48 protein-coding genes, 3 tRNA genes and 2 pseudogenes are annotated in these 56443 nt (G+C 67.0%); 26 read left to right on the plus strand and 27 right to left on the minus strand.

The window, feature by feature from the left end; all coding sequences use genetic code 11:
* Window positions 1-545: pseudogene (locus tag JNJ68_RS14115) on the minus strand (phage integrase SAM-like domain-containing protein); the annotation flags it as partial.
* Window positions 546-708: 163 nt separating this feature from the next.
* Window positions 709-782, minus strand: a tRNA-Cys gene (locus JNJ68_RS14120).
* A gap of 164 nt (window positions 783-946) precedes the next feature.
* On the opposite strand from JNJ68_RS14120, the gene tpa reads away from it, so the two are divergent.
* The gene (gene tpa / locus JNJ68_RS14125) at window positions 947-2326 is read left to right on the plus strand and encodes a hypotaurine--pyruvate aminotransferase Tpa (RefSeq protein ID WP_294983021.1); all 1380 of its coding nucleotides are present in this window, start codon (window positions 947-949) and stop codon (window positions 2324-2326) included.
* Between the two features lie 108 nt (window positions 2327-2434).
* Here tpa and JNJ68_RS14130 read toward each other — a convergent pair whose 3' ends face one another.
* Window positions 2435-2770 carry an SMR family transporter gene (locus tag JNJ68_RS14130; protein WP_294983022.1) on the minus strand — a complete coding sequence of 112 codons (336 nt, stop codon included), beginning with the start codon at window positions 2768-2770 and terminating at the stop codon, window positions 2435-2437.
* A 223-nt stretch (window positions 2771-2993) separates the two neighbouring features.
* Here JNJ68_RS14130 and JNJ68_RS14135 point away from each other — a divergent pair, with 223 nt between their 5' ends.
* The 8 genes from JNJ68_RS14135 to JNJ68_RS14170 all read left to right on the plus strand — a co-directional run bounded on the left by JNJ68_RS14135 (window position 2994) and on the right by JNJ68_RS14170 (window position 14014).
* Window positions 2994-4448: a PLP-dependent aminotransferase family protein gene (locus tag JNJ68_RS14135; protein ID WP_294983023.1), complete on the plus strand. Its 1455-nt coding sequence runs from the start codon at window positions 2994-2996 to the stop codon at window positions 4446-4448.
* Window positions 4449-4614: 166 nt separating this feature from the next.
* Window positions 4615-6387 carry a sulfoacetaldehyde acetyltransferase gene (xsc, locus tag JNJ68_RS14140; RefSeq protein WP_294983024.1) on the plus strand — a complete coding sequence of 591 codons (1773 nt, stop codon included), beginning with the start codon at window positions 4615-4617 and terminating at the stop codon, window positions 6385-6387.
* Window positions 6387-7130 carry a sulfite exporter TauE/SafE family protein gene (locus JNJ68_RS14145; RefSeq protein ID WP_294983025.1) on the plus strand — a complete coding sequence of 248 codons (744 nt, stop codon included), beginning with the start codon at window positions 6387-6389 and terminating at the stop codon, window positions 7128-7130. The genes xsc and JNJ68_RS14145 overlap by 1 nt, the downstream gene beginning before the upstream one ends.
* Complete coding sequence (locus JNJ68_RS14150) at window positions 7130-8206, plus strand: acetate kinase (RefSeq protein WP_294983027.1); 1077 nt, start codon at window positions 7130-7132, stop codon at window positions 8204-8206. Before JNJ68_RS14145 ends, JNJ68_RS14150 begins: the two co-directional genes overlap by 1 nt.
* A complete protein-coding gene (locus JNJ68_RS14155) occupies window positions 8203-11052 on the plus strand; it encodes a molybdopterin-dependent oxidoreductase (RefSeq protein ID WP_294983028.1) in 2850 nt (949 codons plus the stop codon). The genes JNJ68_RS14150 and JNJ68_RS14155 overlap by 4 nt, the downstream gene beginning before the upstream one ends.
* The gene (locus JNJ68_RS14160; protein WP_294983030.1) at window positions 11049-11777 is read left to right on the plus strand and encodes a 4Fe-4S dicluster domain-containing protein; all 729 of its coding nucleotides are present in this window, start codon (window positions 11049-11051) and stop codon (window positions 11775-11777) included. The genes JNJ68_RS14155 and JNJ68_RS14160 overlap by 4 nt, the downstream gene beginning before the upstream one ends.
* The gene (locus JNJ68_RS14165) at window positions 11777-12649 is read left to right on the plus strand and encodes a DmsC/YnfH family molybdoenzyme membrane anchor subunit (protein WP_294983031.1); all 873 of its coding nucleotides are present in this window, start codon (window positions 11777-11779) and stop codon (window positions 12647-12649) included. Before JNJ68_RS14160 ends, JNJ68_RS14165 begins: the two co-directional genes overlap by 1 nt.
* Before the next feature lie 12 nt (window positions 12650-12661).
* On the plus strand, window positions 12662-14014 hold the full coding sequence (locus tag JNJ68_RS14170) for a phosphomannomutase (RefSeq protein ID WP_294983033.1): 1353 nt from the start codon (window positions 12662-12664) through the stop codon (window positions 14012-14014).
* A gap of 6 nt (window positions 14015-14020) precedes the next feature.
* On the opposite strand, the gene JNJ68_RS14175 is transcribed toward JNJ68_RS14170, so the two are convergent.
* Window positions 14021-14197 (minus strand): hypothetical protein, encoded by a 177-nt coding sequence (locus JNJ68_RS14175; RefSeq protein ID WP_294983034.1) that lies wholly within the window; start codon window positions 14195-14197, stop codon window positions 14021-14023.
* Window positions 14198-14348: 151 nt separating this feature from the next.
* On the opposite strand from JNJ68_RS14175, the gene JNJ68_RS14180 reads away from it, so the two are divergent.
* The 4 genes from JNJ68_RS14180 to JNJ68_RS14195 all read left to right on the plus strand — a co-directional run bounded on the left by JNJ68_RS14180 (window position 14349) and on the right by JNJ68_RS14195 (window position 18625).
* Complete coding sequence (locus tag JNJ68_RS14180; protein ID WP_294983036.1) at window positions 14349-15314, plus strand: hypothetical protein; 966 nt, start codon at window positions 14349-14351, stop codon at window positions 15312-15314.
* Between the two features lie 112 nt (window positions 15315-15426).
* Window positions 15427-16080 carry a protein-L-isoaspartate O-methyltransferase gene (locus tag JNJ68_RS14185; RefSeq protein WP_294983038.1) on the plus strand — a complete coding sequence of 218 codons (654 nt, stop codon included), beginning with the start codon at window positions 15427-15429 and terminating at the stop codon, window positions 16078-16080.
* Window positions 16081-16173: 93 nt separating this feature from the next.
* Window positions 16174-17562, plus strand: a complete 1389-nt coding sequence (locus tag JNJ68_RS14190; RefSeq protein WP_294983040.1) for a TolC family outer membrane protein — start codon at window positions 16174-16176, stop codon at window positions 17560-17562.
* A 112-nt stretch (window positions 17563-17674) separates the two neighbouring features.
* On the plus strand, window positions 17675-18625 hold the full coding sequence (locus tag JNJ68_RS14195) for a hypothetical protein (RefSeq protein WP_294983041.1): 951 nt from the start codon (window positions 17675-17677) through the stop codon (window positions 18623-18625).
* A gap of 66 nt (window positions 18626-18691) precedes the next feature.
* Here the strand turns inward: JNJ68_RS14195 and JNJ68_RS14200 are convergent, their stop codons facing one another.
* From JNJ68_RS14200 to JNJ68_RS14210, 3 genes are all read right to left on the minus strand, one after another.
* Window positions 18692-19018: a DUF6280 family protein gene (locus tag JNJ68_RS14200; protein ID WP_294970280.1), complete on the minus strand. Its 327-nt coding sequence runs from the start codon at window positions 19016-19018 to the stop codon at window positions 18692-18694.
* A 235-nt stretch (window positions 19019-19253) separates the two neighbouring features.
* Window positions 19254-20006 (minus strand): folate-binding protein, encoded by a 753-nt coding sequence (locus JNJ68_RS14205; protein WP_294983043.1) that lies wholly within the window; start codon window positions 20004-20006, stop codon window positions 19254-19256.
* A gap of 39 nt (window positions 20007-20045) precedes the next feature.
* A complete protein-coding gene (locus tag JNJ68_RS14210) occupies window positions 20046-21815 on the minus strand; it encodes an ABC transporter transmembrane domain-containing protein (RefSeq protein WP_294983045.1) in 1770 nt (589 codons plus the stop codon).
* A gap of 105 nt (window positions 21816-21920) precedes the next feature.
* Here JNJ68_RS14210 and JNJ68_RS14215 point away from each other — a divergent pair, with 105 nt between their 5' ends.
* On the plus strand, window positions 21921-23138 hold the full coding sequence (locus tag JNJ68_RS14215; RefSeq protein WP_294983047.1) for an aminotransferase class V-fold PLP-dependent enzyme: 1218 nt from the start codon (window positions 21921-21923) through the stop codon (window positions 23136-23138).
* Here JNJ68_RS14215 and JNJ68_RS14220 read toward each other — a convergent pair.
* Together JNJ68_RS14220 and JNJ68_RS14225 are read right to left on the minus strand one after the other, a co-directional pair.
* Window positions 23135-24010, minus strand: a complete 876-nt coding sequence (locus tag JNJ68_RS14220; RefSeq protein WP_294983048.1) for a DMT family transporter — start codon at window positions 24008-24010, stop codon at window positions 23135-23137. The two genes, JNJ68_RS14215 and JNJ68_RS14220, sit on opposite strands and share 4 nt — an antisense overlap.
* A 156-nt stretch (window positions 24011-24166) precedes the next feature.
* A complete protein-coding gene (locus JNJ68_RS14225; protein ID WP_294983049.1) occupies window positions 24167-24520 on the minus strand; it encodes a DUF305 domain-containing protein in 354 nt (117 codons plus the stop codon).
* Between the two features lie 218 nt (window positions 24521-24738).
* Here JNJ68_RS14225 and JNJ68_RS14230 point away from each other — a divergent pair, with 218 nt between their 5' ends.
* Window positions 24739-25527 (plus strand): gamma-glutamyl-gamma-aminobutyrate hydrolase family protein, encoded by a 789-nt coding sequence (locus JNJ68_RS14230; protein ID WP_294983050.1) that lies wholly within the window; start codon window positions 24739-24741, stop codon window positions 25525-25527.
* Window positions 25528-25530: 3 nt separating this feature from the next.
* Here the strand turns inward: JNJ68_RS14230 and JNJ68_RS14235 are convergent.
* The 4 genes and pseudogenes from JNJ68_RS14235 to JNJ68_RS14250 all read right to left on the minus strand — a co-directional run.
* Window positions 25531-26313 (minus strand): annotated as a pseudogene (locus JNJ68_RS14235) (transporter associated domain-containing protein); the annotation flags it as partial.
* Window positions 26314-26410: 97 nt separating this feature from the next.
* Window positions 26411-27349: a site-specific tyrosine recombinase XerD gene (locus JNJ68_RS14240; RefSeq protein ID WP_294983052.1), complete on the minus strand. Its 939-nt coding sequence runs from the start codon at window positions 27347-27349 to the stop codon at window positions 26411-26413.
* Between the two features lie 4 nt (window positions 27350-27353).
* Window positions 27354-28922 carry a hypothetical protein gene (locus JNJ68_RS14245; protein WP_294983053.1) on the minus strand — a complete coding sequence of 523 codons (1569 nt, stop codon included), beginning with the start codon at window positions 28920-28922 and terminating at the stop codon, window positions 27354-27356.
* The gene (locus JNJ68_RS14250; protein WP_294983055.1) at window positions 28912-29046 is read right to left on the minus strand and encodes a hypothetical protein; all 135 of its coding nucleotides are present in this window, start codon (window positions 29044-29046) and stop codon (window positions 28912-28914) included. Before JNJ68_RS14250 ends, JNJ68_RS14245 begins: the two co-directional genes overlap by 11 nt.
* Before the next feature lie 134 nt (window positions 29047-29180).
* Between JNJ68_RS14250 and JNJ68_RS14255 the strand changes: the two genes are divergently transcribed.
* Together JNJ68_RS14255 and aroB are read left to right on the plus strand one after the other, a co-directional pair.
* Complete coding sequence (locus JNJ68_RS14255) at window positions 29181-29780, plus strand: shikimate kinase (protein ID WP_294983057.1); 600 nt, start codon at window positions 29181-29183, stop codon at window positions 29778-29780.
* Window positions 29777-30889, plus strand: a complete 1113-nt coding sequence (gene aroB, locus JNJ68_RS14260) for a 3-dehydroquinate synthase (protein WP_294983251.1) — start codon at window positions 29777-29779, stop codon at window positions 30887-30889. The genes JNJ68_RS14255 and aroB overlap by 4 nt, the downstream gene beginning before the upstream one ends.
* On the opposite strand, the gene JNJ68_RS14265 is transcribed toward aroB, so the two are convergent.
* The 3 genes from JNJ68_RS14265 to JNJ68_RS14275 form a co-directional block, all read right to left on the minus strand.
* Window positions 30886-31377, minus strand: coding sequence for a hypothetical protein (locus JNJ68_RS14265; protein WP_294983059.1), 492 nt, complete (start codon window positions 31375-31377; stop codon window positions 30886-30888). The two genes, aroB and JNJ68_RS14265, sit on opposite strands and share 4 nt — an antisense overlap.
* A 180-nt stretch (window positions 31378-31557) precedes the next feature.
* The gene (locus tag JNJ68_RS14270; protein WP_294983061.1) at window positions 31558-33231 is read right to left on the minus strand and encodes a peroxidase family protein; all 1674 of its coding nucleotides are present in this window, start codon (window positions 33229-33231) and stop codon (window positions 31558-31560) included.
* 20 nt (window positions 33232-33251) lie between these two features.
* Complete coding sequence (locus tag JNJ68_RS14275; RefSeq protein WP_294983062.1) at window positions 33252-34316, minus strand: YcaO-like family protein; 1065 nt, start codon at window positions 34314-34316, stop codon at window positions 33252-33254.
* A 145-nt stretch (window positions 34317-34461) separates the two neighbouring features.
* Between JNJ68_RS14275 and JNJ68_RS14280 the strand changes: the two genes are divergently transcribed.
* Window positions 34462-34842 carry a hypothetical protein gene (locus tag JNJ68_RS14280; RefSeq protein WP_294983063.1) on the plus strand — a complete coding sequence of 127 codons (381 nt, stop codon included), beginning with the start codon at window positions 34462-34464 and terminating at the stop codon, window positions 34840-34842.
* 11 nt (window positions 34843-34853) lie between these two features.
* On the opposite strand, the gene JNJ68_RS14285 is transcribed toward JNJ68_RS14280, so the two are convergent.
* From JNJ68_RS14285 to JNJ68_RS14315, 7 genes are all read right to left on the minus strand, one after another.
* The gene (locus tag JNJ68_RS14285; RefSeq protein ID WP_294983064.1) at window positions 34854-36872 is read right to left on the minus strand and encodes a BTAD domain-containing putative transcriptional regulator; all 2019 of its coding nucleotides are present in this window, start codon (window positions 36870-36872) and stop codon (window positions 34854-34856) included.
* A gap of 116 nt (window positions 36873-36988) precedes the next feature.
* Window positions 36989-37822, minus strand: a complete 834-nt coding sequence (locus JNJ68_RS14290; RefSeq protein WP_294983066.1) for an alkaline phosphatase family protein — start codon at window positions 37820-37822, stop codon at window positions 36989-36991.
* A gap of 87 nt (window positions 37823-37909) precedes the next feature.
* The gene (locus JNJ68_RS14295) at window positions 37910-39544 is read right to left on the minus strand and encodes an ABC transporter ATP-binding protein (protein WP_294983068.1); all 1635 of its coding nucleotides are present in this window, start codon (window positions 39542-39544) and stop codon (window positions 37910-37912) included.
* On the minus strand, window positions 39537-40352 hold the full coding sequence (locus JNJ68_RS14300; RefSeq protein WP_294983070.1) for an ABC transporter permease: 816 nt from the start codon (window positions 40350-40352) through the stop codon (window positions 39537-39539). The genes JNJ68_RS14295 and JNJ68_RS14300 overlap by 8 nt, the downstream gene beginning before the upstream one ends.
* Window positions 40349-41305 carry an ABC transporter permease gene (locus JNJ68_RS14305; RefSeq protein WP_294983071.1) on the minus strand — a complete coding sequence of 319 codons (957 nt, stop codon included), beginning with the start codon at window positions 41303-41305 and terminating at the stop codon, window positions 40349-40351. Before JNJ68_RS14305 ends, JNJ68_RS14300 begins: the two co-directional genes overlap by 4 nt.
* 10 nt (window positions 41306-41315) lie before the next feature.
* Entirely contained in the window at window positions 41316-42911 is a 1596-nt protein-coding gene (locus JNJ68_RS14310) for an ABC transporter substrate-binding protein (protein WP_294983072.1), read from the minus strand.
* Between the two features lie 102 nt (window positions 42912-43013).
* The gene (locus tag JNJ68_RS14315; protein ID WP_363165999.1) at window positions 43014-45005 is read right to left on the minus strand and encodes a CocE/NonD family hydrolase; all 1992 of its coding nucleotides are present in this window, start codon (window positions 45003-45005) and stop codon (window positions 43014-43016) included.
* A 327-nt stretch (window positions 45006-45332) separates the two neighbouring features.
* On the opposite strand from JNJ68_RS14315, the gene JNJ68_RS14320 reads away from it, so the two are divergent.
* From JNJ68_RS14320 to JNJ68_RS14335, 4 genes are all read left to right on the plus strand, one after another.
* Window positions 45333-46268: a pirin family protein gene (locus JNJ68_RS14320; RefSeq protein WP_294983074.1), complete on the plus strand. Its 936-nt coding sequence runs from the start codon at window positions 45333-45335 to the stop codon at window positions 46266-46268.
* A 59-nt stretch (window positions 46269-46327) separates the two neighbouring features.
* Window positions 46328-46404 (plus strand) — tRNA-Asp (locus JNJ68_RS14325).
* A 282-nt stretch (window positions 46405-46686) separates the two neighbouring features.
* A tRNA-Asp gene (locus tag JNJ68_RS14330) sits at window positions 46687-46763 on the plus strand.
* A 451-nt stretch (window positions 46764-47214) separates the two neighbouring features.
* On the plus strand, window positions 47215-47472 hold the full coding sequence (locus JNJ68_RS14335) for a DUF1344 domain-containing protein (RefSeq protein WP_294983075.1): 258 nt from the start codon (window positions 47215-47217) through the stop codon (window positions 47470-47472).
* 128 nt (window positions 47473-47600) lie between these two features.
* Here the strand turns inward: JNJ68_RS14335 and JNJ68_RS14340 are convergent, their stop codons facing one another.
* Both JNJ68_RS14340 and JNJ68_RS14345 read right to left on the minus strand, forming a co-directional pair.
* Window positions 47601-48041: a GNAT family N-acetyltransferase gene (locus JNJ68_RS14340; RefSeq protein ID WP_294983077.1), complete on the minus strand. Its 441-nt coding sequence runs from the start codon at window positions 48039-48041 to the stop codon at window positions 47601-47603.
* Window positions 48041-49414 carry a M20/M25/M40 family metallo-hydrolase gene (locus JNJ68_RS14345; protein ID WP_294983078.1) on the minus strand — a complete coding sequence of 458 codons (1374 nt, stop codon included), beginning with the start codon at window positions 49412-49414 and terminating at the stop codon, window positions 48041-48043. Before JNJ68_RS14345 ends, JNJ68_RS14340 begins: the two co-directional genes overlap by 1 nt.
* Before the next feature lie 208 nt (window positions 49415-49622).
* On the opposite strand from JNJ68_RS14345, the gene hemA reads away from it, so the two are divergent.
* The 3 genes from hemA (at window position 49623) to ispG (ending at window position 53392) form a co-directional block, all read left to right on the plus strand.
* Complete coding sequence (gene hemA / locus JNJ68_RS14350; RefSeq protein WP_294983255.1) at window positions 49623-50852, plus strand: 5-aminolevulinate synthase; 1230 nt, start codon at window positions 49623-49625, stop codon at window positions 50850-50852.
* Between the two features lie 118 nt (window positions 50853-50970).
* A complete protein-coding gene (locus JNJ68_RS14355) occupies window positions 50971-52200 on the plus strand; it encodes a helix-turn-helix domain-containing protein (RefSeq protein ID WP_294983080.1) in 1230 nt (409 codons plus the stop codon).
* 67 nt (window positions 52201-52267) lie between these two features.
* The gene (gene ispG / locus JNJ68_RS14360) at window positions 52268-53392 is read left to right on the plus strand and encodes a flavodoxin-dependent (E)-4-hydroxy-3-methylbut-2-enyl-diphosphate synthase (protein ID WP_294983081.1); all 1125 of its coding nucleotides are present in this window, start codon (window positions 52268-52270) and stop codon (window positions 53390-53392) included.
* Here ispG and JNJ68_RS14365 read toward each other — a convergent pair whose 3' ends face one another.
* Window positions 53393-54283 (minus strand): LysR family transcriptional regulator, encoded by an 891-nt coding sequence (locus JNJ68_RS14365; RefSeq protein ID WP_294983082.1) that lies wholly within the window; start codon window positions 54281-54283, stop codon window positions 53393-53395. It lies immediately after the preceding gene.
* Window positions 54284-54371: 88 nt separating this feature from the next.
* Between JNJ68_RS14365 and JNJ68_RS14370 the strand changes: the two genes are divergently transcribed.
* On the plus strand, window positions 54372-55580 hold the full coding sequence (locus JNJ68_RS14370; RefSeq protein ID WP_294983084.1) for an MFS transporter: 1209 nt from the start codon (window positions 54372-54374) through the stop codon (window positions 55578-55580).
* A 51-nt stretch (window positions 55581-55631) separates the two neighbouring features.
* Here JNJ68_RS14370 and JNJ68_RS14375 read toward each other — a convergent pair whose 3' ends face one another.
* On the minus strand, window positions 55632-56402 hold the full coding sequence (locus JNJ68_RS14375; RefSeq protein WP_294983086.1) for a DsbA family protein: 771 nt from the start codon (window positions 56400-56402) through the stop codon (window positions 55632-55634).
* Window positions 56403-56443: the final 41 nt, after the last annotated feature.

Genomic DNA, 56443 nt, shown 5'->3' on the forward strand with positions numbered 1-56443 from the left:
CTTTTCAGGCCCTTGTTGAGTAGGGTAGGGCGCAGCGACTTTGTGATCCAGCCGTGCAGTTCTGCTTCGTCCAGCACCCTGTTGAGTGCTGCGTTGTGGTTGTTGATGCCGCTTTGTGAAAAAGGCTTCCTGTTCTGCTCAGTTCGCCAAGCATCAAACGCTTGCAGCCCTGCCAGGTCGATCTTCACTATATCTATTGTGCCAAAATAGGGGATCAGCCAGCGGCGAAGCGCGGAAATGTAGTCCTTGTATGCTTGCTTCCCGCCACCAGCGTTCAACTCTTGCTGCATGCGCTTGATGGCGTGATCAGCGACATGCTTGAACTTGCGGGTTTGGGCGGGAAGCTTGTTTTTGATGCGGGCTTCGGTCTCATAGTAGAGCGCTAGCGCGCGTTCTTTCGCCTCCGCCAAATCATCTGTCTTCGTGCTCTTCACGACGCGCTTGCCGTTGTCCAGTGTCAGCCGCGCGTACCAGTTTTCACTTCCGCTCCGCTTATCCAGCCTAAGCTTCCTGTGCACATCTACTGTTTTGATGCCGTAGCTCATTGCTGCCAGTGCCGCTAAGTGTCTGTTCGATAACACTGTATGGCAAGTTGACGCAGAATCAGAGCAAAAACTATGCGCGGACTGTGCACGAGATGTGCACGAATGCGCTGGTGCTACATCGTGTAGATTTTTCTGAGATTTCCGGGAAAAACAACAAGATGTATGGAGGCGGGTACCGGAATCGAACCGGTCTACACGGATTTGCAATCCGCTGCGTAACCTCTCCGCCAACCCGCCGCGAAGGTGAGGGGGAGATAGCGGATGCGCGCCGCGGCTGCAAGGGGGTCCTCATGATCGCTCCGGTCTCAGGCTGGCTATAGCGGAGGCTTCGGTCTGGTCCTAAGCGGGGCAGGCACGATCCCCGATACTGCCGCGCGAAAACGCATTCGAAAGGACTGGCCATGGAAGGCTTTGCAGGCATGAACGACATCGGCGCCGTGGTCGAGGCCGACCGCGCCCATGTCTGGCACCATCTGTCGCAGCACAAACCCTATGAGACCACCGACCCCCGCGTCATCGTCGAAGGCAAGGGAATGCGGGTCTGGGATGCCAAGGGCAAGGAGTTCATCGACGCCGTCTCTGGCGGGGTCTGGACGGTAAACGTGGGCTATGGGCGGGAAAGCATCGCCAATGCCGTGCGCGACCAGCTGATCAAGTTGAACTATTTCGCGGGCTCCGCCGGGTCGATCCCCGGCGCGCTGTTCTCCAAGCGGCTGACCGAGAAGATGCCGGGCCTGACCCGGGTCTACTATTCCAACTCCGGCTCGGAAGCGAACGAGAAGGTCTACAAGATGGTGCGCCAGATCGCGCACCGGCACCACGGCGGCAAGAAGTGGAAGATCCTGTACCGTGACCGCGACTACCATGGCACCACGATCGCCGCCCTTGCCAGCGCCGGGCAGGACCAGCGCGCCATGCAATACGGTCCGTTCCCCGATGGCTTCGTCCGGGTGCCGCATTGCCTGGAATACCGCAAGCAATGGGACGTGGAGAACTATGGCGAACGCGCGGCCGATGCGATCGAGGAAGTGATCCTGCGCGAAGGCCCCGATACCGTGGGCTGCCTGATCCTGGAGCCGGTGACGGCGGGCGGCGGCGTGATCACCCCGCCGACCGGCTATTGGGAGCGGGTGCAGGAAATCTGCAAGAAATACAACATCCTGCTGGCGATTGACGAGGTCGTCTGCGGCGTCGGACGCACCGGCACCTGGTTCGGCTACCAGCATTACGGGATCAAGCCCGACTTCGTGACCATGGCCAAGGGCGTCGCCTCGGGTTATGCGGCGATCAGCTGCACCGTGACGACGGAAGCCGTCTTCGAGATGTTCAAGGACGACCCGAACGATCCGCTGAGCTACTTCCGCGACATCTCCACCTTCGGCGGCTGCACCTCCGGCCCCGCCGCCGCGCTGGAGAACATGCGGATCATCGAGGACGAGGGACTTCTGGCCAACACGCTGGCGATGGGCGACCGCTGCCTTCAGAACCTCCAGGCGCTGATGGAGAAGCACAAGGTCATCGGCGACGTGCGCGGCAAGGGGTTGTTCCTGGGGGCCGAACTGGTCTCGGACCGCGCGACCAAGGAGCCGATGGAAGAGAAGAAGGTCGCCGCCGTGGTCGCCGACTGCAACGCGCAAGGTGTGATCATCGGCATGACCAACCGCTCGATCCCGGGGCTGAACAACACGCTCTGCCTGTCTCCGGCGCTGATCGCGACGAAGGACGACATCGACGAGATCACCACGGCGATTGATGGCGCGTTGGGACGGGTGTTCGGGTAACATCCTGTAGGGTGGGCAATCTGCCCACCACCCCGTGCCGCAAAGGCGGACAGATTGGATCCTGAAGCTGACGCCCGGCTTTCCGGCGCTTCGCGCCGCCGGGCGGTGTCAATGGGTGAGTGACTTCGAGAACAGGTTCACCACCAGCACGCCCGCGATGATCAGTCCCAGGCCGATCAGCGCGGGCGTGTCCAGCGTCTGGCGATACCAGATCCAGGCGACCGAACTGATCAGCACGATCCCCATCCCCGACCAGATCGCATAGACCACCCCGGTCGGCATCACCCGCAGGGGGAAGGACAGAAGCCAGAAGGCGATCACATAGCCCGCGACGGTGATCACGCTGGGCCAGAGTTTCGTGAAACTCGCCGACCGCGACAGGGCGGTGGTGGCGACCACCTCGGCCAGGATGGCAAGGGCAAGTATGGCGTAGGTCCTGATCACGGGGTCTGCGGCTCCAGCCTGGTCGCCCGCCGGGGGCGGGCAGGTCAACCTAGCAGCCCCACCGCAGCTCCAGGCGGCCGTTCGCGGCAGGCTTTTGGCCGATTGCGTCATGGCCTCGCCCGCCTCCGCTTGACCAGAGACCCGGCGCGAGGCCGGGGTGAGGACTGGCTTGACTTCCACCCGCCGACGACCCCCTCATCTGGACTCATCGTGTGAGGTCCACATGGCCGCCATCCCCGTCGAAGCCTTTTACCTTGCCCCCGGCGCCGCCGGGTCGCTGCAACAGCAGATTCGCGCGATGGTCACGCAGGGCATCCTCTCTGGCCGCTTCCGGCCCGGCAGCCGGATTCCCTCGTCCCGTGGGCTGGCCGAGCATCTCGGCGTCAGCCGGATCACCGTGACGCTGGCCTATGCCGATCTCGTCTCCTCGGATTACCTCACCTCTGCCGGGCGGTCGGGCTATTTCGTCTCGGACACCGCACCGCTTGCCCCGGAATTTCCCCAGGCCGAACCCCGCGCGGAGGCCGTGGATTTCAAGGGCCTGACCGGCGGTCGCTTCAGCCTGACCCCCAAGGTCGACCGCCCCGAGGACTGGGATCGCTACCCGTTTCCCTTCATCTATGGTCAGGCCGATCCCACGCTCTTCGACCACCAGAACTGGCGGCAATGCGCGTTGCGGGCTTTGGGAAAGCGTGACTTCGCGGCGCTGACCAGCGATTACTACGAACGCGACGACCCCCTGCTGGTTCAGGAACTGCTGCGCACCATCCTGCCGCGCCGGGGCATCGCCGCGCGGGAGGATGAGGTGCTGCTGACCCTTGGGGCGCAGAACGCGCTCTGGGTCGCGGCGACGGCGCTTCTGGGGCCGGGGCGGCGGGCGGCGGTGGAAAATCCCGGCTACCCCGCCTGGCGCGCCATCGTCGCGGCGACGGGCGCGACGGCGGTGCCGGTCGACGTGGATGCCTTGGGCCTTCCGGTGCAAGGCCTTGAGGCGGATGTGGTTTTCACCACCCCCTCGCACCAGTGCCCGACCAACGCCACCATGCCGGTCGAGCGGCGCGTGGCGCTGCTGGAGGCGGCGGAGCGGCAGGGCTTCGTGATTGTCGAGGACGACTACGAATTCGAGATGTCCTTCCTGAAGCCCGTTGCACCCGCCCTGAAATCCCTGGACCGGGGGGGGCGGGTGATCTACGCCGGGTCGTTCTCGAAATCAGTCTTCCCCGGGCTGCGGCTTGGCTATCTGGTCGGCCCGCCCGGCTTCATCGCCGAGGCGCGGGCGCTGCGCGGCCTGATGCTGAAGCACCCGCCCGGCCATATCCAGCGGACGATGGCCTATTTCCTGGGCCTCGGCCATTACGACGCGCTGGTGAACCGGATGAAGAACGCCTATCGCCGCCGCCGCCAGGTGATGGCCGAGGCGCTGGCGACGGAAGGGCTGGAGATCGCGGGGCAGGGCGGCTTCGGCGGGTCGAGCTTCTGGATGCGCGCGCCGGAGGGTGTGGACACCGAGGCACTGGCGCTAGGGTTGCGGGAAGAGGGGGTGCTGATCGAGCCGGGCCGGGCGTTCTTCGCCGGAGATGGGCAGCGGAACTATTTCCGGCTGGCCTATTCCTCCATCGCTTTGCCCCGGATCGCCGAGGGCGTGGCGCGGATCGCCAGGGCCTTGGCGCGTCGGTGAAATCGTCGCGCCTTGCAGGGCTGCCGACGAGGAGGCGACGTCGAACGAGGAGGGGTCAGGTGGACTTAGCGGGACGGAAGAACTGGCCCTAAGGCGGGGTCGGGCAGGGCAGTAGGGTGCCGGTCAAAGGCCTTCGGGGCCGCCTGAGGCATATGGGAGAACCACGATGAAGATGACGACCGAGGAAGCCTTCGTTAAGGTCCTGCAACTGCATGGCATCGAACATGCCTTCGGCATCATCGGCTCGGCTTTCATGCCGATCTCCGACCTCTTCCCAAGGGCGGGCATCACCTTCTGGGACTGCGCCCACGAAGGCTCGGGCGGGATGATGGCCGACGGGTTCACCCGCGCCTCGGGCAAGATGAGCATGATGATCGCCCAGAACGGTCCGGGGATCACCAATTTCGTGACGGCGGTGAAGACCGCCTACTGGAACCACACGCCGCTTCTTCTGGTGACGCCGCAGGCCGCGAACAAGACCATCGGAATGGGCGGATTCCAGGAAGTCGAGCAGATGGCGCTCTTCAAGGACATGGTCTGCTACCAGGAGGAGGTGCGCGATCCCTCGCGCGTGGCCGAGGTGCTGAACCGCGTGATCCTGCAGGCCCGGCGCCAGTCGGCCCCGGCGCAGATCAACATGCCGCGGGACTATTTCACGCAAGTCATCGACGTGGCGATGCCCGCCGTGGTGGAATTCGAGCGCCCCTCGGGCGGCGAAGATGCCCTGGCGCAGGCGGCGCAGTTGCTGTCCAGCGCGAAATTCCCGGTGATCCTGAACGGCGCGGGCGTGGTGATCGGGGGCGCGATCCCTGCCTCGATGGCGCTGGCCGAACGCCTCAGCGCGCCGGTCTGCGTCGGCTACCAGCACAATGACGCCTTCCCCGGCTCGCATCCGCTGTTTGCCGGGCCGCTCGGCTACAACGGTTCGAAGGCGGGGATGGAACTGATACGAGAGGCCGATGTGGTGCTGGCGTTGGGGACGCGGCTCAACCCGTTCTCGACCCTGCCGGGCTATGGGCTGGACTACTGGCCGAAGGACGCGAAGATCATCCAGGTCGACATCAACCCCAACCGGATCGGCCTGACCAAGCCGGTGACGGTGGGGATCGTCGGCGACGCGAGGAAGGTGGCCGAGGGGATTCTGTCGCGGCTGTCGAAGACCGCAGGCGATGCCGGGCGCGCCGAGCGCAAGGCGCTGATCGCGCAGAAGAAATCGGCCTGGGCGCAGGCCCTCTCCGGCATGGACCACGAACAGGACGATCCCGGCACGACCTGGAACGAACGCGCCCGCAAAGCCAAGCCGGAGTGGATGAGCCCGAGAATGGCCTGGCGCGCGATCCAGTCGGCGCTCCCGAAAGAGGCGATCATCTCCTCCGACATCGGCAACAACTGCGCCATCGGCAACGCCTATCCGTCGTTCGAGGCGGGCCGTAAATACCTTGCACCCGGCCTCTTCGGCCCCTGCGGCTATGGGCTGCCCTCGATCATCGGGGCCAAGATCGGCTGCCCGGACACGCCGGTGGTGGGCTTCGCGGGCGACGGCGCCTTCGGCATCGCGGTGACGGAGCTGACCGCCATCGGCCGCAAGGAATGGCCTGCGATCACGATGGTCGTCTTCCGCAACTACCAGTGGGGGGCGGAGAAGCGGAACTCGACGCTCTGGTATGACGACAATTTCGTCGGAACCGAACTCGACACCGATGTGTCCTACGCCGGGATCGCCAGGGCCTGCGGCTTGCAGGGCGTGCAGGCGCGGACGATGGAGGAGCTGACGGCGGCCCTGCGCAGGGCGATCGACGACCAGATGGCGGGCAAGACCACGCTGATCGAGGCGCTGATCAACCAGGAACTGGGCGAACCCTTCCGCCGCGACGCGATGAAGAAGCCGGTCGAGGTGGCGGGGATTTCCAAGGCCGACATGCGGCCGCAGGTCGTCTGATGCCCTATGACCTTGGCCCCGGCGCGCTGGCCTGGCTGGCAGTGGCCTGCCTGGTGGCAGGCTTCGTCCGGGGCTATTCCGGGTTCGGATTCTCGGCGCTGTTGATCGCCGCTTCCAGTCTTGTCACCAATCCGCTGAATTTTGTTGCGGTTGTTGTCATTTTGGAAACGGTGATGTCCTTGCAGGCGGCCAAGGGTGCGGGGCCGCATGTGGACTGGAAGCGGGTTCTCTGGCTTCTCGGCGGCGCAGCCATTGGCCTGCCGCTGGGTCTGTGGATCCTGACCGGGGTCAGCGAGGATGCGGCGCGGGCGGTGATTTCGGCCTATGTGCTGATCATGTGTGTCGTCCTCCTGATCGGCTGGCGTCTGCCCGCCGAAGTGCGGGGCGGCCCGCCGAACGGTGTGGCCGGGGTAATCTCCGGCCTTGCCAATGCGCCGGGGATGGGTGGGCTGCCGCTTGCGGCCTTCTTCGCGGCGCAGCCAATGCCCGCAGCGGTGTTCCGCGCCACGCTGATCGCCTATTTCCCGCTGCTCGATCTGTATTCGGCGCCGCTGTACTGGCTGGCGGGGCTGGTCACATGGGACACGCTCTGGGCCGCACTGCTGGCGCTGCCGGTCACGCTTTTTGCTAACTGGCTGGGCGGGCGGCATTTCTTTGGCACCGATCCACAGGATTTCCGCCGCTTCGCCATCATCCTTCTGGCCGGGCTGGCGGCACTGGGTCTGGGCAAGGCGCTCATCTGATGTGGCTGATCGTGAACGCCGGTTCGTCTTCGTTGAAGCTGAAGGTCTTCGACGGTGAACGGGAGGTCGCGAAAGCCTTCGTCGCCGAGATCGGGCCGGACGGGCACCGCGCGGCGATGCGCGACGGGCTGGCGCAGGCGGGCGTCCCCTTGCACCGCCTGACCGCGGCCGCGCATCGGGTGGTGCATGGCGGAGCAAGCCTGACCGCCACCTGCCGGGTGACGCCCGAGGTCCTGCACCAGATCGAGGCCTGCGTCCCGCTGGCGCCGCTGCACAATCCGGGAAATCTCGTGGGTATCCAGTCGGTTGCAGAACTGGCGCCCGACCTTCCGCAATATGCGTCGTTCGATACGGCGTTTCACGCAACCAACCCCGAGGTCGCCACGACCTATGCACTGCCCCTCGCGGAGCGCGCCCTCGGTCTCCGCCGCTACGGCTTTCACGGCATCAGTTTCGCAGCGCTCGTGCGGATATTGCGCCAACGCGGCCCGCTTCCCGAACGGCTCTTGGCCTGTCATCTGGGCAATGGCTGCTCGCTGGCGGCGATTGTGAACGGGCGTTCGGTTGCGACCACGATGGGCTATTCGCCGCTGGACGGTCTCACGATGGGCACCCGGACCGGCGCCATCGACGGCAATGCGGTGCTGCGGCTGGCCGCGCTGCATGGGGTGGAGGCGGCGGGGCGCATCCTGAACCGGCAGAGCGGCTTGCTCGGCCTCGGCGGGGCCAGTGACATGCGTGCGTTGCATGCGGCGGGGACCCCGGAGGCGCGCTTCGCGCTGGACCATTTCGCCTATTGGGCTCTGCGCCATGCCGGGTCGATGGTGGCCGCGATGGGGGGACTTGATGCGGTGGTCTTCACTGGCGGCATCGGCGAGAACGACCCCTGGATGCGGAAGGAAATCCTGTCGGGCCTTGGCTATCTGGGAGTATCTCCCGACCTTTCCGCCAATGCCCGGAACGAAACCGTGCTGCACTCCCCGACATCCCGTGTCGTTATCCTTGTTGTGCCCGCCGACGAGGAACGCCAGATTGCGCTGGAGGCGCAGGGCCTGATGGCCGGGGAGGACGCGTGAACCAGCCGAGGGTGGAGACACAGCGGGAAGTCTCGGACGAGGTCCGGCAGACCACCTGCTATATGTGCGCCTGCCGCTGCGGGATCAACGTGCATCTGAAGTCGGGCAAGGTGGCCTATATCGAGGGCAACCGGGACCACCCGATCAACAAGGGCGTCCTTTGCGCCAAGGGGGCGTCTGGGATCATGCAGGTGACGGCGCCCAGCCGGTTGAAGGCACCGTTGCGGCGGGTCGGCCCGCGCGGCTCGGGCGCCTTCGAGGAGATTTCCTGGGAGGAGGCTTTGTCCACGGCGGTTTCCTGGATGAAGCCCCTGCGCGAGACGGCACCGGAGAGGCTTGCTTTCTTCACCGGGCGCGACCAGAGCCAGAGCCTCACCGGCTGGTGGGCGCAGAACTTCGGCACGCCGAACTATGCCGCGCATGGCGGGTTCTGTTCGGTCAACATGGCGGCGGGCGGCATCTACACCATTGGTGGGGCCTTCTGGGAATTCGGCCAGCCCGACTGGGAGCGGACGAAGCTCTTCGTCATGTTCGGCGTGGCCGAGGACCATGACTCGAACCCGATCAAGATCGGTATCGGCAAGCTGAAAGCGCGGGGCGCGCGGGTGATCAGCGTCAACCCGGTCAGGACCGGCTATTCGGCGGTGGCCGACGACTGGATCGGGATCACGCCGGGGACGGATGGTTTGCTGATCCTGTCGCTGATCCATTGCCTGCTGGAAGCCGGGAAGATCGACCTCGACTACCTCGCGCAATGGACGAACGCACCGCTTCTCCTCAACGAAGCCGAAGGGCCGGAGAAGGGTCTTTTCGTCCGCAACGCCGAAAGCCAGCCCTTCGTGATCGACCGCCGCACCGGCCACCCGGCGCCCTGGGACGGCAAGGGGGTGGAACCGGACCTCGGGGCGGAATGGCAGGGACACAGGACGGTGTTCCGCCACATGGTCGAGGAATATCTGAAGCCGGACTACGCGCCGGAAGCGGTGGCGGTGCGCTGCGGGGTGACGGCGGAGCGCATCCGGCAACTGGCGGCGGAACTGGCGCAGGTGGCCTTCGATCAAGCGATCTCGCTGCCGCGCCCCTGGGTGGATTTCCGGGGCAACGAGCATGCCGACATGCCAGGCCGCCCCGTCTCTTTCCACGCAATGCGGGGCATCTCGGCCCATTCCAACGGCTTCCAGACCGCCCGCGCTCTGCATCTGCTGCAGATCCTGCTCGGGTCACTGGAAACCCCCGGCGGCTACCGGCTGAAACCGCCCTACCCGAAGCCCATCGAGGCGCATCCGACCCCCCATTTCGTCACCACCCCCGGCAAGCCCCTGACCGGCCCGCATCTGGGCTACGTCCGCTCGCCCGATGACCTGTGCCTTCTGCCCGACGGCAGCCCAGCGCGGATCGACAAGGGGTTCAGCTGGGAAAACCCCTTCTCGGCCCATGGGTTGATGCACATGGTGATCCCGAACGCCCATGCCGGGGACCCCTACAAGATCGACACGCTCTTCCTTTACATGGCCAATATGTCGTGGAACTCCTCGATGAATTCCGCCCGCGTGATGGAGATGCTGACCGAGAGGGGCGCGGACGGGGAGTATCTGATCCCCCGGATCATCTATTCCGATGCCTATGCCAGCGAGATGGTGGCCTATGCCGACCTGATCCTGCCCGACACCACCTATCTCGAACGGCACGACTGCATCTCCCTCCTCGACCGCCCGATCTCCGAGCCCGACGCGGCGGGGGATGCGATCCGCTGGCCGGTGCTGGAGCCTGACCGCGAGGTGCGCTGCTTCCAGTCGGTGCTCCTCGACCTCGGCGCGCGCCTGGGCCTGCCGGGCATGGTGGCGGAGGATGGCAGCCCGAAATACCGGGACTACGCGGACTATATCGTCAACCACCAGCGCCGGCCGGGCGTCGGCCCGCTGATGGGCTTCCGGGGCAATGGCGAGGCGACGGGGCGGGGCGCGCCGAACCCCGACCAGATGCAGCGCTACATCGAGAACGGCGCCTTCTGCCAGGCGCATGTGCCGGAGGACGCCGCCTTCTACAAATCCTGGAACGCCGCCTATCAGGACTGGGCGGTGAAACTGGGCCTTTACGAAACGCCGCAGCCTTATCTTTTCAACATCTGGTCCGAACCGATGCGCCGCTTCCAACTGGCCGCCGAAGGCTTCGGCCCGCGCCAGCCGCCCGACCACCTGCGCGACCGGCTTCGCCAGGCGATGCACCCGCTGCCGGTCTGGTATGCCCCCTACGGCGACGAGGATGCCGCCTTTGGCTATCCGGTCCATGCGCTGACCCAGCGCCCGATGGACATGTATCACTCCTGGGGCAGCCAGAACGCCTGGCTCCGGCAGATCAAGGGGCGGAACTATCTTTATCTGCCGTCGAGTATCTGGGAGGCGCAAGGGTTCCAGCCCGGCGACTGGGCAAGGGTGTCCTCGCGGGCCGGGACCATAGTGGTGCCGGTGGCGCATATGGCCGCACTGAACGAGAACACCGTCTGGACCTGGAACGCCATCGGCAAGCGCAAGGGGGCCTGGGCGCTGGATGCGGATGCACCCGAGGCGACGACGGGGTTCCTCCTGAACCACCTGATCTCGGAGCTGCTGCCGGAGAAGGGCGTGCGGCTCTCGAACTCCGATCCTGTGACCGGGCAGGCCGCCTGGTTCGACCAGCGGGTGCGGGTGGAGCGAGTGGTGGCGGCCGATCATCCGAGGGGGACGGCAGAGCCCGGCTTCCCTGAACTCTCCGACCCGCCACGCGCCGGTGGGGGCCGCCAAAATTCTTCGAAGAATTTTGCCAAGAGTTTTCGAAAACTCTTGGGCATGGCGGAGGCGGAGCGATGACTGCCCTGCCACAAGCCACCGAAAAGCGCCTCGGGCTGGTGATCGACCTCGACACCTGCGTCGGCTGCCAGGCCTGCGTCACCGCCTGCAAGGGCTGGAACGATGGGGGCATCGGCCTTTCCGACCAGGACCCCTATGGCGCCTCCCCCTCCGGCACCTTCCTCAACCGGGTGCATTCCTACCAGGTTGCCGTCCCCGACGGCCCGGCGCAGGTGGTGACCTTCCCGCGCTCCTGCCTGCATTGCGACAACGCACCTTGCGTCACCGTCTGCCCGACCGGGGCCAGCTACAAGCGGGCCGAGGACGGGATCGTGCTGGTCAACGAGGATGCCTGCATCGGCTGCGGGCTTTGCGCCTGGGCCTGCCCCTATGGCGCGCGCGAGATGGACGCGGCGCAGGGGGTGATGAAGAAATGCACGCTCTGCGTCGACCGCATCTACAACGAGACGTTGCCGGAGGTGGACCGCGAACCCGCCTGCGTGCGGACCTGCCCGACCAACGCCCGGCACTTCGGGGACTTCGCCGACCCCGAGAGCCACGTTTCGAAACTCGTGGCCGAGCGCGGAGGCTATGACCTGATGCCGGGGATGGGGACGCAGCCCACCAACAAATACCTGCCGCCCCGCGCGAAGGGGCCGGGGGCGGCAAGCCCGTTGGCGCCGCTCCTCGACGTCAAGGCGACCGGCATCGCCGGGTGGCTCGACCGGATGCTGGGGAAGATCTGATGCATCCCGCAGCTTCGGTCATCCTGTTTTCCACGCTTTCGGGGCTGGGGTTCGGCTTCCTCGCCTTCCTTGGCTGGGGCGCTCTCGCACCCTCGGGCTGGGCGGCCTTCTTTCTCTGGGCGCTGGGTTACGGGCTGGCGGTGACAGGACTCCTGGCCTCGACCTTCCACCTCGGCAACCCGCGCAATGCGTTGAAAGCCTTCACCCAATGGCGCACCAGCTGGCTGTCGCGCGAAGCCTGGGCCTCTGTCGTGACACTGGTCCTTCTGGCCCCGGTGGCGCTGTCCGGCATCTTCGGGCTGGGCCTGCCGCGGCTTGTCGGGCAGGTGGGTGGCGCGCTGGCGCTGGGCACGGTCTTCACCACGGCGATGATCTATACCCAGATCAAGGCCGTCCCGCGCTGGCACCATTGGCTGACGCCGGTGATGTTCCTGAGTTTTGCCGTGGCGGGGGGGGCGACGCTTTCGGGCCGTCTCTGGGCGCCGCTCGCGCTGCTGTCGGTAGGGGCGGTGCTTCTGGCGGTGTGGCGGGTGGGCGACGGGGCCTTTGTCCGGGCGGGGCAGACACTGGGGACGGCGACGGGGCTGGACCGGCTGGGCCTGCCCTCGGTCCTCGACCCGGCGCATACGGCGGGGAACTACCTGAAGCGCGAGATGATCTTCGTGGTGGGGCGGAAACATGCAGCCAAGCTTCGGAAGCTTGCGCTGCTGCTGGCCTCCGCGCTTCCGGCGCTGATCCTGCTCCTGCCGCTGGGGGTCTGGGGTATTGCGCTGGCGGCCGCCCTGCATCTGGCGGGGGCACTGGCCGCGCGCTGGCTCTTCTTCGCGGAAGCCGAGCATGTCGTAGGGCTTTACTACGGCGCGCGGGGGTGATCCTTTGGCGCCATGAGCGCCTTCAAGACCTATGACATCCGCGGTCGCCTCGGGACGGAGCTGACCGAAACCATCGCCCATCGGATTGCCCGGGCCTTTGCCACCGTGACGGGCGCCGAAGCGGTGGTGCTGGCGCGGGATTGCCGCGAAAGCTCTCCCGCTTTGGCCGATGCCGTAGCGGCGGGGCTGGTCGCATCGGGGGTGCGGGTGCTGGATCTCGGCATGGCTGGGACCGAGGAAATGTATTTCGCCACCGCCCATCTGGGGGCAGGCGGAGGGATCTGCGTCACCGCCTCGCACAATCCCCGCGAATACAACGGGATGAAGCTGGTGGGCCGGGCCGCGGTGCCCTTGCCGGATGCGGATTTCGCCCGGATCAGGGCGCTGACCGAGGGCGGAGGCGAGTTCGACGCGGCTACGGGCGGCGCGCGCGAGGATCGGTCGTCGGTCCGCGCGGACTATGTTGCGCATGTGGCCGCGCTGGTGGGGCAGGGGATCGGGCCCCTGCGGCTGGTGGTGAACGCCGGAAACGGCGCCGCGGGGCCGACGCTGGATGCGCTGGCCGAGGGGCTCGCACGGCGCGGGGCGCGGCTCGATCTTGTGCGGATGCATCATGACCCCGACGGCAGCTTCCCGAACGGCATCCCGAACCCGCTTCTGCCCGAGAACCGCCCGGTGACGGCGGCGGCGGTCAGGGCGGCGGGGGCGGATTTCGGGGTGGCCTTCGACGGCGATTTCGACCGCTGCTTCCTCTTCGACGGCGAGGGCGGCTTCGTCGACGGCGAGCATGTGGTGGCGCTTCTGGCTGCGGCCCATCTGGCGCAGGAGAAGGGCGCGACGATCATCCATGATCCGCGGGTGATCTGGGCGGTGCAGGACGCCGTCCAGCGCGGCCGGGGCCGGTCGGTGCTGGCGCCGACGGGGCATGTGTTCCTCAAGGCCGCGATGCGCCGCGAGGGCGCGGTCTATGGCGGCGAGATGAGCGCACACCACTATTTCCGCGGTTTCATGGCCTGCGATTCCGGCATGATCCCCTGGCTGATGGTGGCCCGTCTCGCGTCGCAGTCGGGGCAGAGCCTGACTGATATGGTCGGGGCGATGCGTCGGGATTTTCCGTCCTCGGGCGAGATCAACTTCCGGGTGACGGATCTGCCTGCGGTGGTGAAGCGGGTGGAAGCCGCGCTGGCGCCCCTCGCGCGGTTCAGCGACCGGACCGATGGCCTCAGCCTTGATTTCGGCGACTGGCGGCTGAACCTGCGCGCCTCGAACACCGAGCCGCTTTTGCGACTGAACGTCGAGGCGCGGGGCGACGCCGACCTGGTGGCGAGTGGCGTGGCCCAGGTGACCGGGTTGATCGAGGGCTGACGCCGGTCAGGCCGGGACGGCGACCGCAGGCTTGCGCAGGATCGGCCAGCCGCGCCGGAAGACCGGGATCGCCGGCATGTCGTCGGCGAGCCGCTGGAGGCGGGTTTCGCGCTGCTGCAAGCGAGCGATCTCGGCCCGGAGGTCGGCAAGTTCGTCGGCTAGGGAAAGGCGGGAAGCGTCCATCTGGTCCTCCTTTGTTCTATGCGGTCAGCATCGACCCGATTTCTGAAGACTTGATGAAGAGTCAGACCGAAGTCAGATTGTTTCCGGCGCGGCGGCTTGTCTGACGCGGCGACCAGGAGCAATCTTGCCGCAAGAAACTGGACGTTTGCACATGTGGGATTTCAGCATTGCCAAGGCCTTGGGCCTTTTGATCCGGACTGCTCCGTTCCTGATCTTCCGGGCGCTCGTGTATTTCGGGATCGCCGTCGCGATGGTCGTTGTCACCGGGGCGGGGGCCGGAACCGGCTATGGCATCGGGCTGTTCGGGGATGAGGAGTTTCGGGCGACGAGCACGATGTGGGGCGGGATCGCCGGGTTTGGGCTGACGGCCGGGGTAATCTTCTTCCTGCGCGACTATCTTCTATACATGGTCAAGGCCGGGCAGATTGCCGTGATGGTGGAATATCTGGACGGCAGGCCGCTGCCCTATGGCCACGGCCAGATCGCCTATGCCCGCACCGTGGTGACAGAACGCTTCGGCCAGGCCTCGGCGCTTTTCGCGCTGGATCGGCTGGTGCGCGGGGTGATTTCGCTGATCACCGGGCTGGTCGAAGGGGTGATGCTGATCCTGCCGATCCCCGGGCTCAACCAGATCATCGGGGCGGTGCGGGCCTATCTGAAGATCGCGGTCGGGCTGGTTGACGAGGTGATCCTGGCCCATGCGATCCGTACCCGGTCCGAGAACGCCTGGGAGGCGGCGCATGACGGGCTGGTGCTCTATGCGCAGAACGGGCGGGCCATGCTGGTGAATGCTGCCTGGCTCACGCTGATCGCCTGGGCGCTGGCGGCGGTGGTCTTCCTGCTGATGCTGGCCCCCGCGGCGGGCCTGGTCTGGCTTCTGCCGGGCGAGGCTTCCGGCGGGACCTTCATCTTCGCGCTGATTTTCGCCTGGGCGGTGAAGGCCGCCGTGATCGAGCCCTTCGCGCTGGCCTGCATGTTGCAGGTCTTCTTCAACGTGACCGAGGGGCAGGAACCGCAGCCGGAATGGCGTGGGCGGCTGACCCAGGTCTCGGACAAGTTCCGCCAGTTGGGCGAACGCGCGGTGGGCTGGAAACCCGACGCGCCGGATGCGGGTTGAACCGGCGGAACGGGCGCAGCCAAAGGTATGAAAATAAACCGAAGGCCGGTTGCGGGACCCAGGGTTCTGTGGCAAGACTCCGGCTGATGCCAATCAGACCGATGAGTTCAGAATGAGCGAATTCGCCACCCGCCGCGTGATGATGGTGGATACTCAGGTCCGCCCCTCGGATGTGACCAAGTTTCCGATCATCGACGCCATGCTCACCGTCCCGCGCGAGACTTTCGTGCCCGACGACAAGCGCGAGGCGGCCTATGTCGGCGAGAACCTGGCGCTGGCGCCGGGCCGCGTGGTGCTGGAGGCTCGGACGCTGGCCAAGCTTCTGGACGCGCTGGACGTGCAGCCGGGCGAGCTGGTGCTGGATGTGGGCTGTGGCCTTGGATATTCCGCCGCCGTCATCGCGCGGCTCGCTGAGACGGTGGTCGCGGTCGAGGAGGACGAGAGGCTGGCGGCAGACGCGCAGCGCATCCTGTCGGAAGAGGGTGTGGACAACGCCGTCGTCGTGACGGGCAGCCTGGCCGAGGGGTCGGCCAAATGCGCGCCCTATGACGTGATCACGCTGGAAGGCGGGGTCGAGGTGATGCCCGAGCCTTTGCTGACGCAGCTGAAGGACGGCGGACGGATCGGCGCGATCTTCATGGATGGCGCGGTCGGCACCGCGAAGATCGGCTACAAGATCGACGGCAGGATGACCTGGCGCCCGGTGTTCAACGCGACCGCGCCTGTGTTGCCCGGCTTCCGCAAGGCGCAGGGCTTCACGCTGTAGGACCTGTTCCGGGGGCTCGCGCTTGGGCACGACCGTGCGACGCGCGCGCCCCGGACCACAAGAAATGCCCGCGACAGGTGACGGCGGGCCCTGATGAGGCGGTGCAAGATGCGAGTTTGGCTGAAATCGGCGGTGGTTGCGGTGTTCGCGCTCGCGGTTGCGCCGGGCGTAAGGGCGGAAACCCTCGCCGATGCGCTGGTTGCGGCCTACAAGAACTCGAACCTTCTGGATCAGAACCGGGCGGTGCTGCGGGCAGCGGACGAGGATGTGGCGATTGCCGTTTCGGCCCTGCGTCCGGTGATCGCCTATACCGCGCAGGCCGGCTGGTCGCGGGCCGAGGTGAACAGCGGTCTGGCCACCACGGTGGTCGAGGGGTTGTCGGCCTCGCTCAGCCTGTCGGCTGAACTGGTGCTGATTGATTTCGGTCGCCGAAAGCTGGGAATCGAGATCGCCAAGGAAAGCGTGCTGGCCACCCGGCAAGCGCTGATCCAGGTGGAACAGAACGTGCTTCTCGCCACGGTGCAGGCCTATGTCGATGTGCGGCTGGCACTGGACGTGGTGGCGCTTCGGGAAAGCAACCTGCGGCTGATCACTCAGGAACTGCGCGCGGCGCAGGATCGCTTCGACGTGGGCGAGATCACCCGCACCGACGTGTCCATCGCCGAGGCGCGGCTCGCTGCCTCGCGGGCGGCGCTGGCGGCGGCCCAGGGCCAGCTGATGATCGCGCGCGAGGCCTACAAGGCCGCGACGGGCGCCTATCCGGGCAAGCTCGCCCCTCCGCCGAGGGCCCCGGCCCTGCCGCGGACGATGGAAGAGGCGCAAGGCGTGGCGCGGGGAACCCATCCCCTCATCCGCCAGGCGCAGCACCAGGTGACGGTGGCGGACCTGCAAGTCGAGCTGGCGAAGGCCAACCGGGCGCCGACCGTCGGTGCCGGGGTCACGCTGCGCACTGATGACGAGGGTCTGGAGTCGCAAAGCCTGGGCCTGACGATGAATCAGACGCTCTATGCCGGTGGTCGGCTCTCGGCGCTGCAACGCAAGGCGCTGGCGGGAAAGGATGCCGCACGGGCGGCGCTGGCGCAGACGGCGGTGGGCGTGATCCAGAACGTCGGCATCGCCTGGGCGAACCTGGCGGTGGCATCGGCCTCGATCGAGGCCTCCGACCTGCAAATCCGCGCGGCGCAGGCGGCTTTTGACGGTGTGCGCGAAGAGGCGGCGGCGGGCACTCGCACGACGCTGGACGTTCTGGACGCCGAGCAGGAATTGCTGGACGCCCGCAATGCGCGACTGGAGGCCGAGGCGCAACGCTATGTCGCGGTCTATCAGGTGCTGGCGACCATGGGCCTGCTGACCGTCGAGCATCTGCAACTGGGCATCCCGACCTATGACCCGGAAGCCTATTACGGGGCGGTCGAAAAGGCGCCGAGCCACAGCGCGCAGGGCAAGAAGCTGGACCGGATTCTGGAGAAGATCGGCAACTGATCTGATCCATGCATTCGCATTCCGTGATTTCTGTTGCTATGCATTGGCTTGGCGCAGTAAGTTGAAGCCTTGAAGATGCGCAGGCGAGCGGAATTCCCTCATGGTGGGCCCCTTGAGTTCTGACGAGATCGAGGACGTGGTTTCCTCGGTTCGGCGGCTCGTCTCGAATGAGCAGAGTTCGCGCCGGACTACCCGCGACCTGGCGGCGGACCGTCTGCTGCTGACACCGTCCCTGCGCGTGGTCTCCGAGATCGCCACGCTTTCCACGCTGATCCTGGATGCGCCGGTGCCAGAGGAGGTGTTCCCCCCGGAACCGGTCGTGGAACCGGCCCCCGAAGCGGCTGCGGCGCCTTCGCCTTTGGCCGAGGAGATCGCCCCCGCCGCCACGGAGGAGCCTGCGGTCGAGCTGATCGTGGCCGATTGGGAAGACGAGATCTGGGCCGCGCCGGAAGCGGTATCGCTCGGCGAAGCCGCCCTTGGCGCGGAGGAGGCGGAGGTGCTGTTGCCACCGTCCGAGGATCACCCGGTCGCGCCTCCGGCGGAGCAGGCACCGGAGGCTGCGGCCGAAGCCGATCGGGAAGCCGAGGCTGAAAGCTGGGCGCAGGTCGACGGGGAATGGGTCGAGGACGAGCCGGTCCCCTTCATCCCGCTGCGGCGCCGGGCCGAGCATCTGGCGGCGCGCCTCGCCGCCGGGGTGGCGCTCGACCCGGAGGAGGCAGAGGACGCCGACCTCGACGAGCCCCCGGTCCAGCCGCTGCGTGAGGTGGCTGCGGAGCTGCTGGAAGACGATCCGCTGGCCGCCGATCTTGACGGCGACGCGCCGGTGGCGCGGGGGATCGACGATGGCGAAGCGTCCGGCCCGGCGCAGCGGATGCCGACCGAAATCCTCGATGCCGACGGCACGCCGCTGGCGGTGCTGGACGAGGCGGCGCTGCAAGAGATCGTCCGCCAGATGATCCGGGAAGAGCTGCAGGGGGCGCTTGGCGAACGGATCACCCGCAACGTGCGCAAGCTGGTCCGGGCCGAGATCAACCGGGCGCTGGTCGCGCGCGACCTCGACTGATCCTGTCCTCATGCAAATGAAAACGCGCCCCGTGGGGCGCGCCATCGGCTTGACCGTTGCCGCGGTTCAGGCGGCTTCGGCCTGTTCCAGCTCCAGCGCGTGACGGCGTTCGGATTCCTCGCGCGACAGCGCAACCGAGGTGCGGACGCCCTTGGCGACGAATTCCATCAGCCCCTTGACCACGCGCTCGTTCGGGTCGATCCCGGCGCAGGACAGGACTTCGCGCCCGTCGCGCGACCGCGCCCAGCGGGCGATCTGGTCGGGACCGTTGCCATATTTCTTGTCGTCGGCAATGGCATCATCCAAAGCCGCAAGCACGACGGCCGCGAACAGCTTGCGCGCGCGCTGGCCCTGCTCGAAGTTGAAGGCGGTGCTGTCGATGGTATCGAGCATCGGCTTTTCCTTTTTTCTTGCTCTTGTAATTCCTCAGCGTCCGAGGGTTGTAACGATTTGATCACGATTCGGGGGCTACCCGTTTGGAATGACTGCTATGCGCCGACTGCATGGCTTGCGTGTCATCTGTCATCATCTAGTCGGTCCAACCCCGGACCAGTCCCGATATTTAGGGGGCCGGGGGCTAATTTCAACGTCTGGTTAGGATATTCTTGCCGTGGCGGACGCAGGCCGGTCAATCCACCCAAAGACGGGCTTGACTTGCCTGCAGGATGCCCTGAGCGCGGTCGTGGCGCAGGTGGGCGATCGCGAATCCGCCGCTCCGGGTGAAAAGCGTGCCGACCGGTTTGCCCGCAGAGTCGGTGATCGCGGTGCCGACCGGAGCCGCGCCCTCGATCCTGACCCGGACCAGACCCTTCCGCAGCTCGGTCTTGTGCTTCATCCGCGCGGTGACTTCCTGCCCGACATAGCAGCCCTTGCGGAAGTCGACGCCATGCAGCCGCTCGAACCCGGCTTCCAGGATATAGGTGTCGTCCGGAACCAGTTCGATCCCGCTTTCCGGGATCAGATGCTCCACCCGGATCGCATCCCAGTCGACCTCGGGCACCGCCAGCGGCGCGGGCGCATAAAGCCGCCAGCCAAGTGCCGGATCGCGCGGGTCGGGCAGGGCACCCTCGGGCATCGCGCCAAGGCCCCGCGTCAGGGTCAGCCCGGACGGCGCGATCCGCACATCCGCCCGCAGCCGATACATCGTCAGCCGCCGCAGCGTATCGGCGGCCAGCGGCGTGGCGATGTCGATCAGAAGCTCACCCCCGGCCCGGCGCACTACGAAGAAATCCGCCAGATACTTCCCCTGCGGCGCAAGCAGCGCAGCCCAGACGATCCCCGGCTCGGCTTCAAGCGGGCGCAGGTCGTTGCTGACAAGGCCTTGCAGGAAGCCAAGGGCGTCCTTGCCGGTCAGGCTCCAGATCATGCGGTCGTCGGTCATGGGCGGAACTCTAGGGCCAGGGGCGTGCGGGCGGAAGCCTCAGTCACGCAGTTGTGCCTCTTGCAGCTGCGCGTAAAGCCCCTTGCGCGCCATCAGGCTGTCATGGGTGCCTTCCTCGACCAGGCGGCCATGATCCAGCACGATGATCTTGTCCGCCCCCTTCACCGTCGAAAGCCGGTGCGCGATGACCAGGGTGGTGCGGCCCGACCGGGCGCGGGCGAGGGCGGCCGAGACGGCGGCCTCGGTCCGGGTGTCCAGCGCCGAGGTCGCCTCGTCCAACAGAAGTACCGGCGCCTCGGCCAGCAGCGCCCGGGCGATGGCCACCCGCTGCCGCTGCCCGCCCGACAGTGCCGACCCGCGAGCGCCCACCGGGGTGTCGAGACCAAGCGGCAGCGCGGCGGTGAAGGCCGTGACTTCGGCGTCGGCCAGCACCTGCGCCAGCCGGGCGGGATCGCGGTCGTTGCGGCCGAGCAGCAGGTTCTCGCGCAGCGTCTCGTCGAAGAGCGCCGCATCCTGGCTGACCGAGGCGAGCAGCGCGCGCTGGTCGGCCAGGCTCAACTCCTGCACATCGACCCCACCGATCAGGATGCGGCCCGCCTGCGGCTCGATCAGCGCGGCGATCAGTTGGAAGACGGTCGACTTGCCCGCGCCGGAGCTGCCAACCAGCGCCGTGACCTTGCCCGCCTCGGCTGTGAAGCTCAGGTTTTCCAGCACCGGGCGGTCGGGATAGGCGAAGCTGACGCTCTCGAAGCGGATCTCCGGCGCGCCCGGAGCAGGGCGGGCCCGGCTTTCCACCGGGCGCTGCCCCGAGGGCCGGGTGTCGAGCAGCGTGAAGATGCGCTCCAGGCTCGCTTCCGCCACCTGCCACTGGCCCGCCAGGTCGCTCAGCCGCCGGATCGGCTGGAAGGTCAGCGCCATCGCGGTGAAGAAGGACATGAACTCGCCCGTCGTGCGCTCGCCCGCCACCACCTCGCGCCCGCCCAGCATGAGGACGGCGAAGAAGCCCAGCCCGGTGATGACGTCGACCAGCGCGGGCATCGCCGCCCGGCCAAGCGCGGTCTTCACCTCGGCGCGCAGGATGGTGTTCACGATCCGCTGGAAACGCGATGTCTGGTAGTCCTCCATCCGGTTCAGCTTGACCGCCTGGATGCCGTGGAAGATCTCGTCCAGCCGCGTCGCGCGCAGGCCGGACTGTTCACGCGTCAGCATGGCCTTGCGCCGCAGATAGCGCCGCAGCACCAGCGCGGGCAGCAGGAGGAGCGGCGCGCCAACCAGCGCGGCGGCGGTCCAGACCGGGTCGATGCTCAGCGCGACGACGAAGAGGCCGACCAGCGAGACGAGGTCGCGTCCGATCCCGCCGATCACCAGCGTCGAGGCACCCTGTGCGGCGATGGTATCGCCCTGCACCCGCTCGATCAGCTTGCCGGGAGAATTCTCGACGAAGAAGCCCGCGTCAAGCGTCAGAAGATGCCGCACCAGGTCAACCTGCATGGTCCCGGCGGCGTGCTGGTTGACCCAGCCCAGAAGCCAGCGCCCGATGATCGAGGTGACGGCGCGGACGATGAACAGCGCCAGGATCGCCGCGCCGACCCAGGCCAGCGCGTGACTGCCGCCCTTGGCGAAGACCAGGTCGAACAGCGGCTCCAGCATGTAGGACAAGAGGCCGAGGGTCGAGCCCTCGATCATCATCACCAGGAAGGCGATCAGCATGACCGGCAGGTAGGGCCGGAGATAGCTGCGCCAGAAGCGGCCGAACAGCACGCGGGAGGTATAGGCGCGGGCAGGGGGCAAGGGGCGGGCCTTCGTCATGGTCCCTTCGGGGTTTAGCGGGAAAGCCGGGCTGCCTCAAGCCGGGCCGCATTGACGCTGGCTTCGGGCCAGCCTAGCCATTGGGGGCAAGCGAAGGAGAGACGCATGAGCCTTGCCAACGGCCGTCCCTATCTGGCCATCCCCGGTCCCTCGGTGATCCCCGACCGCGTACTGCGTGCGATGCATCGGGGTTCGCCCAACATCTACGAGGGGCCGCTGATCGAGATGGTGGCGAGCCTCTTCCCCGACCTGCGCGCCGTGGCGGGGACCACCGGCCATGTGGCGATCTACATCGGCAACGGCCATGCGGGTTGGGAGGCGGCGAACGCCAACCTTTTCCGCAAGGGCGAGAAGGCGCTGGTGCTGGCGGTGGGGCAGTTCGGCCTTTCTTGGGCCAACTCGGCCCGCGCGATGGGGATCGAGGTCGAGGTGCTGGACTTCGGCAAATCCTCGCCCGCCGACATGGGCCGGGTCGAGGCCGCGCTCAGGGCCGATCCCGGGCACCGGATAAAGGCGGTGCTGACGACCCATGTCGATACCGCCTCGACGATCAAGACCGACATCCCGGCCCTGCGCGCGGCCATCGACGCGGCGGGCCATCCGGCGCTGCTGGCGGTGGATTGCATCGCCTCGCTCGGTTGCGACGAGTTCCGCATGGACGACTGGGGCGTCGACGTGATGGTGGGGGCCTGCCAGAAGGGCTTGATGACGCCCCCCGGCATGTCCTTCATCTGGTTCTCCGAGGAAGCGCGGCTGCGCTGCGGCCAATCCGACCTTGCGACCCCCTACTGGGCCTGGGGTCCCCGCGCCGAACCGGAGGAGTTCTACCAGATCTGGGACGGCACCGCGCCCACCAGCCATCTCTACGGGCTGCGCGAGGCGCTGGACATGATCCGCGAGGAAGGCCTGCCGCAGGTCTGGCAGCGCCACCACACGCTGGCAAGCGCGGTTTGGGCCGCCTTCGACGCCTGGTCCACGGGCAACCCCGCGATCGGGATGAACGTGGCCGACCCCACCCATCGCGGCTGGTCCGTCACCGCCGTCCGCTTCGGCGCGCCCCATGCCACGCGCCTGCGCGAATGGTGCGAAACGAAGGCGGGTGTCACCCTCGGCATCGGCCTCGGTATGGCGCCCTCGACCGACCCGGCCTACCACGGTTTCCTGCGCGTCGCGCATATGGGCCATGTCAACGCCCACATGACGCTGGGCGCGCTGGCGGTGATGGAGGCCGGGATGTCTGCGCTCGACATCCCGCATGGGGCAGGCGCGCTGGCCGCAGCGGCGCAGGTGGTGGCCGAGGCCACGCGCCACGCCGGACCCTAGACCTTCGTCCGCCGCTCGCGCACCGAGATGTAGATTGCCGAGGCGATGAGGATTGCCACCCCCAGCAAGGTCCAGCGGTCCGGCAGGTCGCCGAAGAACCACCAGCCGACAAGGGTGGCCATGATGATCTCGGTGAAGGCGAGCGGAGCGAGAAGCGAGGCCTCGCCGTGTTCGTAGGCTTTGGTGATCAGCACATGGCCAAGCGTTGCAATGATACCTAGCCCGGCCAGCATCAGCCATTGCAGAGGGTCGGGAGCCTGCCAGACGAAGGGCAGGCCAAGCGTCATCAGCGCTGCCCCGATGGCCGAGGTCTGGAAAGTCAGCACCATGGCGTCGGCGGCCCCCGCGATATGGCGCGTCATCACGAAATAGGACCCGAGCGACACTCCGGCGCCAAGGGCGTAGAGCGTGCCGGGATTGATCGCGACCATGCCGGGGCGGATGATGATCAGCGTGCCGACGAAGCCCACCGCGACCGCCGCCCAGCGACGCGGTCCGACCCGCTCGCCCAGCAACAGGGCCGACAGCACCACGATCACCAGCGGGTTGACGAAGAAGATCGCCAGCGCATCCGCGATCGGCAGGTGCTTCAGGGCATTGAAGAACAGGAAGGTCGCGCCGAACAGCAGTGCCGCGCGCGCCAGATGGTGCAGGGGGCGCTGCGGGTGGAAGGCTCGCCGCCCCTCGGCGCCAAGCGCGAAGGGAAGGGTCATCATCCCGCCGAACAGCGCACGGGCCCAGACCACGATCAGGATCGGCATTCCGGCCTGCCCCAGTTTCTTGGCGATCACGTCGATCAACGGCAGAATCGCCATCGCCGCGAGCATGAGGCCGACACCGGCCAACGGGCGGGGTGATCTGCGGTGGGGCATGGTCCGATCCTGATTCCGACCCGCAGGCTAGGCGGACAGGCCGGGCACTGACCGCCCGAATGCGACAGAAGGATGGCATTGCGGGCACGGACGGGAGCTGACCCGCCCGCACCTCGGGGCGATTGCGAGGACGATCTGCGCCGCCGAAGGTAAGCGTCAGCCGCCGTTCTTCGCCAGCCAGTCCTGCATCCACTTGATCTCGGCTTCCTGCGCGGCGATGACGGCCTCGGCCAGTTTCCGGACCTCCGGGTCCTTGCCATGCTCCAGCACGATCTTCGCCATCTCGACCGCGCCCTGATGGTGCGGGATCATGCCCCGGATGAAATCGACATCGGCGTCGCCGGTGTATTCCATCATCATGTTCTCGTGCATCCGGTCGTTGGCTTCCATGAAGGCCATCGAGGCCGGGCCCATGTCGCCCATCATATGGCCCGAATGGTCGGTCGCTTCCTGCGAAAAGGCGGGCAGGGCGCTGACCAGCGTCACGGCCAGGGTCAGGTGTTTCAGCATCTTGGTTCTCCTTTCTGTGTACGCGCCCTTACTGCCGACCTTCCACCGTGGGAAGGAAACTCATTTCCGCGTGAGCGAATGTCGTGCAACCCGCCCATTGTCCCGCAGTTGTGCACGACGGAAGCCGACCTGTGCAGAACTTGCACGTGTCAAGGCCTTTTCCGGGTCACATTCGGGGCGTATGGTCGCAACTGAGTGACAGCAGGGGTGCGGTCAAGGTGGTCAAGTGCAAGCGGCCGGTCGTCGGCATCATCGGCAACAGCTATCTGATGAACAACAGTTATCCCGCCCACTCCAGCGGGACGATGAACACCGCCGCGGTGGCCGAGGTCGCCGGTGCGGTGCCGCTGATCATCCCCTCCGACCCGCGCTACGTCGGGGTCGAGGAGCTTCTGGACCTCTGCGACGGGTTCCTGCTGACCGGCGGCCGCCCCAACGTCCACCCCAGCGAATACGGCGAGGAGGAGACCCCCGCCCATGGCGCCTTCGACCGCAGCCGCGATGCGATCACCCTGCCGCTGATCCGCGCCTGCGTCGACCGAGGGCAGCCCTTCCTCGGCATCTGCCGCGGCTTCCAGGAGGTCAACGTGGCCCTTGGTGGAACGCTCCACCCGGAAATCCGCGACCTGCCGGGGCGGATGAACCACCGGATGCCGCCTGACGGCACGCTGGAGGAATGCTTCGCGCTGCGCCACACCGTCAGCTTCACCGAGGGCGGGGTCTTCCACCGGCTGATGGGTGCGCGCGAGGTGATGACCAACACGCTGCACGGCCAGGGCATCGCAAGGGCGGGCTGCCGGGTCGTCATCGACGGGCTTGCTCCGGACGGCACACCGGAAGCGATCTACGTCAAGGACGCGCCGGGCTTCACGCTTTCGGTCCAGTGGCACCCGGAATGGAACGCGGGCAGCGATCCCGTGTCGCGCCCGCTGTTCCAGGCCTTCGGCACGGCAGTCGCGGAATGGGCTGCGGGTGCGCGCCCGACGGCGATGGCGCGGTCGGCTTGAAGGTCAGAGCGGCCGCAGCTTCAGCCGGGTGATCCGGTTCTCGCGCTTGCCCAGCACCTCGAAGCGGAAGCCGTGGAAGCTGAACACCTGGCCCTCGTTCGGGATCATCTGCGCCTCGTGGATCACCAGGCCCGCTACGGTGTTCGCCTCGTCGTCCGGCAGGTGCCAGTCCATCGCCCGGTTCAGGTCGCGGATCGTCATCGCTCCGTCGATCAGCCAGGCGCCGTCCTCCAGCCCGGTCAGCCCCGCGTCCTTCTTCACCACGTCGAATTCGTCGGTGATGTCGCCGACGATCTCTTCCAGGATGTCCTCCAGCGTGATCAGCCCCTGCAACGCGCCATATTCGTCAACCACCAGCGCGAAATGGGTGCGCCGCGCCAGGAACTCGCGCATCTGTTCGTCCAGCGGCGTCGTCTCGGGGATGAAATAGGGTTTCATCGCCACTTTGACGATATCCAGTGCCTCGATCCCCGCCACGTCCACGCCCCTGACCAGCCGGTCGACCTCGCGCAGGAGGTCCTTGGCATGGACCACACCCAGGATCGTATCGTCGCTGTCGCGGAAAATCGGCAGCCGGGTGTAGGGCGAGGCGAGGACCCGGCTGATGATCTCGCCAGGGCTCAGGTCGGCGTCGATCATCTCGATCTGGCGGCGGTGGCGCATGATCTCGTCCACCGTGCGGTGGCCGAGGTCCAGCGCACCCAGCAGCCGGTCGCGGGCGTCCTTCTCCATCGCGCCGCCGGAATGGCCGATGGCGATGGCCCCGGCGATATCGTCGCGCAATGCCTCCATCGCGCTTTCATGACTCTCGCGGCGGAAGACGCGAAGCACCCGGCGGAACAGGCCGGGGGCGGCGGGAAAGGCGGGATCGGTTGCCATGGACTCAGCCCTTCCGCGCCAGCGGATGCCGGGTCAGAACCAGCTCCTTCAGGTGGTCGTCCAGGACATGGGTGTAGATCTCGGTCGTCGCCAGGTCGGCATGGCCGAGCAGCGTCTGGATCACCCGCAGGTCCGCCCCATGCGCCAGAAGATGCGTGGCAAAGGCATGCCGCAGGACATGCGGCGTCACGCGCGCAGGCGAAATCCCCGCCAGCACCGCCACGTCCTTGACGAGCGTGTGGAAATACTGCCGGGTCAGATGCCCGTCGCGCCCATCACCCGGAAACAGATGGCGCGAGGCCGTTCGGCCCGCCTTCCGCCCCGCTTCCTCCTCGGCATCGCGATGGGCCAGCCAATCCGACACGGCAAGGCGGGCGGGGGTAGAGAGCGGCACCATCCGTTCCTTGGCTCCCTTGCCCTTGACCAGGATCATCCGCGGATCGCCCCGGACGGCGGCGACCGGCAGGCCCACCAGCTCAGTGACCCGAAGTCCCGTGGCATAGAGAAGCTCGAACAGCGCCGTATCCCGCAGCCGGTCCGCCGGATTGCGCGCGCGGGTCCGGGCGGCCTCCATCAGCCGGGTGACTTCGTCCTCGCTCAGCGTCTTCGGCAGGCTTTTCGTCCGCCCCGGCCCGGTCAGCCGCAGGGCAGGGTTGTCCGCGCGCCAGCCTTCCTCGAAGGCGAAGCGGTAAAGCTGGCGGATCGAGGACAGCCGCCGCGCCCGCGTCGCCTTCGAAAACCCCTGCGCGTCGCAATGGACCAGATAGTCCTCCACCGCCTCGCGCCCCGCATCCACGAACCCCAGCCCCCGCCGGGCCAGCCAATCCGCGAAGTCCAAGAGGTCGCGGCCATAGGCCAGCTGCGTGTTCCGCGCCGCGCCCAGTTCCGCCGCCCGCGCGTCGAGGAAGGTCGAAATCCACCGGCTCGCCTCGGCCTCCGCCATGGCGCTAACCCCGCCGTTCCAGGATCATCAGCTCCAGCGCCGTGCGCCGCGCCACGCTTTCCAGCCCGACCAGCCGCAGCAGCGACAAGCCCTCGGTCACTCCGCGCAGGTCGCCCTGCACGCCGCGCCCGATGTTGTCGATGGCCACGATGATCGCCTCGCCCCGGCGGTTGCCGTCCAGCAAAGCCTTCGCCTCGGTCGAAGGCTCCGGCTCTCGGAAGGCCGAGGCGATCGCCCGGCCCAGGCTGTCGGGCGGGAGCACCAGGCTCGGGTCCCCCGCCGCCAGCGCCAGCAGGAAGGCCTCTTCGGCCGTGGCGGGCTTCCGCCGCCTGGCGACGGTCTCTGCATAGGGCGACAAGAGCCCCACCTTCAGCGCGATATCCGCGGGCTCGCCGGTCAGTGCCAACTCCTGCAACGGCTTGCCGAAGAGCGTGGCGAAGGGCACTTCCAGCTCCGCCTCCTGCATCCTCGCCCAGGCCTCGGGCAAGGTCGCCGCCACCCGTGCCGCATCGCCCGACGAGATCGCCGCCTCGAAGTCCTGGAAGGCCGCCACCCGGTCCCAGACCCCGCCCGAGGCCGCCGGGTCGCGCTCGGTGTAAAGTCCCAGGATCACGTTCGGCGGGATCGTTCCCGCCCGTGTCAGCCGCTCCGCCGCCTCGACCTGCGCCTTCCACCCGGCGCGGGGGCTGAGTTCGGCGTAGGAGAAGGCGATGGGCAGCCCCTCGGTCGGCAGCGGCTCGCCGATGGCGGCATACATCATCCAGTCCAGCGGTGTCACCGGAACCGGCGCCTTCGGCACCGGATCGCCTTCATAGAGATCGGGGTCGAGGAAGCGCGACAAAAGCGCCTCCTGGTCCGCCGTGATCTGGTTCAACGCCTTCGAGGTGCGGATCGTCAGCGCCGCCGTATCCCAGTCGCCCGACCGCGCCAGGCAGAAGATTCGCGCGGGCAGGGTGGGGGCCAGATGCGGCTCGTCCGCCATGAACTGGCAGGCGCGATCCTCGGCCCCGGTCAGAAGCGCCACGTCGAAGGCCCGGCGGAACAGCTCGGGCGAGGGCGTCCCGGCGGCCTGGATCAGCGCCGCCGCCTGTTCCAGCGCGCCAAGCGCCAGAAGCTTGTCGATCCGCACCTGCAACAACTCGCCCTTGCCGCCCGCGTCGACCGGGGCATCCACCTCGGCCAGCAGCAGCGTCAGGAACAGCTGGCGCAAGGCGGGCAGGTCGTCGTCGGGATGCGTGACCAGCCGCTCCGCGATCTCATGCGTCAGCCCCGCGCCCCAGAGGTCATGCGGGAGGCCGGATACCTTCGGCGCGATCAGCCCCACTCCGTCCGGCGACGGCCCATCCAGCGCCGAGGTCGTCACCGTCGCAGGCAACGCGCCCCCGGCCTTTGTCACCGGCGGCTCGTCGATGACCGGGTCAACCCCCGGCGATGCCGCCCCTGCCGGGGTCGCCACCGATTGCGACAGCCAGTCGATCGCCGACAGCGGGCCGCCGTTGCCGTCTGCCTCTTGCGCCGACAATGGGCCGGCAAGGACCAGAACCGAAAGGAACCCGACCGTACTAGTCCGCATTCAACACCACAGGCTTTTTCACTTCACTCTGCTGCGGCCCCAGATCGCCCAGATAGGCAAAGACCGTCAGGCCGATGAAGCCCAAAATCACCAGCACCACCAAAGCCTTGATGATCCGACCCATCCGAATGCCCTTCCTCGGTCCTGTCCCGCCCGGCTTGACCCGGGCGTCTTTCTTGCCGCGCCTGCCCGCCCGTCGGGGCGGCCACCGCAGGTTCCGTTGCGAATGTATATAGCATTCGGGGAAAGTTCACGCCATTGAGAGGGAAGGAATTCCCTTCGGCAAACACTTGCCCGAAGGTCACGAAACGGAGAGCGATGTCCAGACTGGCGAAGACGGTCGTCCTCGTGGGGATGATGGGGGCGGGCAAGACCGCCGTCGGGACCGCCCTTGCCCGCCAGCTGGGGGTGGAGTTCAAGGATTCCGACGAAGAGATCGTCCGCGCCGCCGACCGCACCATCGCCGAAATCTTCGAGCGCGACGGCGAGCCCTTCTTCCGCGCCCGGGAAAGTGAAGTGATCGGTCGCCTCTTGCGCGGAACGCCCTGCGTGCTCTCCACCGGCGGCGGGGCTTTCCTGTCCGAAGCGAACCGCAAGCTGATCCATGATGTCGGCGTCTCGGTCTGGCTCAAGGCGGATCTCGAGCTTCTCTGGCAGCGCGTCCGTCACAAGACCACCCGGCCCCTGTTGCGCACCCCGAACCCGCGCGAGACCCTGCGCGAGCTTTACGAGCGCCGCCAGCCGTTCTATGCGCAGGCCGACATCACGGTGGAAAGCGCCGCCGAACGCTCGGTCGACGAGATGGCCAGTCGGGTGATCGAGGCGCTGCATGGGCGGCCGGACGTGCTGGAGGTCTGATCTTGAACAGGGTTGCGGTTGATCTGGGCGAACGCTCCTACGAGGTGCGGATCGGCCCCGGCCTTCTGGCGCGGGCGGGGGCCGAGATCGTGCCGCTCGTCCGCCGGAAGCGCGTGGCGGTGGTGACGGACGAAACCGTGGCCGCGCGGCATCTTGCGGGCCTGACCGCGGCGCTGGAGGCGGAGGGGATCACCTCCACCGCGCTGGCGCTTCCGGCGGGCGAGGGGACGAAGAATTGGGACAACCTCGCCCGCTGCACCGAATGGCTTCTGGAGCAAAAGGTCGAGCGCAAGGATGTTGTCCTCGCGCTCGGCGGCGGGGTGATCGGCGACCTGGTGGGCTTTTCCGCCGCCATCCTGCGCCGGGGCGTCCGTTTCGTGCAACTGCCGACGACGCTCCTCGCGCAGGTCGACAGCTCGGTCGGCGGCAAGACCGGGATCAACACCGCCCAGGGCAAGAACCTTGTCGGCGCCTTCCACCAGCCCAGCCTGGTGCTGGCCGATATCGACGTGCTCTCCACGCTCCCCGACCGCGATTTCCTGTCGGGCTATGGCGAGGTGGTGAAATACGGGCTTCTCGGCGACGCCGACTTCTTCGACTGGCTGGAACGCGAAGGCCCGTCGATCCGGGCGGGCGATCCGGCGGCGCGGCTGCGGGCCGTGACCCGATCGGTCGAGATGAAGGCTGGGATTGTCTCCCGCGACGAGACCGAGGAAGGCGAGCGTGCGCTTCTGAACCTGGGCCACACCTTCTGCCATGCCCTTGAAAAAGCCACCGGCTATTCCGACCGCCTGCTGCACGGCGAAGGCGTCGCCATCGGCTGCGCGCTGGCCTTCGAGCTGTCCGCGCGCCTGGGCCTGTGCAGTCAGGAAGACCCCAGCCGCGTCTGCGCGCATCTGGCGGCGATGGGGATGAAGGTCGATATCCGCGACATCCCGGGCGACCTGCCGGGACCGGAGGCCCTCATCGCGCTGATGGGGCAGGACAAGAAGGTGGTGGACGGCAAGCTCCGCTTCATCCTCGCCCGTGGCATCGGGCAGGCCTTCGTCGCCGAGGATGTTCCGGGCGATACCGTCCGCGCCGTGCTGGACGACGCGCTGCGGGCCTAGAACAACAGCTTGTAGACGTTGCCGTTGGTATCCGACGCCTGTCCCGTCCCGCTGGCCGTGCCCGACCCGATGACGAAGGTGCCCTGCACCCGCGTCCCGTCGGCGCAGACCGCATAGATCTCGCCGTTGTTCACGCCCGCGACCGTCTCGGTCTCCTTGCCGACCTCGCCGCCGGTCTTCCGCCAGGTCAGCGCCAGCCCCTTGGTGTTCGACACCGTGCGCGGCGTCAGCGAGGACCAGGTGCCGGTACATTTGCCGCGTTCGGGCAGGCGGAAGGTCAGATCGCCCGACGTGCCGGTGGTGTTCTGCGCCGTCGCCTGGATGACCAGCGTCGGGTCCTTGTCGGCGATCGGTCCTTGCAGCGGGTAAAGCTGCATCGGGCTCGTGCCGCTGGCGCAGGCGGCCAGCGTCAGCATGGCGGCCAGCGCGGCGCAGCGGATGCCTCTGGAACCCGGGATCGGCATGGCAAGGGGCGCATCAGCGGTCATGGCAGGTCTTCTTTGCTGGAACAAAGGAACGAAAGGCGGCGGGCTCTCGTCTGCGAAACGGCACCCTTCGCATCGCGGGCGTCTATGAATCGAATCCGCCCGCCTGTCCAGAGGGCGCGGGCCAGGCGACGGAAAGCCCCACCCCGATCCCCGCCCGGCGTGGCGGCTTTGCGCCGGGTCTCAGCCAGGACCGTCAGCGCCGCGAACCGCGAACAGCAACAGCTTGCGCAGCGTGGTCAACCCCGCGCCCTCCGAGCCCCCCAGCATGCTGTCGCGCGGATGCCAGCGGCGGCCGTCGCGGTTCAGCAGTGAGTCCGGGTTCAGCCGGATCAGGCCGGTGATGGTGTCGGCGATGATATGGCTCGCCGTGGCACCGACGCGCTCGCCGTTCTCGCGCAGGCGCGATTCACACAGGAAATACAGCCAGGCCGGGGTCTCGCGCAGGAATCCCAGCGCGGCGGCGGTCTCGCGCAGGCCGGGCTCCCCCGCGCCCGGAGGCCCGTCCTCCGGCAGCGCCGCGCGCAGTTCCTCCTCGGTCAGCGGCGTGACGCCATATTCGACGGCAAGCCGCTGGCCCAGCGGGATCCGGCGGTGGAACCCGCGCATCAGGTTGCGGAACAGGATCGAGCCGTGAACCGCCACATCAGAGGAGCCCACCAGGTTCAGCATGTCGCGGGCGAAGGTCAGGTCGATCCGCTCGGCGCTGCCGAAGGGGCGCGGCGTGCCGCCGGGTCTCGGCGGCAAAAGCCGGGTCATCCGCGCCCAGTCGATCACCCAGTGATCCGGCAGCGCCAGCGTCGCCGTCACGTCGCTTTGCATGTTGTTGCGGCTGGTGAAGGCGAACAGATCCTCCAGCGTCGCGCCTTCGTCGGATATCCGCCCGTTCAGCCCGAAATTCGCGTTGAAATCATACGCCGAGCCCACCATCGAATGCCCGAAGCGGAAGGCTGCGGTGGTGAATTCCAGCGGCACGCGACCGGCCTCGGCCAGCCGCACCGGCCGCCGCGCCAGCGACCCCGACAGGACCGAGGGCGACAGGAGCCGGGGCAGGTAGTCGTGCAGGATCAGCCAGTGGTAATGCCGGGTCACCAGGCCGCGCGCCTCGGCGAAGCAGCGGGCGGGGTCGGGGACCTGCGGCTCCAGCGCGGCCACCGCCTTGTTGTGCAGAAGCATCAGCGCCAGATGCAGCTGGCTGAGGATCAGGTTCTCGTCGTTGCGGCGGTCGGCGATCAGCGCCTTGCGCCCCGCGCGCGGCAGGTCCGGCGCGCCGGTGGCATGAACCACCCGGCCCGGATCGATGAGCAGATCGGTAAAGACCTGCTCCGCCTCGCGCCGGGTCTGCCCCAGGCGGAACCGCTTGCCGTCCGCTTCGTAAAGCGCGCGTACTTCGGGATCGGCGCTGTCCGGCCCCTCGCCGTAAAGGCTCGCCAGCGTCAGCGGGGCCTCGTGTTCGTTGGCAAGGTTTTCCAGGATGATCTCCGGCGCCGCGCGGCGATTGCGGTCCAGCCCCGGCGGGTCGGCGGTGCCGATGACGCCCGCCACCGGCGTCCAGCCCGCCTGCGTCACCACGTCGCCGCTCGGGGCCGAGATGTCGTGGTTCATGAACTGGCCGAAATAGGTATAGGCGGCGGGAAGCCGCATTTGCAGCACCGGCATCCGGCTCAGCGGCACGCGCGAGGCCAGCTCGAAGGCGCGCAGCCGGTCGCAGGTCTGCCGCGGTGTGGTGCCCGTCACGCAGCCGGCCAGCAGATCCTCGGCCAGATGCGGAAAGAGATAGCAGTAGCGCGACCGCGCCAGCGGCACCGCCCGGGTTGCGATCCCGTCAATCAGGTCATGCGCGCTGGTGATCGGCATCCTTGCTCCTTCGACCTGGGTCAGTAGGGCTCGGGCAGGGTCGGCCCTCGCGCATCCGGGCAGAGCCGGGCAAAGCGCGGCGTCGCGATCCGTCCCCGCATCGCGCAAAGCCCTGGAACCAGGACGCGCACGCAGGGCAGGGGATCCTGCGGCAGGGTCAGGTTCACCGCAAGCGCGCGATGGCCAAGAGTCTCCAGCCGGGCGAGTGTCGCACCCAAGGCAATAGGCGCTGCCGCTTCCCGCGCCAGGGTCGATGCCCGGAACTGCGGCTGGTCGCGCTGCGAGCCGTAGCGGATCCAGGCCTGCACCTCCGGATCCCCCGCCTCGCGCGCAAGCCCCATGCCGACCTCGGTCTGCACCATCTCGGTCACGGCGGCCAGCGCCGCATCGGCGATCAGGGGCCTGGCCGCCGTTCCGGTCGCGATGGCCCGTCCCTCGGCATCCGCCGAAACCGCCACCACCACGGGCAGGCCGATGTCCGAAGTCAGGTCCAAAAGCTCCGTCCGTCGCGCCCGCTGGTGCAGCCACCAGTAAAGTCGGGGCTGCTGCGGGTCGATCACCTCCAGCGGCAGGGCGGCGGCGGGCTGCTGCCCGTGCCACCACAGCGCCACGGCATCGCGCTCGATGCATTCCCACAGCGCTGCCGCCAGCGCGCTGTCCCGGTCGCGGCCCACCGCGCAGCCGGTAGAATTCGCCTCCTCCCGCAAGGGCTCCTCCAGCACGGCGGCGCAGTCCAGATAGACCTCCTGCGCCAGCACCGGCACCTGCGCCCCGCTGACCAGGTCGGTCGCCTGCACCACCGCCAGCCCGTCGCGCCGGGACAGGCCCGCCAGTTCGTCGAGATGCCGCACTGCCAGGCTCGCCCGCAGTTCCAGCGCCTCGGCCCCCGCCGACAGCATCGCCTGTTGCGTTGTCATGCCCCGGCCCGCCGGCAGCCTTGGCTTCAACCCGGTCACCCCCTCGCCCGTCGGCAGGGCGACCGCCAGGAACAGCGGCGCCTCCGGCGCATTCAGCGGCATCAGCTGGAAGTCACGCTCCAGCGCCTCGCAAAGCCGCGCAATCATGTCGGCGGGGGTCGGTTTCATGCTTGCATTGGAGGGCCGTTGCCGGAAACGATCAAGCCCGGAGTCGATGCGGCGCCAGGGCATTTCACGCTGCCATCACGGGCCCGCCGAACAGTCGGTCACGGATGTGCGACCGAAGGCGACACGACAGGAAAGAGAGGGCGGAATGGTAGGATTCTTCAAACTGAAAAGCGATGCATTGGCCGATCAGGTCGCGACGGGCGAGGCGATCATGCGCGTCTCGAAATCGGCCTTCAAGGATACGGCCACCTCCGAGTGGAAGAAGTTCAACGACGACACCCGCGGCTGGCTGCACGCCAACGGCTACCGCTACGACGGCCCCGGCGCCGGTCCGAACGGCGAGATTCCGGATTCGGTCGAGATCGTGCCGGTCTACGACACGCCCAACCGGATGCATGTCCGGGTGCCGTGGTCGGGCCTTCTGAAGACCCCGCCGCAGGTCGAGGATGAACCAAGCTATGGCGGGTCGCAGAACGTGCGCTTCAAGGTGCTGCTCGCCCGCTATTTCATGCGCCACTGCCGCTGAAGGCCCCGCGCTCAGGCGTGTTCCGCGGCCATGTCGCGGGCCAGCCGGAGGCCCTTCTGCAGGGAAAGCCGGCCCTCGGGCCAGCAGATCGGCAGGCTTTCGACGACCCAACTCTCCAGCGCCTCCTCGTCGGGGGTGTCGGGTCCGTCCCACATCTGGCTCGCGATGCGGCGGAAGGTGCGGTAGGCCGCACCGGCCTCTTCCGCCCGCCCCAGATGTGCGAAGGAGGCGACCGCCCAGACGCCAAGGTCGGGGAAACCGTCCGGGCATTTCTCGACGGTGGCGATGGTCGTGGCATGGTCGCCCGCCATGAAGTGAATGCCGGCCAGATAGGCCGTGTAATACTCGGGATAGATCGGGTTCAGCTTCACCGCCTGCATCGCCAGGTCCTTCGCCTCGGCGGCATGGCCGAGGAACCCCAGCCCGCTTGCCGCCGCGATCAGGGTTTCTGCATCATGCGGGTTCATGTCCACCGCCAGCCGGAAATGCGAATTGGCCCGTTCCGGCGACCGGGCGATGGCCCAGTTCCACGCCATGCTGATGTGGCAGCGCGGGTCGTAGGGGTCAAGCGCGATGGCCTCGCGCGCGTGCTTGAAGGCCTTGGCGCAGTCGGCCTTGCGGTTGGCATAACCGGGGCGGACCATGCTGCGCGTGCTCAGCACCTGCGCCAGGCTCGCATGGCTGCCCGCCAGGCCGGGGTCCAGGTCGATCGCCTTCAGGAACATCGCTTCCGCTTCCGCGTCCGCTTCCGCCGACCACAGCCGCGACAGCTGGTGCCCCTTCAGCCACAGGTCATAGGCCACCGGATTGCCCGGTGTCGAACGGGCATGGCGCAGCAGGGTGATGTGGTTCACCTGTGACGCCAGGTTCGCCGCCACCGCCCCCGCGACCGATGAACTGATCTCCTGCAACTCGTGTTCCGCCACCGGGAACAGGTGCGACCAGACCTCGCTGCCGTCGCGGCAGTCGATCAGCGTGACGAACAGCTTCCCGGTCCCCGTGCGCCAGTCCAGCACGCAGTCCACCGCGAAATCGGCGTCGATGGCCGCGCCCACGGCGGTGAAGTCGACGGCGGCGGCCGAGTCGAAGCCGCTCGACGGCCAGGGGATCACGATCCAGCAGCGGAATTTCGACAGGCAGGATTTGGCAAGGAAGGCAAAGCCTTCGCCCAGATAGTCCTTGCTGGCATCGGTGTGCCGGGTCAGCGGCGGCCGGATGGTGATCCGCGGCGGGCCGCTGCGGGTCAGGGGCGCACGGCTCGCCTGCACCGGCGCCACCCCGCGCGGCAGGGACACCTCGCCGCTCTTGATCGCGACCAGAAGCTCCTGCGACGCCTCGCTCGGCTCGCTGTCCAGCTCCTCGGCAAGGGCCTGTTCCAGCAGCCCGAACTGCCGCAGCGCCGCCGACTGGTCGCCCCGCAGCGCGTGGAAGCGCATGATGAACTGATGTGCCAATTCGTGCGAGGGCTCGATCCGCACCAGCTCCTCGGCGACGCGGGTGTCGGTCAAGGCATTGGCAGCGATCAGTCTTTCCAGCTGGTCAGTCAAGGCCGTGGTCAGAACCGAGCGCAACTGCGACCGTTCGATCTGCAACCAGGCCTCGAAGACCGGGGCCGCGGGCTGGGCCGGGCCGAACAGCTCGCCCAGCCACAGCGCCGCAGCGGACAGAAGCGCGTTCTGGTCATGCGTACTGGTGGCGATCAGCTCGCGGAACCGCCGCACGTCCAGATCGAAGGCTGCGCCCTTCAGACCGACCGAGAAGCGGTCAGCCTCGACCACATCCTCGTCCTCCGGCCCCAGCACCTCGCGCAATTCGCGCAGCGCCTGCCGCAGGCTCGACCGCGCCAGCGCCTCGGGGGCGGGGTCCCAGAGAAGCGAGGCCAGCTGTTCGCGGTTCATCCGGCAGCCGGGGCTGAGGAGCAGAAGCCCCAGCAGACAGCGCGTCTTGCGGGTCTTGAACACGACCTCCTCGCCCGATGCGATGCGGGCGACCCGGCAAGAGCCCAGGAGATCGACGTGAAACCGGAACATGCGGGAGGTCCCCCAAAACCTCAGGGATCAACGTTGCACGAGCGTCGGGGGCTTTCAACAGGCGAGCGGCAAGATGTCCAGCATATTCCTGCGGTTGTGGCCTTCCGGCTGGACGGTCAGGGCGCGAAGAAGGGTTTGGCCTTCATCGTCTCGGGCACCGGAACTCCCATGCGGGTCAGGATCGACGGCGCCAGCGCCAGTTGATCAAGCACTTCATCTTCGCTCGGCAAGATACTGTTTCCGAAGTAGTAAAACGCAAAGTCCCGCTGGTCTTCGCCTGTCCCGCCATGATGCCCGCGGGCGTCCTGGCCATGGTCGGCGGTGACGATCACCTCATAGCCGTTCTGGCGCCAGCGGTGGATGAACGGCGCCAGGATCGCGTCCAGATGGAAGCAGGCGTGATCCATTTCCTCGCAGTCGTGGAAGAAGCGGTGGCCCATGCTGTCCAGCGTGCAGGTGTGCAGGATGCCGTAGTCTACCCCCTTGATTTCGCACAACCTTGTGAGCGTGCCGAACAGGTCGTAGTCCGAGGGCGTCATCTGGTTGGCATGGCCGTAGCCGTGCATGGTGTGGAACCTTCCATGGGTGATCGGCCCCTCCGGCTCGTCATATTCGATGTCGCGCACCACGTCGAAGGGCGCGCGGTTGAAGAACTCGGACCAGTAGCTGTGCGTCACAGCGCCGGTCTTCTTGCCCGCCCTGGTCAACTCGCTGAAAACATCCGGGAAATCAAGGCGATGGATGCCGGCGTTGTCCCAGATTCCGTGCTTCTGCGGCGGGACCCCGGTATGGATCGAGGCATAGCACGAGGCCGAAGTCGAGGGCAGCACCGCCCGCATCCGACGAACCTGCGCCTCGCCCTGTTCGACCCAGCCTTCCAGGTTGCCGAACAGCCGCCGCCAGTTCCGGTAAGGCACCCCGTCCAGGATGATGAGAAGCAGTTTCTTCATTCGGGCAAAGCCTCCTAGGTCGCGCCTTCGGCTTCTCGTCGGAGACCACCCCGGCGAGGAGGAACGAAGTCTCCGACAAGCTGCAGTTCAATTCCCCGCGCTTTCCATCTTGCGGTGCGCGATCACCTGCTCCAGCCAGCCCAGCTCCATCTCCGGCACCGAGGAAAGCAGAAGATCGGTGTAATCGTCGAACGGCGGGGTCAGCACGTCGGACTTCTGGCCGTACCGGACGACCGCGCCCTTGAACATCACCGCGATCTTGTCGGCGATGGCCTTCACTGTCGCAAGGTCATGCGTGATGAAGAGGTAAGCCACCCCCGCCTCGGCCTGCAATGTCAGCAGAAGCTTCAGGATGCCGTCCGCCACCAGCGGATCCAGCGCCGAAGTGACCTCGTCGCAGATGATCAGCTTCGGGTTCGCCGCCAGCGCCCGGGCGATGCAGACGCGCTGCTTCTGGCCACCCGACAATTCGGCCGGGTAGCGCGCCGCGAACCCTTTGCCCATCTCGATCTGGTCCAGAAGCTCCTGCACCCGCTTGTCCCGCTCCGCCCCCTTGAGGCCGAAGTAGAACTCCAGCGGCCGCCCGATGATCGTCCCCACGGTCTGCCGCGGGTTCATCGCGGTGTCGGCCATCTGGTAGATCATCTGGATTTCGCGCAGGTCGTCCTTCGTCCGCCCCGCAAGATCGGCAGAGAGCTGGCGCCCGGCAAAGGTGATCCGGCCCTGCAAGGGCGGCAGAAGCCCGGTGATCGCCCGGGCCAGCGTCGACTTGCCCGAGCCGCTTTCGCCCACCACCGCCAGCGTCTGCCCGGCGGGCAGGTCGACCGTGACGTTCTTCAGCACGTCGAAATTGGTGCCCCGATAGCGCGCGGTGATGTTCTGCACCTGAAGAACCGGCGGGGCAGGGGCTTTCTCGGTATGCTCCAGGCCCCGGACTGAAACCAGCGCCTTGGTATAGTCCTGTGTCGGCGCATGGATGACTTGCCCGGTCTCGCCCAGTTCCACCATCCTTCCGTGGCGCAGCACCATGATCTCGTCGGCCACCTGCGCCACCACGGCGAGGTCGTGGGTGATGTAGAGTGCTGCGACATGGGTGTCCCGGATCGCCTCCTTGATCGCGGCCAGCACGTCGATCTGGGTCGTCACATCCAGCGCGGTCGTCGGTTCGTCGAAGATCACCAGGTCGGGCTTCGGGCACAAGGCCATCGCCGTCATGCAGCGCTGCAACTGCCCACCCGAGACCTGGTGTGGATAGCGATTGCCGATCGTGTCGGGGTTCGGCAGCCCCAGTTTCTTGAACAGCCCCCGCGCCCGCGCTTCCGCCTCGGCCTTGGTCATCAGCCCATGCGAGAGCGAGGTCTCGATCACCTGTTCCATGATCTGCTTTGCCGGGTTGAAGCTGGCCGCCGCCGATTGCGAAACGTAAGTGACTTCGCGTCCCCTGAGCGCGCGCAGGGCCTTCGCATCGGCCAGCCGGATTTCCCGTCCGTTCAGGTGGATCGTTCCCGCCGTCAGCCGCACCCCGCCGCGCCCGTAGGACATGGCGGACAGCCCGATGGTCGACTTGCCCGCCCCGGATTCGCCGATCAGGCCCATCACGCGGCCCCGCTCCAGCGTCAGGTCCACCCCATGCACCAGCGTCACGTTCTTCGGCGGTTCCCCTGGCGGGTAAGAGGTGGCCTCGATCACCAGGCCCTTGATCTGGAGGAGAGGATCAGCCACCGCGGCCTCCTTTCAGGCTGGAGGTGCGGGTGAGGATCCAGTCCGCCACCAGGTTCACGCTGATTGCCAGTGCCGCGATGGCGGCAGCGGGCAGAAGCGCGGCGGACTTGCCGTAGATCAGCCCGTCCTTGTTCTCCTTCACCATGCCGCCCCAATCCGCCAGGGGCGGCTGCACGCCAAGGCCCAGGAACGAGAGTGTCGAGATGAAGAGCACCGCGAAGATGAAGCGCAACCCGAACTCCGCCACCAGCGGCGACAGCGCATTGGGCAGGATTTCGCGGAAGATGATCCAGCCGCCCTTCTCGCCGCGCAGCTTCGCCGCCTCGACATAGTCCATCACCGCGATGTCGACCGCGACCGCGCGGCTCAACCGGAAGACGCGGGTGCTGTCCAGCACGCCCATCACCAGGATCAGCACGGTCAGGTTCAGCGGCAGCACCGACAGCATCACCAGCGCCACGATCAGCGAGGGAACCGCCATCACCAGATCGACAAGCCGCGACAGAAGCTGGTCGATCCAGCCGCCCTTGACGGCGGCCAGGAACCCCAGGAAGGCCCCCAGCGAGAAGGACAGGACCGAGGAGGCGAGCGCCACGAAGATGGTGATCTGCGCACCATAGATCAGGCGCGACAGGATATCCCGACCGATGGTGTCGGTGCCCAGCCAATGCTCCGAGGAAATGCCCTCCCACTGGCCTCCGCTGCTGTCGCTGATGGGCCAGGGCGCAATCCAGTGCGCGAAGACGGCGATGAAGAGGAAGGTCCCGGTCAGGACGAGGCCGATGAGGGCTGAAAGCGGAATCCTCATTTCGGATGCCTCAGTCTTGGGTTGGCCAGGATGCCGATGACATCGGCCAGCATGTTCAGGAAGATGTAGACGGCGGCGAAGACCAGACCCACGGCCTGCACCACCGGCAGGTCACGCTTCGTCACATGGTCGACGAGATACTGGCCAAGCGCGTTGTAGCCGAAGACCACTTCGACCACGACGACGCCGACGACCAGATAGGCGAGGTTCAGCATGACCACGCTGACCACCGGGGCGATGGCGTTCGGGAAGGCATGCTTCCAGATGATCGTCATCGGCGACAGGCCCTTCAGCTCCGCCGTCTCGATATAGGCCGATTGCATGACGTTCAGGATCGCCGCGCGGGTCATCCGCATCATGTGCGCAAGGACGACGAGAACCAGCACGATGACTGGCAGGGCTACGGCATGAAGCTTTGCCCAGAAAGTCATCCCCGGGAAGACCATGGCGACGGGCTGGAAGATCGGGATAAGCTGGGTCAGCAGGTAGATCACGAAATAGGCCGCGACGAATTCCGGCAGGCTGATCGTGGTCAGCGTGATGCCCGAGATCAGCTTGTCCGGCCAGCGCCCGGCATAGCGCGCGGCGATCAGGCCCAGAAGGATCGCGAGTGGCACGGCGATGACTGCGGCGCAACCGGCCAGGAACAGCGTGTTGCCCAGCCGCTGCCCGATGGACTGCGCGATGTCGGCCCCGTTGGTCAGAGAGGTGCCCAGATCGCCGGTCAGCACGCCGCCGAGCCATTGGAAATAGCGGGTCAGGGGCGGCTGGTTCAGCCCCATCTTCTCGCGCAGGTTGGCCAGCGCCTCGGGTGTGGCCTGCTGGCCGAGGATCGCCTGCGCGGTATCGCCCGGCAGCGCTTCGACGCCCAGGAAGATCACCGCCGAGACGGCGAGGAGCAAGAGGAGGCCCAGCGCAATGCGCTGGACCAGAAGTCTGACGATCGGATGCACCGGCCCTGCCTCAGGCCAGCCAGCACTTGACCTGGGCGCGCCCGTTCATCAACTCGCCGTTGGGATCGTCGACCCAGCCCTGAATCTGGTCACTGACGCCCGAGACGAAGTCGTTGAACATCGGCAGGATCAGGCCACCCTCGTCGCGCAGGATATGCGCCATCTCGCTGTATTCCGCCTTTCGCTTGACCTCGTCCAACTCGCCCCTTGCGGCGATCAGAAGCTCGTCGAAACGGGCGTTCTTGAACTTGGTGTCGTTCCAGTCGGCGGTGGACAGATAGGCGGTCGAATACATCTGGTCCTGCACCGGGCGACCGCCCCAGTAGCTGGCGCAGAACGGCTCGACGTTCCAGACATTCGACCAGTAGCCGTCATCGGGTTCCAGCTTGACTTGCAGCGGGATGCCCGCCGCCTGCGCCGAGGCCGCGAACAGGTTGGCCGCATCCACCGCGCCCGGGAAGGCGCCTGGCGCGCTGCGCAAAATGATCGGGCTGCCATCATGGCCGGTCTTGTCGTAGTATTCCTTGGCCTTGGCGGCATCGTATTCCCGCTGCTCGATGCTGTCGTCGAACAGCGGATAGGCGGCGTTGATCGGGAAGTCGTTGCCCTTGCTGCCGAGGCCTCCCAGGATCTTGTCGACCATTTCCTGCCGATTGATGGCGTATTTCAACGCCATGCGCATGTCGTTGTTGTCGAAGGGCGCCTTGTCGCAATGCATGATGAAGACATAATGCCCGCGGCCCGCGACATATTTGATCGACACGCCCGCGACGCCCTTCAGCAGTTCCACGATCTTCGGATCGACCCGGTTGATCATGTGGACCTGGCCCGACTGCAACGCCGCAGTCCGTGCGGTGTTGTCGTTGATGACCAGGAACTCGACCTCGTCGGCATGGCCGATGGCGCTGTCGAAGTAGTTGGCATGCTTGGTGAAGGTGTAGCGCACGCCCGGTTCGTTCGCCGTGACTTTGTAAGGTCCGGCGCCGTTGCCCGCCGCAGGCGCATCCGTGCCGCCGCCGGGCTGGATGATCAGGTGATAGTCGCCCATCAGATACGGCAGGTCGGCGTTGCCCGAGGCGAGCTTCAGCGTGACCATGTCGCCTTCGGCCTTCATGTCGGCGATGCCCTGAACGATGCCAAGCGCACCCGACTGGGCCTTTTCGTCGGTATGGCGCTTCAGCGTCGCCACCACGTCATCGGCAGTGACGGTACCGCCATTGTGGTACTCCACCCCGGCGCGGATCTTGAACTTCCATTCGGTCGCGTCCGGCGAGGAGGAGATTTCCTCGGCGATGCGGTGATCCAGCGTTCCGTCAGGGTTCACGTCCACCAGCATCTCACCCCAGGTCATGTTGACCTGGAAGGGAACTTCCGAGGCTGCGAGCGCAGGATCGAGGCTGTCGGTCGATTGCCCGCCCGCAAGCCCGGCGCTGATCTTCCCGCCCTTTTTCGCCTCTTGCGCAAGGGCTGCCTTGCCGTAGAGCGCCGAGGCGAGTCCCGCCGACACGCCGAGCGCCGTCGTGCGGCCGACGAATTCGCGCCGGGTCATCCGGCCAGTGCGCGCCTGCGCCACCATCCAGTCAAGCTGGTTGTGCTTGTCGGTCATTTTCGTCTCCCTATGTGGTCCCCGTCTCGGGGATTCTTTTGTTGACTTGGGAATCAATAAACCGCGAACCCCGTCTTCGGACAAACGTTTTTTCGCGGGCCGTCACACAAACTTGCGGTCCACCTCCTCGTCCCAGTCCCGCCGGAAGACCACCCGATCGCCCTCCCAGGCCGTCAATGTGGCCTGCATCCGCAGATGCGTGGCGCTGGCCGTCATCACCGTCTCGGTCTGCGTCTTCACCCCCCAGTCGCCGCGTGACAGGCGCTGCTCCCAGGTGATCGCCGCCCGGGCAGAAAGGGGATCGGCCCCCACCTCCCAGCGCTCGACCGTCTTCTCGCCGGTCACCAGCCCATGCGTCAGGTTCTCGCTCTCGCCCAGGTCGTCCTCGACCACCAGCGCATGCCGCCCCGCGATCAGGTCGCTCTCGATCCGCCGACTCGACCGCCCGGCGCGCAGCATCCGGTGTTTCCAGGGGGTGGCGGTCTCGGCCGGCGGCGGGGTCCATTCCGCCACGCCCGTGCCCCGATGCACCGGCAGGTCCAGGCTTCCCTGCGTGATTTCCAGCGTCGCGGCTTCGGGGCTGGACCAGACGAAGGGCCAGTAGGTGGTGGACAGGGCCAGCCGCAGCCTGTGCCCTGCCGCCACGCGATATCCCATCTGGTCCAGCGTCAGGGTGATGTCCTCCGGGACGCCGGGCAGCATCCGTTCCGGGTTCTCCCGGCTCTGCCGGTGGCAGAGGTTCAGGATGCCATGCGCAATGCGGGTGGACGACCCGTCGGGCGCCACATCGCAGAGCCGCGCCACGAGGAAGGCCAGTGGCTTGTCCGAGGCCAGCCGCAGAGAAAGCGTCGCTGCCCCCAGCAGCTCCAGCGGGCTGTCAAGGCGGGCTCCGTCGAAACAGACCGACAGCGCATCATCCCCCCGCTGGTCGCCCGCCATCTCGGCGTTCAGGCCCATCGGAAAGAACTCGCCCGCGGTCATGCCCAGGTGCTGCGGCGTCGAGACGCTGGCCGAAAGCGGCCCCGCCACCCCGAGCCCCGCATCCGACAGCATCAGCACCCGGCGGCTGACCCTCGGCGTCGGCCATTCGGCTTCGGCAATCCAGTGCCCTTCGCGATGCTCGGCGCTGGGGTTCGGCGGCGCGGAATGCAGCATCCAGGCCCGCAGGGCCGGATCATTCTCCGCCCCGTTCTCGATGCCTTTCAGCCAGCGGTCCCACCAGCGGATCGCCAGTTGCAGGAAACCGATCTTCGGCCCCGGAACCGCGGTATGCGGGTACTGGTGTACCCAGGGGCCGATGATCCCCTTCACCGGCCCCCGTGCATTCTCCATCAGCGCCGCGACGGTGTTCATGTAGTTGTCGTTCCAGCCGCCGATGGACAGGATCGGAACCGTCATCCGGTCCCAGTCCTCGCAGATCGAGCCGTGTTTCCAATAGGCGTCCCGCGTCTGGTGGTTGGCCCAGCCGGGCGCATGGAATGGCTCCGCCTCCAGCCGCTTGAGCCAGGTTTCCCGCCAGCCGTTGTGCAAAAGCGGGTCGCCGGGTCGCGAGGAATAGCTCAGCATGACCGAACCCCAGCCAAAATTCTCGCCCAAGAGCGCGCCGCCCTTGAAATGGATGTCGTCGGCAAAGCGGTCGGTGGTCGAATAGACCGATATCACCGCCTTCAAGGCAGGCGGTTGCAGGAAGGCCGTCTGCAGGCAGTTGAACCCGCCCCAGCTTTTCCCCATCATCCCCACGGTGCCGCTGCACCACGGTTGCTTGGCCAGCCAGGCAATCACGTCGCAGGCGTCCTGCAATTCCTGGGCCGAGTATTCGTCGGTCATCAGCCCGTCGCTGTCGCCGTTCCCCCGGATGTCGACCCGGACGCAGGCGTAGCCGTGCCCGGCGACATAGGGATGCATCAGCTCGTCGCGGGGCAGGGTGCCATCCCGTTTGCGATAGGGGATGTATTCCAGCACGGCGGGGACAGGGCGCGTCCCGGCATCGGCGGGCATCCAGACCCGGGCCGACAGCCTTGTGCCATCGGGCATCGGGATGCCCATGTCCTCGATCTCGGTGATCGCTTCGGGAAATTCGGTACGGACCGTCACGCGCCACCTCTCCGATTCTCTGCCCCATCGGATATTATCCGTCCGTACAATTCAAGCGATTTAACACGCTGCTCCGGCCTCGGCAGCCACGCGCCCTATCCGCACTCAACAAGTGAAAGCCGGTTTGAGGGGCCGCAGGACAATCTGGATGAAGGCCTTAAGAAACCCCTAACGCCCACGGACAAGCTTATGACTTCAAATGGAATCTGGAAAATGTCCACCGTGGACACCTCCGCCTGTTCGCCCCCGCACAGGTATCGCGCGGACGGAATGGGGTGAAAGTCCGGCCTCCGGGGTCTACCTTCCCTTCAAAGGAGGACCCAGCCCATGTGGAACCCGCTTCTCGACCCCTCGATCCCCCTCGGCGACGCCGTGGACTCGATCGAGACCGTCATCGTCCCCCGCGCCCGCGACCTCGGCGGCTTCGAGGTCCGCCGCGCCCTTCCCTCGGCCCAGCGGCAGATGGTGGGCCCCTTCATCTTCTTCGACCAGATGGGCCCTGCCGAATTCCTGACCGGCCAGGGCATCGACGTCCGCCCCCATCCCCATATCGGCCTCGGGACCGTCACCTACCTCATGAGGGGCCGCCTCCACCACCGCGACAGCCTCGGCACCGACGCCTGGATCGAACCCGGCGCGGTCAACTGGATGCTGGCGGGGCAGGGGATCACCCATTCCGAACGGACCGACGGCGAGGCCCGCACCGCCCCGCTGTCGATGTTCGGATTGCAGACCTGGCTCGCCCTGCCAAAGGACCGGGAGGAGGATGCGGCGGGCTTCACCCATCTCGGTCGCGAGGAACTCCCGGAACTGGAGGGCGAGGGGAAGGAAGTCCGCCTGATCCTGGGGTCGGCCTGGGGCGAGAGGGTGGGGCTGGAAATGCCCTCCGAGGTCTTCTACGCCGACGCGGTCCTGCAACCCGGCGCGGCGATCCCGCTGCCGGACGACCACGAGGATCGCGGGGTCTACATCCTGACCGGCGAGGTTTCGGTTGGCGGGCAGGTCTTCGAGGCCGGGCGGATGCTGGTGTTCCGGCCGGGCGACCGGGTCTCGGTGAAGGCCGGGGCGCAGGGGGCACGGGTGATGCTGCTCGGCGGCGCGACGATGGACGGGCCGCGCTTCATCTGGTGGAACTTCGTCGCCTCCTCGCGCGAGAAGATCGAGGCCGCGAAAGAGGCCTGGCGGGCGGGCGACTGGCAGCACGGCCGCTTCAAGCTGCCGCCGGACGACGATGCCGAGTTCATCCCGGCCCCCGAGCATTGAAAAACCCGCGCGCTCCCCATTGACGCCCCCCGGCAGACCGTCTATCCCGCCCTCCACGCGCGGTGGTAGCTCAGTTGGTTAGAGTACCGGCCTGTCACGCCGGGGGTCGCGGGTTCGAGCCCCGTCCACCGCGCCAGCTTTCCCTTCCTTCTTAGTGACCGCAAGGGTGTCCACGCAGGACAGCCTCTCGAGGTGAAATAAAATCAACGGGTTGTCCGTGGGCGTTCAGGAAACGTTAAGGCCGATTGACCGATCCGGCCTGCCTTCTTCCTGACCGCCTCCCATCCCAGCCCTCCTCATGGAGGGGGAGGGAGGCGCTTGTTGCCGACCTTTGTCCGGAGCTTGCAGGTGAGGCGTGAGGCCGTCGCGTTTCCCGCTTGACGCCTTCCGGACAACCCCTTATCTGCCCCTTCAGCGCGCGGTGGTAGCTCAGTTGGTTAGAGTACCGGCCTGTCACGCCGGGGGTCGCGGGTTCGAGCCCCGTCCACCGCGCCAGCTTCCCCCCATGTTTCCCACGCAGGATTCGGCCAGGATCGAACCGGTCGAGGAACGGGTTTTCGGTCGTCTCCGCCATGGCGCCCGGATGCTCTGGCGCCGCTGTGAGCGACCTCGCGGGCCGATCGCCGACAGGTGATTTTTTCCGGCGGAGTCCGGTCGGGGGGCCATGGGCGCAAGGACCGGATGGTTTCGGCAAGCTGCGGAAAGGACAAGGCTTTCCTCCTTGTGGGGGATCGGCAGGAAACGGCCTGTGCCGCGTCGCAGCACAGAGGCTCACGCCACGGAACCTTGCGGTGAGGCCCCCTATCGCAGGCCCCGGGGCGGGAGTAGCGTCCTGCCATCCCGGCCAGAGCCTGCCGGATGGGCAACCATCGACGCGACAGGCCCGGCGCGCCGGGAGGTGACTGGAACGGAAGGGAAATCCCGTTCCTGAAACAGGAGACGCATCATGCGTTCGAACATTCTGTCCCTGGCCCTGATCGCCTCGCTTGGCCTTGGCACTGCCGTGCTGGCCGCTTCGACCGACACCTCGGGCGTGATCAAGTCGATCGACACCAAGGCGATGACGGTGGTGCTGGAGGACGGCACGACCTATCACCTGCCTGCGGGCTATGACGTGAAGCCGTTCAAGGTCGGCGAGAAGGTGGTGGTGAGCTGGGAGATGAAGGGCACGCTGAAGGAAGCGACGGCGCTGAAGGCGGGCTGACCACCTCGGCATGAGAGGAGACGGGGGCCTTCGGGTCCCCGTTTTTCATCTGAGGGAAAAAATCCTTAAGTAAGGATTTTGACAAATTTCTTGCTCAAGAAATTTGGGTCCCGGTTGCGGCGGTGCGCCTAGAGGGTCATGCGGTAGCGGATGTGGCCGTCGTTCTCGCAGTACTGGTCATAGAGCCTGCGGGCGGTCTGGTTCTCGATCTCGGTCAGCCAGTAGAGCCTGCGCCAGCCTCGCGCCCGACCGATGGCGATCAGGTCCTCGATCAGCGCGCGGCCCAGGCCCTTGCCCCGCGCCGCTTCCGCAACGAAGAGGTCCTCAAGATAGCCGTCATCGCCCAGCACCCAGGTCGAGGGGTGGTGCTGGTGGATGGCGAAGCCCTGCGGCACCCCGTCCTGCAGCGCCAGCCGGGCGGTCAGGGCATTGCCGGGGTCCATCAGACGCGCCCAGGTGAAGGTGGTGACCCCGGGCGGCAGGGTCAGGCCGTAGCCGTCAAGGAACCCCTGCCAGAGACGCCGGAAATCCGTTTCGTCCTCGGGCTTTGCGTCGCGAAGCTGAAGCATCACGCGATGCGGGCGAGGATGCGGGCCCAGCTCCGGATGCCCTTGTGGAAGGACTCCAGGTCGTATTTCTCGTTCGGGGAATGGATCTGGTCGTCATCGCGGCCGAAGCCGATCAGCATCGCGTCCATGCCGAGGATGGTCTTGAAATAGCCCGCGACCGGGATCGACCCGCCGGAGCCCACGAAGGCGGCGGGGCGGCCCCATTCCTCGGTCAGCGCGGCGCGGGCGGATTCGAAGGCCGGGTCGGCGATTTCCATCACCGAGGCCGGGGCCCCGTCGCTGCCGCCTTCCCAGACGATCTCGCAATCGGCAGGCATCTGCGCCTCGGCCCATTTCTTGAACGAGGCGATGATCTTCTCCGGGTCCTGGCGCGAGACGAGGCGGAAAGAGACCTTGGCATGGGCCTCGGACGGCAGCACGGTCTTGAACCCGGCGCCGGTGTAGCCGCCCCACATGCCGTTGACCTCCGCCGTCGGGCGCGACCAGATCTTTTCCAGCGGCGTGCGGTCCTGTTCCCCGGCGGGGACGGAGAGGCCCACGTCGCCGAGATAGGCGGCGTGGTCGAAGGCCAGCGTCTGCCATTGCTGGCGCAGTGTATCGGGAAGCTCGTCGACATCGTCGTAGAAGCCGGGCACCTGCACCCGGCCCTGGGCGTCGTGCAGGCCAGCCAGAAGCCGCGCCATCAGGTGCAGCGGGTTCTGCGCCAGCCCGCCATACATGCCGGAATGGAGGTCACGGCTGGCGGCGCGGATGGTGAATTCGGCTTTCGCCAGCCCGCGCAGCATGGTGGTGATGGCGGGGGTGGCTTCCTCGAACAGCCCGGTGTCGCAGATCAGTGCGAGGTCGCAGCTGAGTTCCTCACGGTTCTGCTCCAGGAAGGGGACAAGCGAGGGAGAGCCCGATTCCTCCTCGCCCTCCAGGAAGATCGTCAGCTTGCCGGGAAGGGCGCCGTGCACATGCTTCCAGGCGCGGCAGGCCTCGATGAAGGTCATCAGCTGACCCTTGTCGTCCGAGGACCCGCGGGCGCGGATGACCTTGCCTTTCGGAGTGTCCTGCAACTCGGGGTCGAAGGGCGGGCGGTCCCAAAGTTCCAGCGGGTCAACGGGTTGCACGTCGTAATGGCCATAGAATAGGATATGGCGCTTGCCGGTCCCGCCATGCGCCACGACCATCGGATGACCGGGGGTCGCTGCCGCACGGGCCTCGAAGCCGAGGCTGGCGAGGTCGGCGGCCAGCAGGTCGGCGGTGCGGGCGCAATCTGCCTTGTAGGCGGGATCGGTGGAGATCGAGGGGATGCGCAGCAGCGCCATCAGCCGGTCGAGCGACTGCGGCAGGGTTTCGTCGATGCGGTGAAGGACGGCGTCGAGGGTCATGGCTCTCTCCGGGATGTGATCGGGCCGGAGCCTAGCAGGCGGGTTGGGGCTGTCCAGAGCGGGCAGGCTGCGCTATTGGCAATCTGGAACGGTTCCAGATTCGCGTGGGGCGACAATTCGTCCTGTTGGTTCTGCGGGCTGGTTGACCGAAATCAAGGCACCACTGCTGCGCATCGCCGATGATGCCGCAAAAGGGACCGAGGAAGCCATGGACTACAACAGCGCGCTTGATGCCAGCCTGCAACGCCTGCACGACGAGGGGCGCTACCGCACCTTCATCGACATCGCGCGGGAGCAGGGCCAGTTCCCCCATGCGGTGTGGACGAAGCCGGACGGCACGCAGAAGGACATCACCGTCTGGTGCGGCAACGACTATCTGGGCATGGGCCAGCACCCCGAGGTCCTGGCGGCGATGCACGCGGCGCTGGACGCGACCGGGGCGGGCTCCGGGGGCACGCGGAACATCAGCGGCACGACCGTCTGGCACAAGCGGCTGGAGGCGGAACTGGCCGACCTGCATCGGAAGGAAGCCGCGCTGGTCTTCACCTCGGCCTACATCGCCAATGATGCGACGCTGTCGACGCTGCGGCTCCTGTTCCCCGGGCTGATCATCTATTCCGACGCGCTGAACCATGCGAGCATGATCGAGGGCGTGCGGCGCGGGGGCGGCGAGAAGCGCATCTTCCGGCACAACGATGTGGCGCATCTGCGCGAGCTGCTGGCCAAGGATGATCCGGCGGCGCCGAAGCTGATCGCCTTCGAATCGATCTATTCGATGGACGGCGATTTCGGCCCGATCAAGGAAATCTGTGATCTCGCGCAGGAATTCAACGCGCTGACCTATCTGGACGAGGTCCATGCGGTCGGCATGTACGGCCCCCGCGGCGCGGGCGTGGCGGAACGCGACGGGCAGATGCACCGCGTCGACATCATCAACGGCACGCTCGCCAAGGCCTATGGCGTCTTCGGCGGCTATATCGCGGCGTCAGTGCGGATGGTGGATGCCGTGCGCTCCTATGCGCCGGGGTTCATCTTCACGACCAGCCTGCCGCCCGCGGTCGCGGCGGGGGCGGCGGCTTCGGTCCGCTTCCTGAAGGGAGAGGGCGGCCTGCGGCTGCGTGAGCGGCACCAGACCCAGGCCCGCATCCTGAAGATGCGTCTGAAGGCGCTTGGAATGCCCATCATCGACCACGGGTCGCATATCGTGCCGGTCCATGTCGGCAACCCGGTGCATTGCAAGATGCTGTCCGACATGCTTCTGGAAAACCACGGCATCTATGTCCAGCCGATCAACTTCCCGACCGTCCCGCGCGGAACCGAGCGGCTGCGCTTCACTCCGTCTCCGGTGCATGGGACCGGCGAGATCGAGACGCTGGTCCGCGCGATGGACGAACTCTGGGCACATTGTGCGCTGAATCGCGCCGAACAGGTCGCCTGAGGGCGCTGGTCTGTGGAAAAGCCCTTGTCCTGTGCTAGGGTTTCGCCAATAGAACGCATGTGAGTCGCTGGGGAAGGCGACCACGCTTGAGTGGTGCACCGAAGGGGACAGGGCGCGGATGATCGGTTGGAGGTCGAAACCTTCGACAACCGAAGAGGACAAGCCAAAGGGCTTTGACGACTTCGAGTTGCGGCTCGGTGATCTCATGCGCGGCGAAAGGGCCACGCTTGGGAAGTCGCTGCTGGACGTTCAGCGCGAGCTGAAGATCAAGGCCACCTATATCGCCGCCATCGAGAACGCCGACCTTTCGGCCTTCGAGACCCCCGGTTTCGTCGCGGGCTATGTCCGCTCCTACGCCCGCTATCTGGCGATGGACCCGGAATGGGCCTTCGAACGCTTCTGCGCCGAGGCCGGGTATCAGGTCTCGCACGGGCTTTCTGCCGCTGCCTCGCCGCAGCAGATCGTCAAGGTGCGGGCGCGCACCGATTTCTCTGATCCGCTGGGCGATCCCAATGCCAGCTTCATCCCGCGCGGCGAGGCGATCCTGTCCCGGGTGGAACCCGGCGCGCTCGGCTCCATCGCCGTGCTGGTCGCGCTGATCGGCGCCATCGGCTACGGCGGCTGGTCGGTATTGCAGGAAGTGCAGCGCGTGCAGCTGGCGCCGGTCGACGAGGCACCGACCGTGGTGGCCGAGATCGACCCGCTGGCCAATGCCGGGGCGACGGCGCCGAACGTTGTGGCAGCGCGTCCCGCCGAACCCGCTGCCGAGGCGGTTGCCAGTGCCGAAGGCACCGGGACCGATGACGTGCTGGATCGTCTGTATCGCCCGCAGGCGCTGGATGTTCCGGTCCTGACCTCTCGCGACGGGCCGATTGCCGCGATCAACCCGCGCGACACCGGCGTGTTGTCGCAGGTGGCCGAGGCCGACTCGGTCGATGCCGCGCTTGATCAGGCGGTCGAGGGCGAGGTTCAGGTCATCGCCGATGCCAAGGACGGCGTCGAGGTCCTGGCGGTGCGCCCGTCCTGGGTGCGGGTCAATGCCGCCGATGGAACCGTGCTGTTCGAGAAGATCCTCGATGCAGGTGAACGCTATGCGGTGCCGCCCCTGGAAACGGCCGCAGTGTTCCGGACCGGCAACTCCGGCTCGATCTATTTCGTCGTCGACGGGGTGGCCTACGGACCTGCCGCGCCGGGGGCGCAGATCGCCAAGGACATTCCGCTGTCACCCGAAGCGCTGACACAGAGCTTTGCGCAGGCCGACCTGACCAAGGATCAGGACCTGGCGAATTTCGCTACGGCGGATGCCTCGGACGTGGTGGCTGCACCTGCGCCGGAAGCGTCGGAGTAAGTTCCGGCCCATTGTCCGCGTGAGGCTTGCGGCCTATGTTCTGGCGGCAAGCAACGGAGCCTGACCGATGACCCACAACCCCGTCCGCCCCTGGCGCGACATACAGCGGCGCGCCTCGCGGCAGATCCGCGTGGGCAAGGTGCTGGTCGGGGGCGATGCGCCGATTTCGGTGCAGACCATGACCAACACCATCACCTCGGACGTGGCGGCGACCATCGACCAGGTGCAGCGTTGCGCGGTGGCGGGGGCGGATATCGTGCGGGTCTCGACGCCGGATCAGGCGAGCACGCGGGCGCTGAAAGAGATCGTGGCGGAAAGTCCGGTGCCGATCGTCGCGGACATCCATTTCCACTACAAGCGCGCGATCGAGGCGGCCGAGGCGGGCGCGGCCTGCCTGCGGATCAACCCCGGCAACATCGGCGATGCGAAACGTGTGGCCGAGGTGGTGAAGGCCGCAAAGGACCACGGCTGTTCGATCCGCATCGGGGTGAATGCGGGGTCGCTGGAAAAGCACCTGCTGGAGAAATACGGCGAGCCGTGCCCCGAGGCGATGGTGGAATCCGGCCTCGACCACATCCGGCTGTTGCAGGACAACGATTTCCACGAGTTCAAGATTTCGGTGAAGGCCTCGGACGTGTTCCTGGCCGCCGCCGCCTATCAGCAACTGGCTGATGCCACCGACGCGCCGATCCATCTTGGGATCACCGAAGCGGGGGGGCTTGTCTCCGGCACGGTGAAGTCGGCCATAGGGCTTGGGAACCTCCTGTGGATGGGGATCGGCGATACCATTCGCGTCAGCCTGTCCGCCGACCCGGTGGAAGAGGTGAAGGTCGGCTATGAGATCCTGAAATCCTTGGGCCTGCGCCATCGGGGGGTGACGATCATCTCTTGCCCCTCCTGCGCGCGGCAGGGGTTCGACGTGATCAAGACTGTCGCGGCGCTGGAAGAGCGGCTGGCCCATGTGACGACCTCGATGAGCCTCAGCATCATCGGCTGCGTGGTGAACGGCCCGGGCGAGGCGCTGATGACCGACATCGGCTTTACCGGCGGCGGGGCGGGCAAGGGGATGGTCTATCTTGCGGGCAAGCAGGACCATACGCTGTCGAACGAGGCGATGATCGACCATATCGTCGGGCTGGTGGAAGTGAAGGCCGCCCAGATCGAGGCGGCGGAAAAGCTTGCGGCAGAGTGATCAATCCCCGCCCATCTCCCGCGCCAGGTGGTCGATGAAGGCGCGCAGCCGCGCGGTTACAGACTGGGCGGAGGGATAGACGAAATAGATCGCCTTCCGCGGGGTGGACCAGTCCGGCAGCACACGGACAAGGCGGCCTTCGGCGATTTCCGGGCGGGCGATCATGCCGGGCAGGGCGGCGATGCCGGCCCCGGCGACCAGGGCGTCGCGGACGGCAAGATGCGAGCCGAGGCGCAGCGGCGGGGCGTAGGGCAGGATGATTTCCTCGTCGCCCTTTTGCAGCGGCAGGCCGCCCGACCAGGCGGTGGCCAGGCCGACCAGCGGGAAGCGGGTCAGGTCCTGCGGCTGGTGCAGGCTGTCGAGACCGGGAAGCCGCGGCGAGGCGACCAGCATGGCCTGGCCGTGCAGCAGGCGGCGGGCGACCTGGGTGCTGTCCTCCAGCGGACCGAAGCGGATGCAGCCGTCGAAGCCTTCCTCCAGCAGGTCGGGGGTGCGGTCGAGGAAGTGGATTTCCAGCGTGACTTCGGGGTGAAGGACGCGGAAGCTGGCGGCGATGGGGCCGATCAGCAGGTTGCCGATCACCTGCGGCACCGCCAGCCGCAGGTGCCCCCGCGGCGTGCCGCCGGATTCGCCAAGCGCGCGGCGGATATCCTCGGCCTCGCCCAGCAGGCGGTCGGCGCGGGCGGCAAGGACCTCGCCCTCCTGCGTGGGGCGCAGCATGCGGGTGGAGCGTTCGATCAGCCGGACGCCGAGGTGGTTTTCCAGATCGGCCACGCGCTTCGACAGGGTGGATTTCGGAACCCGCAGGGCCAGCGCGGCGGCCGAGAACGAGCCCTCGCGCAACACGGTGCGGAAGCCGCGGAGGGCGGAGAGGTCAAGCTCATTGTCCATGATATTGGACGCACCTTGCAGAAATGGCAATCTTGTCCATGATGGTGGATTTTGCGATCTTGCACAAGGCAGGATCGAAGGATTGCAGATGGAACAGGGATCGGACGCACCGCCAGGCCGGGCGGTGACTTTGGCGGTGCTGGGGCTGGCCTCGATGACGATCATGGCGAATGCCACGGTCGCATCCTCGCTGCCAGGCCTGCGCGAGCACTATGCGGATATGCCGCATATCGACACGCTGGCCGGGCTGATCGTCACGCTGCCCTCGCTCGCGATCGTCCTTTCGGCGGGGCTGATGGGCGTGCTGATCGACCGCTGGGACCGGCAGAAGCTCTTGCTCTTGACGGCGGCGCTTTATGCCGTCGGCGGGACCTCGGGGCTTTGGGCCGACAGCCTGTGGGGGATGTTGGCCGGGCGGCTGGCGCTTGGCTTGGGCGTCGCGGGGACGATGAACCTGGGGATGACCTGGGCCAGCGACCTGTGGCAAGGCCCGGCGCGGGCGCGGTTCCTGGGGATGCAGGGCGCGGCGATTTCGGCAGCCGGGATCGTGTTCATGCTTCTGGGCGGGGCGCTGGCGAGCTATCACTGGCGCGGGGCCTTTGCCGTCTATGCGCTGATCCTGCCCATTGCCACGCTGGCCCTGCTGGTGCTTGGCCCGCACGCCCGGCGGATCGCAGCGGAACGCGACCGGCCCAGGCCTGTGCGCTCGACCGCCGACCGCTTTCCCTGGGCGGCCTATGCCTTCATCGCCCCGCTGGCCTTCGTATTCCAGGCGGCCTTCTACGTCACGCCCACGCGCCTGCCGTTCCACCTTGAGGCGCTGGGGGTCACAAGTCCCCTGGTCGTGGGGGCGCTGATGGCGGCGCTCGTCACCGTCTCGGCCCCGGTGGCGCTGATGTACGGCCGCATCCGGGCGCGGCTCAGCGCGATGACGATCTTCGGCCTGTCCTTCGTGCTGATCGGGCTGGGCTTTCTGGCCCATGCCACGGCGTCGGACTGGCATGGCGTGCTGGCTGGATCGCTGATTGCGGGGCTGGGAATGGGCATCTCGATGCCCAACTACACGACATGGTTCATGGAGCGGGTGCCGGCAAGCATGCGGGGGCGGGCGTCGGGGCTTCTGACGACGGCCTTTTTCCTGGGGCAGTTCGCATCGCCTTTGGTCTCGGCGCCGCTGGTGGCCTGGTTCGGGCTCGCGGGGACCTTCGCGGTGGTCGGCATGGGGTTGGGGACGTTGGGCGTCGGGCTTTGGATCGCCAATGCCCTGCGGCCCGACCCCACCGCGGTCGAGGCCTGATGCAAGGGGGCGGCCACAAGGGCCGCCCCTCTTCTCTTCAGGAGCAATAGCTCAGCCGTCGGTCCGTGCGTCCTTGACGAAGTCCCGCATCGTCTCCAGGGGCGCATAGCCGCGCAGCACGGTGTCCTTCAGCACGAAGGCCGGGGTGCCGGTGATCTCCATCTTCTCGGCCAGCGCGTAGTTTTCCGCGATCACCGCCTGCACTTCCGGCGCGCCCATCCGGTCGAGGATCGGCTGCGGGTCAAGGCCCAGATCGGTCGCCACCCGCGACAGTGTCTCGGGCGTGGGTTCGCCGCGCAGCGTCATCAGCGCGTCATGCGCGCGGCCATAGGCCTCGTCGCCATGCAGCTGGCGCAGCGCGATGGCGAACTGGGCCGAAAGCATCGAGGCCTCGCCCAGGATGGGGAATTCCTTGACCACGAAGCGGATGTTGCCATCGGTGGTGATCAGCTGGTCGACCTCGGAATAGGCCTTGCGGCAATAGCCGCAGCGATAGTCCATGAACTCGACCAGGGTGATGTCGCCGTCCGGGTTGCCGCCGACCCAGTCGTTCGGGCTGTTGAAGATCGTGTCGGAATGCGTGGACACCGTCTGCACGTCCCGGGCCAGGGCCGCCGCCTCCTCGCGTTGCTGGAGCACGTCCATCGCCTCGATCAACACTTCGGGATGCTCCAGGAGATAGGCACGCACCTCGTCGCGGAAGGCCAGTCGTTCCTCGGCCGTCATGGCGCTTTCGGCGGTGGCTCCGGTCTGGGGCAGCTCTTCGGCAAAGGCGGGCAGGCTGGCAAGGCCGGCGATCAGGCCGAGGGCAAGGCGGGTCATGCGGTCTCCATTCGCGGCCGCGTGGCCTGCGGCGGCGGGCA

Origin of the sequence: Tabrizicola sp. (assembly GCF_016793705.1) — a bacterium.
Taxonomy (GTDB): domain Bacteria; phylum Pseudomonadota; class Alphaproteobacteria; order Rhodobacterales; family Rhodobacteraceae; genus Tabrizicola.

Bases quoted from the DNA above. Each gene is read 5' to 3' on its own strand.
- tpa (WP_294983021.1), top strand. From the start codon at position 947: ATGGAAGGCTTTGCAGGCATGAACGACATCGGCGCCGTGGTCGAGGCC.
- JNJ68_RS14135 (WP_294983023.1), top strand. From the start codon at position 2,994: ATGGCCGCCATCCCCGTCGAAGCCTTTTACCTTGCCCCCGGCGCCGCC.
- xsc (WP_294983024.1), top strand. From the start codon at position 4,615: ATGAAGATGACGACCGAGGAAGCCTTCGTTAAGGTCCTGCAACTGCAT.
- JNJ68_RS14145 (WP_294983025.1), top strand. From the start codon at position 6,387: ATGCCCTATGACCTTGGCCCCGGCGCGCTGGCCTGGCTGGCAGTGGCC.
- JNJ68_RS14150 (WP_294983027.1), top strand. From the start codon at position 7,130: ATGTGGCTGATCGTGAACGCCGGTTCGTCTTCGTTGAAGCTGAAGGTC.
- JNJ68_RS14160 (WP_294983030.1), top strand. From the start codon at position 11,049: ATGACTGCCCTGCCACAAGCCACCGAAAAGCGCCTCGGGCTGGTGATC.
- JNJ68_RS14165 (WP_294983031.1), top strand. From the start codon at position 11,777: ATGCATCCCGCAGCTTCGGTCATCCTGTTTTCCACGCTTTCGGGGCTG.
- JNJ68_RS14170 (WP_294983033.1), top strand. From the start codon at position 12,662: ATGAGCGCCTTCAAGACCTATGACATCCGCGGTCGCCTCGGGACGGAG.
- JNJ68_RS14175 (WP_294983034.1), bottom strand. From the start codon at position 14,197: ATGGACGCTTCCCGCCTTTCCCTAGCCGACGAACTTGCCGACCTCCGG.
- JNJ68_RS14180 (WP_294983036.1), top strand. From the start codon at position 14,349: ATGTGGGATTTCAGCATTGCCAAGGCCTTGGGCCTTTTGATCCGGACT.
- JNJ68_RS14185 (WP_294983038.1), top strand. From the start codon at position 15,427: ATGAGCGAATTCGCCACCCGCCGCGTGATGATGGTGGATACTCAGGTC.
- JNJ68_RS14190 (WP_294983040.1), top strand. From the start codon at position 16,174: ATGAGGCGGTGCAAGATGCGAGTTTGGCTGAAATCGGCGGTGGTTGCG.
- JNJ68_RS14200 (WP_294970280.1), bottom strand. From the start codon at position 19,018: ATGCTCGATACCATCGACAGCACCGCCTTCAACTTCGAGCAGGGCCAG.
- JNJ68_RS14205 (WP_294983043.1), bottom strand. From the start codon at position 20,006: ATGACCGACGACCGCATGATCTGGAGCCTGACCGGCAAGGACGCCCTT.
- JNJ68_RS14210 (WP_294983045.1), bottom strand. From the start codon at position 21,815: ATGACGAAGGCCCGCCCCTTGCCCCCTGCCCGCGCCTATACCTCCCGC.
- JNJ68_RS14215 (WP_294983047.1), top strand. From the start codon at position 21,921: ATGAGCCTTGCCAACGGCCGTCCCTATCTGGCCATCCCCGGTCCCTCG.
- JNJ68_RS14220 (WP_294983048.1), bottom strand. From the start codon at position 24,010: ATGCCCCACCGCAGATCACCCCGCCCGTTGGCCGGTGTCGGCCTCATG.
- JNJ68_RS14225 (WP_294983049.1), bottom strand. From the start codon at position 24,520: ATGCTGAAACACCTGACCCTGGCCGTGACGCTGGTCAGCGCCCTGCCC.
- JNJ68_RS14240 (WP_294983052.1), bottom strand. From the start codon at position 27,349: ATGGCGGAGGCCGAGGCGAGCCGGTGGATTTCGACCTTCCTCGACGCG.
- JNJ68_RS14245 (WP_294983053.1), bottom strand. From the start codon at position 28,922: ATGCGGACTAGTACGGTCGGGTTCCTTTCGGTTCTGGTCCTTGCCGGC.
- JNJ68_RS14250 (WP_294983055.1), bottom strand. From the start codon at position 29,046: ATGGGTCGGATCATCAAGGCTTTGGTGGTGCTGGTGATTTTGGGCTTC.
- JNJ68_RS14265 (WP_294983059.1), bottom strand. From the start codon at position 31,377: ATGACCGCTGATGCGCCCCTTGCCATGCCGATCCCGGGTTCCAGAGGC.
- JNJ68_RS14270 (WP_294983061.1), bottom strand. From the start codon at position 33,231: ATGCCGATCACCAGCGCGCATGACCTGATTGACGGGATCGCAACCCGG.
- JNJ68_RS14275 (WP_294983062.1), bottom strand. From the start codon at position 34,316: ATGAAACCGACCCCCGCCGACATGATTGCGCGGCTTTGCGAGGCGCTG.
- JNJ68_RS14280 (WP_294983063.1), top strand. From the start codon at position 34,462: ATGGTAGGATTCTTCAAACTGAAAAGCGATGCATTGGCCGATCAGGTC.
- JNJ68_RS14285 (WP_294983064.1), bottom strand. From the start codon at position 36,872: ATGTTCCGGTTTCACGTCGATCTCCTGGGCTCTTGCCGGGTCGCCCGC.
- JNJ68_RS14290 (WP_294983066.1), bottom strand. From the start codon at position 37,822: ATGAAGAAACTGCTTCTCATCATCCTGGACGGGGTGCCTTACCGGAAC.
- JNJ68_RS14300 (WP_294983070.1), bottom strand. From the start codon at position 40,352: ATGAGGATTCCGCTTTCAGCCCTCATCGGCCTCGTCCTGACCGGGACC.
- JNJ68_RS14310 (WP_294983072.1), bottom strand. From the start codon at position 42,911: ATGACCGACAAGCACAACCAGCTTGACTGGATGGTGGCGCAGGCGCGC.
- JNJ68_RS14320 (WP_294983074.1), top strand. From the start codon at position 45,333: ATGTGGAACCCGCTTCTCGACCCCTCGATCCCCCTCGGCGACGCCGTG.
- JNJ68_RS14335 (WP_294983075.1), top strand. From the start codon at position 47,215: ATGCGTTCGAACATTCTGTCCCTGGCCCTGATCGCCTCGCTTGGCCTT.
- JNJ68_RS14340 (WP_294983077.1), bottom strand. From the start codon at position 48,041: ATGCTTCAGCTTCGCGACGCAAAGCCCGAGGACGAAACGGATTTCCGG.
- JNJ68_RS14345 (WP_294983078.1), bottom strand. From the start codon at position 49,414: ATGACCCTCGACGCCGTCCTTCACCGCATCGACGAAACCCTGCCGCAG.
- hemA (WP_294983255.1), top strand. From the start codon at position 49,623: ATGGACTACAACAGCGCGCTTGATGCCAGCCTGCAACGCCTGCACGAC.
- JNJ68_RS14355 (WP_294983080.1), top strand. From the start codon at position 50,971: ATGATCGGTTGGAGGTCGAAACCTTCGACAACCGAAGAGGACAAGCCA.
- ispG (WP_294983081.1), top strand. From the start codon at position 52,268: ATGACCCACAACCCCGTCCGCCCCTGGCGCGACATACAGCGGCGCGCC.
- JNJ68_RS14365 (WP_294983082.1), bottom strand. From the start codon at position 54,283: ATGGACAATGAGCTTGACCTCTCCGCCCTCCGCGGCTTCCGCACCGTG.
- JNJ68_RS14370 (WP_294983084.1), top strand. From the start codon at position 54,372: ATGGAACAGGGATCGGACGCACCGCCAGGCCGGGCGGTGACTTTGGCG.
- JNJ68_RS14375 (WP_294983086.1), bottom strand. From the start codon at position 56,402: ATGACCCGCCTTGCCCTCGGCCTGATCGCCGGCCTTGCCAGCCTGCCC.